The sequence below is a fragment of the Sphingomonas sp. CBMAI 2297 genome (assembly GCF_029870595.1).
In the GTDB taxonomy this organism is placed as follows: domain Bacteria; phylum Pseudomonadota; class Alphaproteobacteria; order Sphingomonadales; family Sphingomonadaceae; genus Sphingomonas.
In genome coordinates this window covers 1-57,671 of the sequence record NZ_JAPDIR010000003.1, presented here as the reverse complement: position 1 = coordinate 57,671, position 57,671 = coordinate 1, and the positions used below count along the sequence as shown (strand labels likewise).

General features: G+C 67.6%; 45 protein-coding genes, 1 tRNA gene and 1 pseudogene (1 of these 47 running past the window's edge). 27 read left to right on the top strand and 20 right to left on the bottom strand.

The window, feature by feature from the left end:
* The 3 genes from OMP43_RS05325 to pelA all read left to right on the top strand — a co-directional run.
* Positions 1-349, top strand: partial view of an FtsX-like permease family protein gene (locus OMP43_RS05325; protein WP_280278693.1) — the 3' portion only. 2,150 nt of this gene lie to the left of the window's left edge; 349 of the gene's 2,499 nt are visible here — the last part of the coding sequence; the start codon falls outside the window, past its left edge; the stop codon is at positions 347-349.
* A 404-nt stretch (positions 350-753) separates the two neighbouring features.
* Positions 754-1,170, top strand: a complete 417-nt coding sequence (locus OMP43_RS05320; protein ID WP_280278692.1) for a hypothetical protein — start codon at positions 754-756, stop codon at positions 1,168-1,170.
* Positions 1,171-1,243: 73 nt separating this feature from the next.
* The gene (pelA, locus tag OMP43_RS05315) at positions 1,244-2,527 is read left to right on the top strand and encodes a pectate lyase (protein ID WP_280278691.1); all 1,284 of its coding nucleotides are present in this window, start codon (positions 1,244-1,246) and stop codon (positions 2,525-2,527) included.
* 130 nt (positions 2,528-2,657) lie between these two features.
* Here the strand turns inward: pelA and OMP43_RS05310 are convergent, their stop codons facing one another.
* Positions 2,658-4,529: an ABC-F family ATP-binding cassette domain-containing protein gene (locus OMP43_RS05310; RefSeq protein WP_280278690.1), complete on the bottom strand. Its 1,872-nt coding sequence runs from the start codon at positions 4,527-4,529 to the stop codon at positions 2,658-2,660.
* A 43-nt stretch (positions 4,530-4,572) separates the two neighbouring features.
* Entirely contained in the window at positions 4,573-5,397 is an 825-nt protein-coding gene (locus OMP43_RS05305; protein ID WP_280278689.1) for a PhnD/SsuA/transferrin family substrate-binding protein, read from the bottom strand.
* Between the two features lie 269 nt (positions 5,398-5,666).
* On the opposite strand from OMP43_RS05305, the gene OMP43_RS05300 reads away from it, so the two are divergent.
* Entirely contained in the window at positions 5,667-6,029 is a 363-nt protein-coding gene (locus OMP43_RS05300) for an RcnB family protein (RefSeq protein ID WP_280278688.1), read from the top strand.
* Between the two features lie 113 nt (positions 6,030-6,142).
* Here the strand turns inward: OMP43_RS05300 and OMP43_RS05295 are convergent.
* Positions 6,143-6,219 (bottom strand) — tRNA-Pro (locus OMP43_RS05295).
* Between the two features lie 77 nt (positions 6,220-6,296).
* A complete protein-coding gene (locus tag OMP43_RS05290; protein ID WP_280278687.1) occupies positions 6,297-7,592 on the bottom strand; it encodes an FAD-dependent oxidoreductase in 1,296 nt (431 codons plus the stop codon).
* A gap of 98 nt (positions 7,593-7,690) precedes the next feature.
* Here OMP43_RS05290 and pnuC point away from each other — a divergent pair, with 98 nt between their 5' ends.
* From pnuC to OMP43_RS05275, 3 genes are all read left to right on the top strand, one after another.
* A complete protein-coding gene (gene pnuC, locus OMP43_RS05285; protein WP_348538592.1) occupies positions 7,691-8,239 on the top strand; it encodes a nicotinamide riboside transporter PnuC in 549 nt (182 codons plus the stop codon).
* Complete coding sequence (locus OMP43_RS05280) at positions 8,236-8,760, top strand: ATP-binding protein (protein ID WP_280278685.1); 525 nt, start codon at positions 8,236-8,238, stop codon at positions 8,758-8,760. Before pnuC ends, OMP43_RS05280 begins: the two co-directional genes overlap by 4 nt.
* A gap of 216 nt (positions 8,761-8,976) precedes the next feature.
* Positions 8,977-11,301 carry a TonB-dependent receptor gene (locus OMP43_RS05275; protein WP_280278684.1) on the top strand — a complete coding sequence of 775 codons (2,325 nt, stop codon included), beginning with the start codon at positions 8,977-8,979 and terminating at the stop codon, positions 11,299-11,301.
* Between the two features lie 157 nt (positions 11,302-11,458).
* On the opposite strand, the gene OMP43_RS05270 is transcribed toward OMP43_RS05275, so the two are convergent.
* Entirely contained in the window at positions 11,459-12,436 is a 978-nt protein-coding gene (locus OMP43_RS05270) for a CsgG/HfaB family protein (protein WP_280278683.1), read from the bottom strand.
* Positions 12,437-12,566: 130 nt separating this feature from the next.
* On the opposite strand from OMP43_RS05270, the gene lepA reads away from it, so the two are divergent.
* On the top strand, positions 12,567-14,375 hold the full coding sequence (gene lepA / locus OMP43_RS05265) for a translation elongation factor 4 (protein ID WP_086130217.1): 1,809 nt from the start codon (positions 12,567-12,569) through the stop codon (positions 14,373-14,375).
* Between the two features lie 15 nt (positions 14,376-14,390).
* Here the strand turns inward: lepA and OMP43_RS05260 are convergent, their stop codons facing one another.
* Genes OMP43_RS05260 through OMP43_RS05250 form a run of 3 tightly spaced genes read right to left on the bottom strand, consistent with a single transcriptional unit; the run spans position 14,391 to position 18,678 of the window.
* Positions 14,391-16,067 carry a hypothetical protein gene (locus OMP43_RS05260; RefSeq protein ID WP_280278682.1) on the bottom strand — a complete coding sequence of 559 codons (1,677 nt, stop codon included), beginning with the start codon at positions 16,065-16,067 and terminating at the stop codon, positions 14,391-14,393.
* A complete protein-coding gene (locus tag OMP43_RS05255; protein ID WP_280278681.1) occupies positions 16,064-16,978 on the bottom strand; it encodes a hypothetical protein in 915 nt (304 codons plus the stop codon). The genes OMP43_RS05260 and OMP43_RS05255 overlap by 4 nt, the downstream gene beginning before the upstream one ends.
* Positions 16,975-18,678 carry an Hsp70 family protein gene (locus tag OMP43_RS05250; RefSeq protein WP_280278680.1) on the bottom strand — a complete coding sequence of 568 codons (1,704 nt, stop codon included), beginning with the start codon at positions 18,676-18,678 and terminating at the stop codon, positions 16,975-16,977. Before OMP43_RS05250 ends, OMP43_RS05255 begins: the two co-directional genes overlap by 4 nt.
* Before the next feature lie 178 nt (positions 18,679-18,856).
* Here OMP43_RS05250 and OMP43_RS05245 point away from each other — a divergent pair, with 178 nt between their 5' ends.
* From OMP43_RS05245 to OMP43_RS05230, 4 genes are read left to right on the top strand one after another with little or no spacing between them, the layout of a single operon-like run.
* A complete protein-coding gene (locus OMP43_RS05245; RefSeq protein ID WP_280278679.1) occupies positions 18,857-19,873 on the top strand; it encodes a phytase in 1,017 nt (338 codons plus the stop codon).
* 40 nt (positions 19,874-19,913) lie between these two features.
* Positions 19,914-20,693, top strand: coding sequence for a molybdate ABC transporter substrate-binding protein (modA, locus tag OMP43_RS05240; RefSeq protein ID WP_280278678.1), 780 nt, complete (start codon positions 19,914-19,916; stop codon positions 20,691-20,693).
* Positions 20,693-21,382 (top strand): molybdate ABC transporter permease subunit, encoded by a 690-nt coding sequence (gene modB, locus OMP43_RS05235; protein WP_280278677.1) that lies wholly within the window; start codon positions 20,693-20,695, stop codon positions 21,380-21,382. Before modA ends, modB begins: the two co-directional genes overlap by 1 nt.
* Positions 21,372-21,983, top strand: coding sequence for an ATP-binding cassette domain-containing protein (locus tag OMP43_RS05230; RefSeq protein WP_280278676.1), 612 nt, complete (start codon positions 21,372-21,374; stop codon positions 21,981-21,983). Before modB ends, OMP43_RS05230 begins: the two co-directional genes overlap by 11 nt.
* Here OMP43_RS05230 and OMP43_RS05225 read toward each other — a convergent pair.
* From OMP43_RS05225 to OMP43_RS05215, 3 genes are read right to left on the bottom strand one after another with little or no spacing between them, the layout of a single operon-like run.
* Positions 21,980-22,759, bottom strand: coding sequence for a GGDEF domain-containing protein (locus tag OMP43_RS05225; RefSeq protein WP_280278675.1), 780 nt, complete (start codon positions 22,757-22,759; stop codon positions 21,980-21,982). The genes OMP43_RS05230 and OMP43_RS05225 overlap by 4 nt on opposite strands.
* Before the next feature lie 25 nt (positions 22,760-22,784).
* Positions 22,785-23,654 carry a 2-dehydropantoate 2-reductase gene (locus OMP43_RS05220; RefSeq protein WP_280278674.1) on the bottom strand — a complete coding sequence of 290 codons (870 nt, stop codon included), beginning with the start codon at positions 23,652-23,654 and terminating at the stop codon, positions 22,785-22,787.
* On the bottom strand, positions 23,654-24,160 hold the full coding sequence (locus OMP43_RS05215) for a DUF1993 domain-containing protein (RefSeq protein WP_280278673.1): 507 nt from the start codon (positions 24,158-24,160) through the stop codon (positions 23,654-23,656). The genes OMP43_RS05220 and OMP43_RS05215 overlap by 1 nt, the downstream gene beginning before the upstream one ends.
* A 233-nt stretch (positions 24,161-24,393) precedes the next feature.
* Here OMP43_RS05215 and OMP43_RS05210 point away from each other — a divergent pair, with 233 nt between their 5' ends.
* The gene (locus OMP43_RS05210) at positions 24,394-27,168 is read left to right on the top strand and encodes a TonB-dependent receptor (RefSeq protein WP_280278672.1); all 2,775 of its coding nucleotides are present in this window, start codon (positions 24,394-24,396) and stop codon (positions 27,166-27,168) included.
* A 164-nt stretch (positions 27,169-27,332) separates the two neighbouring features.
* Here the strand turns inward: OMP43_RS05210 and OMP43_RS05205 are convergent, their stop codons facing one another.
* Entirely contained in the window at positions 27,333-29,093 is a 1,761-nt protein-coding gene (locus tag OMP43_RS05205; protein ID WP_280278671.1) for a methyl-accepting chemotaxis protein, read from the bottom strand.
* 127 nt (positions 29,094-29,220) lie between these two features.
* On the opposite strand from OMP43_RS05205, the gene OMP43_RS05200 reads away from it, so the two are divergent.
* The 3 genes from OMP43_RS05200 (at position 29,221) to OMP43_RS05190 (ending at position 31,810) form a co-directional block, all read left to right on the top strand.
* A complete protein-coding gene (locus OMP43_RS05200) occupies positions 29,221-30,393 on the top strand; it encodes a carbohydrate porin (protein WP_280278670.1) in 1,173 nt (390 codons plus the stop codon).
* A gap of 180 nt (positions 30,394-30,573) precedes the next feature.
* Positions 30,574-31,500, top strand: coding sequence for a sulfotransferase domain-containing protein (locus OMP43_RS05195; protein WP_280278669.1), 927 nt, complete (start codon positions 30,574-30,576; stop codon positions 31,498-31,500).
* Between the two features lie 46 nt (positions 31,501-31,546).
* Positions 31,547-31,810, top strand: a complete 264-nt coding sequence (locus OMP43_RS05190) for a hypothetical protein (RefSeq protein WP_280278668.1) — start codon at positions 31,547-31,549, stop codon at positions 31,808-31,810.
* A gap of 11 nt (positions 31,811-31,821) precedes the next feature.
* Here the strand turns inward: OMP43_RS05190 and OMP43_RS05185 are convergent, their stop codons facing one another.
* The 5 genes and pseudogenes from OMP43_RS05185 to OMP43_RS05165 all read right to left on the bottom strand — a co-directional run bounded on the left by OMP43_RS05185 (position 31,822) and on the right by OMP43_RS05165 (position 35,303).
* Positions 31,822-33,096: an RNA polymerase sigma factor gene (locus OMP43_RS05185; RefSeq protein ID WP_280278667.1), complete on the bottom strand. Its 1,275-nt coding sequence runs from the start codon at positions 33,094-33,096 to the stop codon at positions 31,822-31,824.
* Between the two features lie 132 nt (positions 33,097-33,228).
* Positions 33,229-33,579, bottom strand: a pseudogene (locus OMP43_RS05180) (YciI family protein); the annotation flags it as partial.
* Positions 33,580-33,682: 103 nt separating this feature from the next.
* A complete protein-coding gene (locus tag OMP43_RS05175) occupies positions 33,683-34,108 on the bottom strand; it encodes a YciI family protein (protein ID WP_348538591.1) in 426 nt (141 codons plus the stop codon).
* 113 nt (positions 34,109-34,221) lie between these two features.
* Positions 34,222-34,704 (bottom strand): hypothetical protein, encoded by a 483-nt coding sequence (locus OMP43_RS05170; RefSeq protein WP_280278666.1) that lies wholly within the window; start codon positions 34,702-34,704, stop codon positions 34,222-34,224.
* A complete protein-coding gene (locus OMP43_RS05165; RefSeq protein ID WP_280278665.1) occupies positions 34,704-35,303 on the bottom strand; it encodes a hypothetical protein in 600 nt (199 codons plus the stop codon). Before OMP43_RS05165 ends, OMP43_RS05170 begins: the two co-directional genes overlap by 1 nt.
* A gap of 123 nt (positions 35,304-35,426) precedes the next feature.
* Between OMP43_RS05165 and OMP43_RS05160 the strand changes: the two genes are divergently transcribed.
* The 5 genes from OMP43_RS05160 (at position 35,427) to OMP43_RS05140 (ending at position 38,896) form a co-directional block, all read left to right on the top strand.
* The gene (locus tag OMP43_RS05160; RefSeq protein WP_280278664.1) at positions 35,427-35,840 is read left to right on the top strand and encodes a heavy metal-binding domain-containing protein; all 414 of its coding nucleotides are present in this window, start codon (positions 35,427-35,429) and stop codon (positions 35,838-35,840) included.
* Positions 35,841-36,064: 224 nt separating this feature from the next.
* Positions 36,065-36,943, top strand: a complete 879-nt coding sequence (locus OMP43_RS05155; RefSeq protein ID WP_280278663.1) for a hypothetical protein — start codon at positions 36,065-36,067, stop codon at positions 36,941-36,943.
* A 51-nt stretch (positions 36,944-36,994) separates the two neighbouring features.
* On the top strand, positions 36,995-37,555 hold the full coding sequence (locus OMP43_RS05150; protein WP_280278662.1) for a sigma-70 family RNA polymerase sigma factor: 561 nt from the start codon (positions 36,995-36,997) through the stop codon (positions 37,553-37,555).
* Entirely contained in the window at positions 37,548-38,252 is a 705-nt protein-coding gene (locus OMP43_RS05145; RefSeq protein ID WP_280278661.1) for an anti-sigma factor, read from the top strand. Before OMP43_RS05150 ends, OMP43_RS05145 begins: the two co-directional genes overlap by 8 nt.
* An 83-nt stretch (positions 38,253-38,335) precedes the next feature.
* A complete protein-coding gene (locus tag OMP43_RS05140; RefSeq protein WP_280278660.1) occupies positions 38,336-38,896 on the top strand; it encodes a fasciclin domain-containing protein in 561 nt (186 codons plus the stop codon).
* Between the two features lie 154 nt (positions 38,897-39,050).
* Here OMP43_RS05140 and rpoC read toward each other — a convergent pair whose 3' ends face one another.
* Positions 39,051-43,343 (bottom strand): DNA-directed RNA polymerase subunit beta', encoded by a 4,293-nt coding sequence (gene rpoC, locus OMP43_RS05135; RefSeq protein WP_280278659.1) that lies wholly within the window; start codon positions 43,341-43,343, stop codon positions 39,051-39,053.
* 81 nt (positions 43,344-43,424) lie between these two features.
* Complete coding sequence (rpoB, locus tag OMP43_RS05130) at positions 43,425-47,606, bottom strand: DNA-directed RNA polymerase subunit beta (protein WP_280278658.1); 4,182 nt, start codon at positions 47,604-47,606, stop codon at positions 43,425-43,427.
* Positions 47,607-48,004: 398 nt separating this feature from the next.
* On the opposite strand from rpoB, the gene OMP43_RS05125 reads away from it, so the two are divergent.
* From OMP43_RS05125 to OMP43_RS05105, 5 genes are all read left to right on the top strand, one after another.
* Complete coding sequence (locus OMP43_RS05125) at positions 48,005-49,321, top strand: hypothetical protein (protein ID WP_280278657.1); 1,317 nt, start codon at positions 48,005-48,007, stop codon at positions 49,319-49,321.
* Between the two features lie 114 nt (positions 49,322-49,435).
* Positions 49,436-51,379, top strand: a complete 1,944-nt coding sequence (locus OMP43_RS05120; RefSeq protein ID WP_280278656.1) for a CocE/NonD family hydrolase — start codon at positions 49,436-49,438, stop codon at positions 51,377-51,379.
* A gap of 88 nt (positions 51,380-51,467) precedes the next feature.
* Positions 51,468-52,352 (top strand): energy transducer TonB, encoded by an 885-nt coding sequence (locus OMP43_RS05115; protein ID WP_280278655.1) that lies wholly within the window; start codon positions 51,468-51,470, stop codon positions 52,350-52,352.
* A 75-nt stretch (positions 52,353-52,427) separates the two neighbouring features.
* On the top strand, positions 52,428-53,816 hold the full coding sequence (locus OMP43_RS05110; protein ID WP_280278654.1) for a pitrilysin family protein: 1,389 nt from the start codon (positions 52,428-52,430) through the stop codon (positions 53,814-53,816).
* Positions 53,816-55,225, top strand: a complete 1,410-nt coding sequence (locus OMP43_RS05105) for a pitrilysin family protein (protein WP_280278653.1) — start codon at positions 53,816-53,818, stop codon at positions 55,223-55,225. The genes OMP43_RS05110 and OMP43_RS05105 overlap by 1 nt, the downstream gene beginning before the upstream one ends.
* Before the next feature lie 35 nt (positions 55,226-55,260).
* Here the strand turns inward: OMP43_RS05105 and OMP43_RS05100 are convergent, their stop codons facing one another.
* Positions 55,261-57,261 carry an acyltransferase family protein gene (locus OMP43_RS05100; protein ID WP_280278652.1) on the bottom strand — a complete coding sequence of 667 codons (2,001 nt, stop codon included), beginning with the start codon at positions 57,259-57,261 and terminating at the stop codon, positions 55,261-55,263.
* Positions 57,262-57,386: 125 nt separating this feature from the next.
* Here OMP43_RS05100 and OMP43_RS05095 point away from each other — a divergent pair, with 125 nt between their 5' ends.
* Positions 57,387-57,656, top strand: a complete 270-nt coding sequence (locus tag OMP43_RS05095) for a hypothetical protein (protein ID WP_280278651.1) — start codon at positions 57,387-57,389, stop codon at positions 57,654-57,656.
* Positions 57,657-57,671: the final 15 nt, after the last annotated feature.

Genomic DNA, 57,671 nt, shown 5'->3' with positions numbered 1-57,671 from the left:
GGTGGTGATCGGCTGTCTCGGCCTGTTCGGCCTCGCCGCCTTCACGGCGGAGCGGCGGACCAAGGAGATCGGCATCCGCAAGGTGCTGGGCGCGCGCACGATCGACATCGCGCGGCTGCTCGTCTGGCAGTTCACGCGCCCGGTGGTGATCGCCAACATCATCGCCTGGCCGGTGGCCTGGTGGCTGATGCGCGAGTTCCTCAACGGGTATGACGCACGCATTGCGCTCACGCCGGTGCCGTTCATCGGTGCGAGCCTGCTCGCGCTGGCGATCGCGGTGCTCACCATCGGCGCCCATGCCTTCCGCGTGGCGCGCACCAATCCGGTTCATGCCCTGCGCTACGAGTAGGCGCGTCAGTTCAGGGACATGGGGAGCGGGCGAGGGGTGATCCCTCGCCCGCTTTTCGTTGGAATTCCTCCCCGAACCTGTCTTGGCGAAGGGGCAGACAGCAAAGCGGCGGCAGCCCGGCCGCGGATCTCACGCGAAGGCATCGCTCCGCCCCTTGATCCCGGCCCGTGCACATCGCTACCGTCATTTGCCGACGATGCGCTTATCGATGCCGAGGCGCCCGGCACTTCCTTGTCTGGCCGGCAAGGGGTCATGGAATGACGTTTGCTTCTATTTCTATGGTTGTGGCAGATACGCCGGGGCATGAAGCTGGACAGAAGCCGTTTCCATTGGCCATCGTGGAAAGTATTTTCGAGTACTAGTGAAATTAATAATTCTATGTCGATACATGGATTGAGGGCGGCATGAATTTTACGGCTGTAATAGCTTTGGTTGGCCTGATGGAGGTCGAATCTTCTGCCAATCCCGAAGATGCGTGGGTCCTTGATGGCACGCGGTTGTGCGCATTCGACGCGAATATTGGTGGCTCGCCGAATCGGTGTACGCAATACCATCAGGTTATCGCGCGCAAACTCAAGGACGGGAAAGTCTGGAAAGAATATCGATGGATGTGGAAGGATGGCAAGTCCGAAGTGCAATATACGAGTCGGATAGGGTCTTTGGGTGTTAGCCAGTTTACGATCGGCGAAGTAGCATATCGGAATGCGGGAGATTCCAAATTCACAAAGAGTCAGGCTGTATCCTACTCGGCAAGCCGCGAAGAGCTTGTCATCGGGATACCGGGCGATGATTATCGATTCACGATGAAGGGCGCCGTCTGACCCGGTTTCACGCCCGCTAGCGCTAACAGCAGAACCCGCTATCCTCGCCCCGATACCAAAATCGGGAGGGGACATGATTCGTATCGCAAGGATCGCGCTGTTCGCAGCTGCAGTGATGACACCGGTGGCATATGCGGGCGTCGAAGTGATCGGCCATATGAGCCCGGCCGAACCGGTCACCGATGCCCGCATCTCCGCGCTTCCCGGGGCCGAGCGCGCTGCCTGGACCGCCTATCTCGCCCGCTCGCATGCGCTGATGGCGGCGGACAAGGCCGCGCTCGCCGCCGAGCGGCAGGGCCTGGCCGAGATCCCGCCGGCGCCGCCCAGCGGCAAGTCCGGCGGCAGCGGCATGCCCGCCGATCGCGCCGCGGCCTTCTATGCCACGCCCGAGGCGCGCCGGGTCGCCGACAATATCGTCAGCTTCCAGACGCCCGCCGGCGGCTGGGGCAAGAATGTCGATCGCGACGGCCCGGTCCGCGTGAAGGGCCAGCATTATGTCCCCATCGAGCATCTGCCCGCCAATGCCCGCACCGGCGACGACGAGGCGTGGAGCTATGTCGGCACGATCGACAACAACGCCACCACTTCGGAATTGCGCTTCCTGGCGCGGGTCCAGGCGATCGCGCCGGGCGGGGCGGGCGAGGGCTATCGCGCGGCTTTCCTCAAGGGCGTGCGCTATCTGCTGGACGCGCAATTCCCCAATGGCGGCTGGCCGCAAATCTATCCGCTCCAGGGCGGCTACCACGATGCGCTGACCTTCAACGACGATGCGCTCTCCTCGGTGGTGACGGTGCTCGCGGACGTCGCCCGCCGCCGGGACGATTACGCCTTCGTGCCCGAAGCGCTGGCGGCGCAGGCGAAGGCGGCCTGCAACCGCGCGATCGCGCTGATCCTGCGGACCCAGGTGATCGTGGACGGCAAGCGGACGATCTGGGGCCAGCAGCACGACGCGCTCACCCTCGCCCCGGCGGGGGCCCGGAACTTCGAACCCGCCGCCCTGTCCTCCGACGAGAGTGCGGACCTGCTCCTCCTCCTGATGCGACAGGCGGATCCTTCGCCGTCGGTCGACGCCGCGGTGCGCGACGGCATCGCCTGGCTCGAGGCGCATGCCGTCCACGGCGTCGCCTTCGAGAAGGGACCGGACGGCCGCAAGCTGGTCGACCGGCCGGGTGCCGGCCCGATCTGGTCGCGCTATTACGACATCCGGACCGGCAAGCCGATCTTCGGCGACCGCGACCGCTCGATCCACACCGACGTCAACGAACTCAGCGTCGAGCGGCGCAACGGCTATAGCTGGTACAATGCCGGCCCCGCCAAGGCGCTGGCGGCATATGCGAAATGGACGGGGCGGAAGTAACCCAATTCCGCCTCCATCCGTCATCCCGGCGAAAGCCGGAATGGCGGATGGGGGCCGGGGGGCGACCATGGGAAGCGGCCGCCCTGCGCATCAATGTTTACAAACGCTCCCGAGGCCGGACGTGTCCGGTTCAGCTAGCCGCTTCCAGTGCCTCGCTGGCTTCGAGCCACGCCGCCTCGGCCGCCTCCAGCCGCGCTTCCACCTCGCCGCGCCGCTTCATCAGCTCGCCCATCGAAAGGGGCTTGAGCGCCGGCGAGGCGATGCCGGCGAGCGCGCCGTCCACTTCGGCCAGCGCGCGCTGGGCCTTGGCGATCTCGCCCTCGGCGTCCTTCACCGCCTTGCGCAGGCCCGCCGAGGCTTCGCGCGCCTGGGCGGCGGCGCGGCGCTCCTCCTTCTTGTCCACCGGCGCGGCGGCGGGGGCAGGGGCGGGGGCCGGCTCCTTGCCGGAGACGACGAAGGCGGCATATTCCTCGATCGTCCCGTCGAACTCACGGGCGGTGCCGCCATCGACGAGGAGCAGCCGGTCGGCGACCAGCTCGAGCATGTGCCGGTCGTGGCTGACCAGCACCACCGCGCCCTTGAACTCGGCCAGCGCCTGGACGAGCGCCTCGCGGGTATCGACGTCGAGGTGGTTGGTCGGCTCGTCGAGGATCAGCAGATGCGGCGCATTATGCGTCACCAGCGCCAGCGCCAGCCGCGCCCGCTCGCCGCCCGAAAGCTTGCCCACCTTGGTCAGCGCCTTGTCGCCCGAGAAGCCGAACCGGCCCAGCTGCGAGCGCACCTGCACCGGCGTCGCGCCCTTCATCACCCGGCCCATCGTCTCGACCGGCGTGGCGTCGGGATCGAGCTCCTCGACCTGATACTGGGTGAAATAGCCGACCGTCAGCTTGGTGGCGGTGGTCATCTCGCCTTCCATCACCGGCAGCTCCCCGGCGATCATCCGGGCGAGGGTGGTCTTGCCGTTGCCGTTGCGGCCGAGCAGCGCGATCCGGTCGTCGGGGTCGAGGCGAAGGCCCAGGCGCGAGAGGATCGGCTTGCCGGGCTCATAGCCCACCGCGACATGGTCGAGCGTCAGCAGCGGCGGGCGCAAGCCCACCGGATTGGGGAAGTCGAAGCGCATGCTCGGATCCTCGGCCACCGCGGCGATCGGCTGCATCCGCTCCAGCGCCTTGACCCGGCTCTGCGCCTGCTTGGCCTTGCTCGCCTTGGCCCGCCAGCGATCGACGAACGCCTGGAGCTTCTCGCGCTCGGCAACCTGCTTCTCGCGCGCCGCCGCCTGCTGGGCCAGCCGCTCGGCCCGCTGTCGCTCGAACGCGTCATATCCGCCGGGATAGAGCGTGGTCTGGCCGCGATCGAGGTGGAGGATATGGTCCGCCACATTATTGAGCAGGTCGCGTTCATGGCTGATCAGCAGGATCGTGCCGCGATAGGCGCGCAGGAATCCCTCGAGCCACATCACCGCTTCCAGGTCGAGGTGGTTGCTGGGCTCGTCGAGCAGCAGGATGTCCGGGTTGAGGAAGAGGAGCGAGGCCAGCGCCACGCGCATCCGCCAGCCGCCCGAGAAGCTGTCCATCGGCCGCGCCTGCATCGCCTCGTCGAAGCCCAGGCCCTTCAGGATGCGCCCGGCGCGGGCCGGGGCCTCATAGGCGTCGATCTGGTCGAGCCGCTCATAGATATGGCCGAGCCGGTCGGGATCGGTCTGCGTCTCCGCTTCCAGCAGCAGCGCGGCGCGCTCGACATCGGCTTCCAGCACCGTGTCGAACGCGCTGGTCTGGCCGCCGGGCGCGTCCTGGCGGAGATAGCCGAAGCGGGCGTTGCGCGGGATCTCGACCGAGCCGGTGTCGGTCTCGATCATCCCGGCGATCGCCTTCATCAGCGTCGATTTGCCGGCGCCGTTGCGCCCGATGAAGCCGACTCGGGCACGCGGCGGGATCGCGGCGGAAGCGCCCTCGATGATTGCCCGGCCGCCGAGCCGGATGGTGATGTCGCGGAAGGAAAGCATGGGCGGCGCCTAGCAGCACTCGGCCGCTTGCCCAAGCCATGTCTCAGCGCGTCCTGAACGCCTCGTAGCGCGCCCGGTCATAGGCCATGAACCGTGTCGCGCCATCGGCCTCGCTCCAGCCGGCGGCAAGCGCGACGGCGATCGCGCCGCCCTCCGTGCCGAGCAATGCGGCCTGGATCTTCGCGCAGGGCGTCGCCGGCCCCTCGTGGCACACGACCGGGCCGGGCGGGAGCGGGGCGGAGCGCCAGATCGGGCGCAGGGTGGCGGCCTTTGCCGGGTCGCTTGCCTGCAGCTTGCGCCAGGGATCCTCCGTCAGCGCGGCGACATCGGCGCGGCCCTCGATCAGGTCGGCCAGCGCCGCCTCATGCGTGCCCGCCAGCCGGCGCGCGGCGAAGGCCGATGGGGCGCTGCCCGCCGAACGCAGCGCTTCGGCCTGCACGAGCCCGCCCGAGGTCGATCCCGGCAGCACTTCGCTGTAGCGCAGGCCGGAAGCCCGTTTGCCCAGCGCATCGAGCGTGTCGATGCCGGTCTCGCGCCGCACCAGCAATATGCCGCGATAGCGGTCCAGTACCGGCGGCGGCGTGTCGAGCACGGCGACGGCCCGCAGGTTCGGGCAGTCCCGCACCTCGACGAACGCGCCGAGATTGGTCATCGCCACGTCCACCTCGCCCTTGCACAGCGCTTCGGCCAGCGCTGTCGGCGTCGGCAGCAGCACGATTTCCGCCGGCCGCCCGGCGATCCTGCCGACCAGTGCCGCGATCGGCCCCAGCGCGACCCGGCGATCATAGCGCGGATAGCTATAGGTGCCCACGCGCAGCGGGGCCGCCTGCGCGGGCACGGCGAGCGAGAGCAGAAGAGGCAGCAGCATGGGGAAACAACTCCTCGCGCGGTTTGGCCGAACAAGGGGCAGGATAGACGACTCGCCTATTCTGGCAAACCGAGTCAATTACGTAATCCTACGCATGCCGTGGAGAGGCTGGCGCACCCATATCCGTTGCGATCGAGTCAATGACGGAGATCGTTATGCGCAAGAATCTGTTCTGTTCTGCCTTGGCGCTTGCCTGTGCGGGCGCAGGTTTGACGCTCGGCGTGTCGCCGGCGATGGCGCAGGCCCATCATCAGGGAGGCGGGCGGCAAATGTCCGCGCCCGAAATGGAGCGCCCGCCCATGGCCTATCCGCGCTTCGAACGCCCCCAGGGCACGCAGACGCGCCCGAACCAGCTCGATCGGCCTTATTACAACCACAACTTCAATGCCGATCGCACCTATCATATCGGGCCATATCATCCGCCCCGGGGCTTCCAATATCGCCGCTGGGCCTATGGCGATATCCTGCCCGGCATCTTCTGGGCGCAGGACTATTGGCTGACGGACTATTGGCTGTTCGGCCTCGACGTTCCGCCGGTCGGCTATGAATGGGTGCGCTATGGGCCCGATGCGCTTCTGGTCAACATAACGACCGGAGAGGTCATCCAGGTCGTCTACGGGCGCTTCTTCTGAAGGTCGCGATCCCCCGGCGCCAGCGTCGGGGGGCGTCGCGCGTCAAGGCGATCCGCGAGAATATCTCGCTCCCCCGGAAAGGGGTAGGATCGATGATTTGCATGAGGATGAAATGGTCGGGGAAAGAGGATTCGAACCTCCGGCCCCTGCGTCCCGAACACAGTGCTCTACCAGGCTGAGCTATTCCCCGACCGGCGCCTTCGGGGCGAACCCCGACTGCGAGGGGGCGCCTATAACCACGCTGCGGGACACGCGCAAGCCACTGAATCAGCTTTTCCGCGCGCCCAGCATCGCATCGACCGAAACGAACTTCTCGCGCGGGGCGCCGATGCGGGCGGCGGCGATCTCGGCGGCGTCGATCTTCTGCCAGTCGCGGAAGGTGACCAGCTCCACCCCGCGTCCTTCCAGCAGCGCGTCGAGCCCCGGCCGGCCGGCCTTGCCCGAGCCGTCCCCGACATCCTCGGCGATCTTCTCGGCGATGGCGAAGCCGTCGGGCCGGTTGGTGCCGATCGTCCCGGTCGGCCCGCGCCGCGCCCAGCCCACCGCGTAGAGGCCGGGAAGCACCCGCCCGTCGAGATTGGCGAATCGCCCCGCCTTGTCGTCATAGGGCACGCCGTCGATCGGCGGCGTGCGATAGCCGATGCAGCTCACCACCAGACCGGCGGGCACGGCATAGGTCTCGCCCGTGCCATGGGCGTTGCCGTCCAGGCCCAGCGCGGTGCGCTCGACGATGACGCGCTCGACCTTGCCATCGCCTTCGATCGCCACCGGCATGGCGAAGAAGTCGAAGACGATGCGGATCGGCTTGTCGGGCATGCCCTGGGCGAAGCGGCGCAGGTGCCCGACCGACTTGCGCTGGCCGGGATCGAGCACGGTATCGTCCTCCGCCGGCGGCAGGTCCGCGGGGGAGACCACCGGCACGGCGCGCTGCAGCTCGCCCAGCTCGCCCAGCTCCTTGGGAGTCATCGCGATCTGGTGGGGGCCGCGGCGGCCGAGGATGGTGATGGTGTCGATATGGCCGCCCCGCAGTGCGCCCAGCGCATGGGTGACGATGTCCGACCCTTCGAACTCGTTCTGCGTCTTGGCCAGCACCCGGGCGACGTCGAGCGCGACGTTGCCGTTGCCGATCACCACCGCCGGCCCGTCCAGCGGCGGATCGAGATCGGCGAAGTCGGGATGGCCGTTGTACCAGCCGACGAACGCCGCCGAGCCGACCACGCCGGGCAGGTCGGCGCCGGGGATGTCCAGCTTGCGGTCGTGCGGCGCGCCGGTGGCGAGCACCACGGCGTCGTAAAGCGTGCGCAGCTCGTCGATCGACACATCCCGGCCCAGCGTGACGTTGCCGACGAAGCGGACATTGTCGGTCAGCGCCACCGCCTCGTAGCGGCGCGAGACGCCCTTGATCGACTGGTGATCGGGGGCGACGCCGGTGCGGATCAGCCCGAAGGGCACGGGAAGCCGGTCGATGATGTCGACCCGGACCTGATCGCCGAACACCTTCTGGCAGGCTTCGGCCGTATAATAGCCCGCCGGCCCGGAACCGATCACCGCGACGTGACGCATGGGCATTCCTCCCGCGATCTGAGGAGGCCAGCCTAACGACCGGGCGGGGAAGGGCAACCCTCTCGACGGGTGCCCGGGCTTGTTGCTAGGCCGTGTCGATGATCGAAACGACCGCCAGCCTGCTTGGCCTGATCAACGTCTTCCTGGTCGTTCGCCGCAGCATGTGGAACTATCCCTTCGCGCTGGCGATGGTCTCGCTCTACGCCTGGGTCTTCCATCATGAGAAGCTCTACAGCGACGCGCTGCTCCAGCTCTTCTTCTTCGTGGTCAATCTCTATGGCTGGTGGAACTGGGCGCGCTCGCGGGCGGGGAGCGGCGAAGTGGTGGTCGAGACGATGGGCATGCGGGCGCGGCTGGGCTGGGCGCTGGTCTGCGTCGCGGTGATCGGCGCCTGGGGATATGCGATGCACCGGCTCACCGACGCGGCTTATCCCTGGTGGGACGGCAGCATCGCGGTGCTCAGCATCGCCGCGCAGATCCTCCAGTCCCGCCGCAACTGGGAGAGCTGGGTGCTGTGGATCATCGTCGATCTGCTCGCGATCCCTTTGTTCGCCGTAAAGGAATTGTGGCTTACGGCGGGGCTGTACGGGGTGTTCCTGGCGCTTTCGCTATGGGGGCTCGCCGACTGGCTGAAGGCACGGAAATGAAGCTGCGCACCATCTGTCTCCACGGGCCGGAGAGCACCGGCAAGTCCACCCTGGCGCCGCGCATCGCCGCTTATCTCGGCGGCGAGGTGGTGGACGAATATGGCCGAGAATATGCCGAGGCGCGCGGCATCGACTTCACGATGCGCGATCTGCTCGAGATCGCCAAGACGCACGATGCGGGCGCACGCACCATGGTCGCGGCGGGGCTCAGGCCGCTGGTGCTCGACACCGATCCGCTGATGACCGCGGTCTGGGCGGACATGCTGTTCGGCGAGCGCGATCCCTGGTTCGACGAATGGCAGGGCATGGCGGATCTCTATCTGCTGTTCGATATCGACATGCCCTGGCGCGCCGACGGCACGCGCATGTTCGGCACCCGGGAATTGCGGCAGAAATTCTACGACCTCAGCAAGGCCGAGCTCAAGCGGCGCGGGGTGCGCTGGGCGCATGTGTCGGGCCAGGGCGAGGAACGCTATGTCAACGCCATCGCCGCGATCGAGGCGGCCCAGGCGGAGGGCTGAGGCGCGGCTCCCACGATTGCAGGATGCGTATGCTGCACTTGCGAGAAATTGTGGGTGCTTGTCATAGTTCGTACACAATCCGATCCTAACGGCGCCCTGCAGGGGGCGAGAGCCGCTCTTCGATAACAATAATGTCCGGCGTGACGGCGGCGCGATTCTGCGAATGCGGGGTCGTGTTCGTTGCTGCGCGTCGGGCGCACAGCAGGGAAGAACCATATGAAGACCCGCATCACCAGAACTGCCCTTTTCCTGGGCGCGGCGTTCGGCGCGCTCGCGATCGGCGGCACCGCGCAGGCGCAGGACGCTGCCGCCCCGGCCGCCGACGAGCCCACGACCGAGATCGTCGTCACCGCCGAGCGCCGTCCCGAAGCGCTGAAGAACACCCCGGTGTCGGTCGCGGTGATCGGCGGCCAGGATGCCCGCGACTTCACCGCCAGCGGCGACGACACGCTGCTCGCGCTGTCGGGCAAGGTCCCCAGCTTCTATGCCGAGACGACCACCGGCCGCATCTTTCCGCGCTTCTACATCCGCGGCCTGGGCAATATCGACTTCTACCTGGGTGCCTCGCAGCCCGTGTCGATCATCCAGGACGACGTGGTGCTCGAGCATGTCGTGCTCAAGTCGAACCCGGTCTATGACCTCGATCACGTCGAAGTGCTGCGCGGCCCGCAGGGCTCGCTGTTCGGCCGCAACACCACGGCCGGCATCGTCAAGTTCGACACCGTCCGCCCGACGCTCGACGGCCTCGATGCGCGCGGCACGCTGAGCTATGGCAGCTACAACAGCATCAGCCTGGACGCCGGCATCGGCGGCCCGCTGGCCGACAATGTCGCGATCCGCGTCTCGGGCCTGTTCCAGCACCGTGACGACTATGTCGACAACACCTATTCCGGCCCGAACTCGGATGGCACCCAGCGCCCGAAGAAGAACGCGATGGGCGGCTTTGACGAGCGCGACGCCCGCATCCAGCTGCTGGTGAAGCCGACCGAGGACTGGACCTCGCTCTTCTCGGCGCACATGCGCAACTATAACGGCACGTCGACCCTCTTCCTGCGCAACGCGCTCAAGAAGGGCTCGAACGACGTCAGCAACGTCTCGCGCACCACGGTCCAGTATGACGAGGCGGCGAACAATCCGCAGGACTATGACACCTACGGCCTGTCGTGGAACAACAGCTTCGATTTCGGCCCGGTCACGCTGACTTCGATCACGGCGTTCGAGACCAGCTCGGGCTATAGCCGCGGCGACACCGATGGCGGCTTCAGCCAGCTCGGCTACAATCCGGCGACGGGCACGTGCCGCGATTGCGGCCAGTCGATGGGCCGCCTGCGCGGCCTCGACCAGTGGTCGCAGGAAGTCCGCCTCGCCAGCAACGGCACCGGTGCCTTCAAGTGGCAGATCGGCGGCATGTATTTCGACAGCCGCGACATCACCGAATTCTACCAGCGCGCCTGGTTCCTGAGCCCGAACGTGGTCGGTCGCAACCCGAACAACTGGGTGCGCCTGCACGACGTGAACACCAGCTGGGCGCTGTTCGGCCAGGCGAGCTACCAGGTGACGCCGCGCTTCCGCCTGACCGGCGGCGTGCGCGTGACTCAGGACACCAAGACCACCGATCTGCTGAAGACCGCCGACACGGCGGCGGGCGCCGTGACCTATACCGGCCGTCGCCACGTCCGCCTGTCGGACCGGCAGCCGAGCTGGGACGTGAGCGCGCTCTATGAGGCGAGCGACGATCTGAGCCTCTATGCCCGTGTCGCGCGCGGCTTCCGCGGCCCGACCATCCAGGGCCGCTCGGCGGTGTTCAACTCGGACTTCACCACCGCCAATTCGGAGACGATCCTGTCGTGGGAGGCCGGCATCAAGTCGAGCCTGTTCGACAACAAGGTCCGCTTCAATCTGACCGGCTTCTACTACACGGTCGACGACATCCAGCTGAACGGCAACGACTCGAACGGCAACGGCGTGCTGTTCAACGCCGACAAGGCCGAGGCTTACGGCGTCGAGGCCGAGCTGAACGTGCGCCCGGTGCGCAACCTCGCGCTCTCCTTCGGCGCCAGCTGGCTCCACTCGGAGATCAAGGACAAGCGCGTCTACGCCCAGGTCTGCGCGCTGGCCGGCACCGTCGTCTGCACGGTCAACGATCCCACCATCACCCGCACGGTCTTCGGTGCGCCGACTGTGTTCGCGCAGATCGACGGCAACCCGCTGCCGAACGCGCCGGAGTACAACCTCAGCGCCACCGCCCGTTACGACATCCCCGTCAGCGACAGCGGCAAGGTCTTCATCTCGACCGACTGGAACGTGCAGGGCTACACCAACTATGTGCTCTACAAGACCAACGAGTTCTATTCGAAGGGCAATTTCGAAGGCGGCCTGAAGATCGGCTACCAGGGCGGCAACGGCGCCTGGGAAGTCGCCGCCTTTGCCCGCAACATCACGAACGAGAAGAACCTCAAGGGCGTGATCGAGAACTATATGGCCGCGGTGCTCAACGAGCCGCGCGTCATCGGCGTGTCGCTGACCGGCCGGATCCATTAATCCCTTTTCCGGCGGTCAGTCGGGCCCGGCGGATTGCAACTCCGCTGGGCCCGTCCCCCCTTCAGGGCAGAACGCTTCAGGGCAAAAAAGGGCGGGTGCCGATGGCGCCCGCCCTTTTCTCTACCGTTCGGGACTTTGCCCTGGCGTTCGGGGAATGTCAGTTCGACGGCGCCAGCTTGGTGTTCAGCACCCAGCCGACATTGTCGTTCTCGTCGGCGACTTCCCACCACAGGCCGTTCTTGTTGCCCGTCGGATAGACGATCGCGCCCACGGGGAGCGTGCGGATCACCTTGCCCGTCGCGGCCGGGGTGGTGCGCATCGCGACCGGCGCCTGGGCAGTGAAGGTCTTGGCGGGCGCCGCCTGGGCGGTGCCGGCATCGCCCGGCCGGACCAGGCCGAGATCGGTGACCATCTTGGCATAGGCCTGGATGAAGGACAGCGTCACGATCCGGCCGATATCGGTATTCTCATAGCCGCCGCCGACCGCGCCCGCCGCGCCGCCGAGGAAGCCGACGCCGCCGCCGGCGCCGAACCCGATATCGTTCTTGGCGGCATAGCCTTCCTGCACCGCGATCGTCTCGGTCGTGCGGACATTGGTGAGCGAGAGCACGGTGTTCGCCTCGAGCTTGCGCGACTTGATGCCGCCGAGCAGCCCGCCGACCCGGCCGCCGACCAGCCCGCCCACGATGCCGCCCACGGCGCTGCCGCTGGCGTTGCTGTTGGCGCCCTGCACCTCGGCGACGAGCACATAATCGGCCGCCTTGATCTGCCCTTGCCCGACATTCGCGCCACGCTGGAGGCCCAGGCCGCCGCCGATGTCACGCTCGCGAGCCGCTGCCTGCAGGCCGGAACCGCGATCGACCAGGTTGAAGCAGCCCGAGCGCTGCACCAGCACCTTGAGCAGCTTGGCGGGCGGGGCCAGCTGATACTGGGTCCAGCCGCTGGGATCGTCGCCGTCGACGATCGAGAGCGTGCCGAGCTTGCGCGTGCAATGCGGCACGTCGTTGACGGCGGCCTGCTGCAGCTTCTCCCCCTTGGTCGGCTTGGCCTGCTTCTGCGCATAGGCGCCGCTCGCGCCGAGCAGGGCAGCCGAAGCCATCATCGTCTTCACAATGAACGCGGTCTTCGAGGTCATGGTTCTCTCCCTCTGTTTGAAACCATCGCCCGGATAGCGGCAAACGCGTCGCGGTGAAATCACAGAAGGAACGCGTCGTGTATTTCGGGCCCTTTGGCTTTCGCGTGCAAGCTGCTAACGCGCCCCGATCATGGCAACCGACCTTTCCAAGATCCGCAATTTCTCGATCATCGCACATATCGACCATGGCAAGTCGACTCTGGCCGACCGGCTGATCCAGCGCACCGGCGGGCTCTCCGAGCGGGAGATGTCCGCCCAGGTGCTCGACAACATGGACATCGAGAAGGAGCGGGGCATCACCATCAAGGCGCAGACCGTGCGCCTGGAATGGAAGGGGCATGTCCTCAACCTGATGGACACGCCCGGGCATGTCGACTTCGCCTATGAAGTGAGCCGCAGCCTCGCCGCCTGCGAAGGCGCGCTGCTGGTGGTGGACGCCGCCCAGGGCGTCGAGGCGCAGACGCTCGCCAATGTCTATCAGTCGATCGAGCACGACCACGAGATCATCCCGGTCATCAACAAGATCGACCTGCCCTCGGCCGAACCGGAGAAGGTGAAGAACGAGATCGAGGAGATCATCGGCCTCGACGCCTCGAACGCGGTGCTCGCCAGCGCCAAGGCCGGCATCGGCATCGACGAGATCCTGGACGCGGTGGTCGAGCGCATTCCGGCGCCGAAGGGCGATCCGGACGCGCCGCTGAAGGCGATGCTCGTCGACAGCTGGTACGATCCCTATCTGGGCGTCGTCATCCTGGTCCGCGTGATCGACGGCACGATCCGCAAGGGCCAGCAGGTCAAGTTCATGCAGACCGGCACCACCCATCTGATCGACCGGGTGGGCTGCTTCCGTCCCAAGCTCGAGAACCTGCCCGATCTGGGGCCGGGCGAGATCGGCTTCATCACCGCGCAGATCAAGGAAGTGGCCCAGGCGCGCGTCGGCGACACGCTGACCGACGCCAAGAAGCCCGCCGCCGAAGCGCTGCCGGGCTTCAAGGAAGTCCAGCCGGTGGTGTTCTGCGGCCTGTTCCCGGTCGATGCCAACGACTTCGAGAAGCTGCGCGAATCGATCTCGAAGCTGCGCCTCAACGACGCTTCGTTCAGCTTCGAGATGGAGACCAGCGCGGCGCTCGGCTTCGGCTTCCGCTGCGGTTTCCTCGGCCTGCTCCACCTGGAGATCATCCAGGAGCGCCTCAGCCGCGAATATGATCTCGACCTGATCACCACCGCGCCATCGGTGGTCTACAAGCTCAAGCTCACCAAGGCGGCGGGCGAGGCGGAAGCGCGCGAGATCGAGCTCCACAATCCGGCCGACATGCCCGATCCCAACCGGATCGCGGAGATCGAGGAGCCGTGGATCAACGCGGTGATCTATGTGCCCGACGAATATCTCGGTCCGATCCTCAAGCTCTGCCAGGACCGGCGCGGCATCCAGAAGAACCTCACCTATGTCGGCGGCCGCGCCCAGGTGACCTATGAGCTGCCGCTCAACGAAGTGGTGTTCGACTTCTACGATCGCCTGAAGAGCATCAGCCGCGGCTATGCGAGCTTCGACTATGAGCAGATCGGCCACCGCGCCGGCGATCTCGTCAAGATGAGCATCCTCGTCAACAACGAGCCGGTCGACGCGCTGAGCATGATCGTCCATCGCTCGACCGCCGAGAGCCGGGGCCGCGGCATGTGCGAGCGGCTCAAGGACCTGATCCCGCGCCATTTGTTCAAGATCCCGATCCAGGCGGCGATCGGCGGCAAGGTCGTCGCCCGCGAGACGATCGCGGCGCTGCGCAAGGACGTGACCGCGAAATGCTATGGCGGCGATATCACGCGCAAACGCAAGCTCCTGGAGAAGCAGAAGGAAGGCAAGAAGCGGATGCGCGAGTACGGCTCGGTGCAGATCCCGCAGGAAGCCTTCATCGCGGCGCTGCGGATGGGCGAGGAATAGGGCAGCTACGGCCGCCTACATCGACCGCAGCAGCTTCGTCCGTTCCGCGCCCGCCGGCATCGCGATCGCCGCCTCGCCCAGCGCGATGCGCGCATTGCAGATGTCTGCGGGCGATCCGCGGTACATCGCCGCATCCTCCATCCGCTTCTCGCTGATCCCGGCGCGCTTCGTGGCGTCGCGGAACACGCTGTTGGGGATCATGAAGGTCGTCCGCCCGGAGCTCGGCCTGGGTTCCGCCGCGGGCTCGAGCAGCAGGCGCGAGATCATCGTCCGGTGGCGCTTGTCCAGGCTGTCGGGCAGGTCGCCGGCATTGAGCGGCTTGCCCTGAAAGAAGCCGGCGCATTTCGCGGGAGCGATGCTGCGCAGTATCTTGGCCTTGTCGATCACCAGCGTGCGATAGGCGATCAGCGTGTCGGGCGAAGCGGTGGCGATCCGGTCGAACGCTCGCTCGTTCAGCACTTCGGACACGTTCTTGAGGAAGCTGAACAGCGTCTGCCCCTGCTCCTTGCCGATCTGCCAGTTGGAGCGGATCAGCTGGGCGAGCTTCGGGTCCTTCTCGTCGATCTGCTCGAGCGTCAGGCTGCCATCGCCGACCTGCGTGAGCAGCGTGGCGATGTCGTGCGCTTCGTCGCCGAGCTTCGCGGGAGGTGAAGGCAGGGGCACGGCCGGTTCCGCGATCGACCAGTTGGAGAGCACATGGTCGCCCTGCTTGGTCAGGGCCCCGATCACCGGGAACACGAACAGCACGAGCAGCAGGAACCAGAGCAGATAGCCGGGCAGGCGCTTGGGCGGGGTTTCGTCGACGACCAGCGGCTCGATGCTCTCGCTCGCCGCGCCGCGCCGGTCCCACAGGGCAACGCGCTCGGGCTCGAAATTGCCCTCGAGCCCGGGATAGGCGACGCGCACTTCGTGGAGCAGCTTGTGAATCTTCCGCAGCGACACGCGCCCACGCACTGCATCCTCGCCCGCCGGCGTGCTGAGCTCGCACCAGGCTTCGAAATGCCGGTTTCCCGGCGTGCGGATCTGATCCAGGAAGCTGAGCATCCGGTAGCGGTAGACGACTTCGGCCAGGCCATCGCTCTGGCTGATCATCCCCTCGTCCCGGACCCAGCCGAAATATTCGGTCGCCGGCAGGATGAGCGTGTCCGAAAAGGGAATGGTGTAGCCGAGCAGCCCGGCGATCCAGCGCTCCAGATCAGCGTAGAAGTCGAGCTGGTGCAGGCGCGGATCGGCGATCAGCACGCGCCAATGGGCGAGCATCTCCTCCCGTTCTGCATCGGTGGGCCAGGGGCGGGGCTCGAGGTTGTTGCGCTGGAGCAACTGGGCAAGCGCGGCGGCATGTGCATCGAATTGCTCGGGCGTGGGCGGGGACCAGGGCCCCTCGCGGGCGGCCGGCGCGGGCTCCGCGGCGGGCGGGGGCGCCGGCGCGGCGGCGAGATCGACCTGGAGCGAACCGGGGCCTTCCGCCATTTCCAGCGCTTCGGCTTCGAGATTCTCCTCCTCGCGCTGGTGCGCCATCCACCGCGCGAGGTGCTGAGCGTGCTCGAACGCCTCGCGCAGCGCGATGAACGCCTGGGGATCGCGGTCGACGTCGATCGCCTTGAGCTTGGCGGCATAGGCGCGGCGAACTTCGCGGATATCTTCCGTCGGGGCGAGCCCGAGCAGCCGCCAGGGGCCGTGACGCGCGCTCATTTGCCGATGACCATGGTGAGGAAGGCATTCAATCCAAACGCGAACAGCAGCAGGATCACCATGACCAGGCAGCCGATGGCGAACGATGGAGGCGATCGGGTATCGGGCTGTTCGTGCGCGGTGCGGGCGGCCTCGGCATGGAGTTCCCATGTCGCCAGGCGAACCGGATCGAACGTCTCCGAAAGTTGCGGCAGCGCGTAGCGCATGGCCGCGATCAGCTCGAACATGATATAGGGATGCACCGGCCGCGAACGGGATGCGCCACCCGAGGGCCTGCACAGTTCGACCCAGGCCGAATGGTGCCGCGATCCGGACTGTGAGGCCATGTGCAGCAGCCGGAGCAGGCGATAGCGCTGCGCGATCTCGAAAAGATGGCGGTTGCTGTGGACGTTCCGGTCGGCGTCGACCCAGCCGAAACGCTCGGCGGCGAGCATCAGAATCGGCGCGGACAGCGGAGAAGTGTAGGCGATCACCGCGCTCGCCCAGCGCTCGACCCGATCCGAATAGTCGAGCCGCTCCATGCGCGGATCGGTAACCAGGCCCCGCCAGTGCGATATCAGTGCTTCCTGCGCTTCCGGGGCCAGCCAGGGCCGGCCGGCATCCCCGTTCGAGAGCAGGTCTAGCATCGCCCTGGCGTGCCGCTGTCCCGCGCTCTCCTCCGGCGCAGGAGCAGCGTCCGCCGGCGCGTCGGCAGAGGCGAGCGGCGGGAGCGTGCCGGGCGCGGGCGTTGCCTCCGGAGGCGCGGCCGCGGCGAGCGCGCGCTCATAGGCGTTGCGCAGCCTGATAAAGGCCTGCGGATCGCTTTCCGGATCGATTGCCTTCAGCCGCGCGGCATAGGCGGCGCGGATCGCACGGTTCTCCTCCGTCGGCGCGATGCCGAGCAACTGCCAGTCAGCCGCTCCGGCGCTCACAGGAAGCGTTCGCCTTCGATCTCGTCCAGCGCCTCGATCAGCCGCGCCCGCGCTTCCTTGATCGTGCGCGGATCCTGGGTGCCGAGCGCGCCTTCGAACGCCCCGATCCATTGGCCGACCAGATCGCGGCGCTCGGCGACGAAGCCTTCGTAGCAGCGCGCCGCGCGCGCGAGCACCGCGGCATTCTCGCTCTCCTCGCGCGGATGGACCTTCAGCGCGGCGAGCTCGGCGCGGCGGGCGGCGATCTGCTTCTCGTTCATCGCATCGGCCTCGTCGATGATGACGAGGTTGCGGGTGGTCCCCGTCGCCGGGATCGAGACATCGACTTCCAGGATCCCGCTGCTGTCATAGGTGAAGCGGCACTCGACCATCACTTCGCCCGCCGGCTTGGGCGGGATCGGGAGCGTGACTTCGCCGAGCTTGACGTTGCCGGTCACTTCCCGCGCTTCCCCCTGATAGATGCCGAAGCGGAGCGCGCGCTGATTGTCGGCGACCGTGCCATAATATTTGACGCGGCTGGCGGGGATCGTGGTGTTGCGGTCGATGATCGGCGAGAAGAGGCCGGTGCGCCAGCCGCCCCCGCCATCGGGCTCGGCATTGTCCACGCCCAGGGTGAAGGGGCATACATCGGTAAGCCGCACTTCCTCGAGCGCTTCGGCGCGCGCGAGCAGGCCGGCCTGGACCGCGGCCCCGAGCGCGACGGCATGGTCGGGATGGACGGTCGCGTTGGGAAAGCGGCCGAACATGCGCGTGATCGCGCGGCGCACCGCCGGCATGCGCGTGGCACCGCCGACCAGCACGATCTCGCTCAGCGATTCCACCCGGATGTTCGAATCGCGCAGCGAGCGCAGCACCGGATCGCGCAAGCGCTGGAGCAGCGGCGCGGCGGCTTCCTCGAACGCGGCGGAGGTCACGTCCGCGGTGAAGCTCTCGCCCTGCCACACGATCGAGAATTCGGTTTCGTCCGCCTCGCTGAGCTTGCGGCGCGCGCGTTCGGCGGCGGCGCGGAGCAGCTCATGGAGGATCACCGGGTCCGCGCCCTCGAGCTTGCGCTCGGGATCGAGCGCGCGGCGGGCGATCTCGATCACCTTGTCGTTGAAGTCCTCGCCGCCCAGCCGGTTGTCGCCAGAGGATGCGCGGACCTCGACCACGCCTTCGAACACTTCGACGATCGACACGTCGAAGGTGCCGCCGCCCAGATCGAATACCAGGAAGGGCTCCTGCTCGTGGGTCTGGATGCCGAAGGCGAGCGCGGCGGCGGTGGGCTCGTTGACCAGCCGCTCGACCTTCAGCCCGGCCAGTTCGCCGGCACGCCGGGTCGCCTTGCGCTGGCGATCGTTGAAATAGGCCGGGACCGTGATCACGGCGCCGGTGACGCTCTCGCCGGCAAAGGCTTCGGCATCGGCCTTGAGCTGGCGCAGCACGAGCGCCGACAGTTCCTCGGCGTCATAGGTGCGCTTGCCGAGCGTCACTGTCTGCTGCGTGCCGATATAGCGCTTGAACGCGCTGACCGTGTCGCGCGGGTGCGTGGACTGGCGCTCGCGCGCGGCCATGCCGATGAGCATCCTGCCCTTGTCGTCGATCGAGACCGCCGAAGGGGTGAGCAAGTCGCCGATCGCATTGGGGACGAGCACTGCCTGCCCGTCGCGCCAGATCGCGGCGGCACTATTGGTAGTGCCGAGATCGATACCGATGATCACGTGATTCCCCCTTGTTCGCTTCAGGCTAATCAGCCTTTTGACGAAGCGCTAGGGGGATGGAGCGCCTGCCGTCCGGGATGGTGGATGGCGTGACGCCTGGTGAACGATTGTCGCCGGATTGTCATCGTTCCGTCGCGCGGCGTTTATAGAGGCGAGCCTTCGTAACGAAGGGGGACCCATGCTGCTCGCCACATTGATGCTGCTCCAGACCGTGCCGGCCGCCGCCCAGGATATGCGGGCGGTGCCGACCGCCGAGGTGCGGGCGATCGGGGAGACGCAGGCGGTGGCGAGCCTGGAGGATGCGGCGGACGATCCCGCGATCTGGCGCAACCCGCGCGATCCCGCGCGCAGCCTGATCGTCGCGACCGACAAGAAGGCGGGGCTCAACGTCTATGACCTGTCGGGCAAGCTGCGCTCGACGCTGCCGGCGGGGCGGGTGAACAATGTCGACCTGCGGGTCTGGGGCGGCCAGGTGATCGTGGCGGCGAGCGACCGCAACGACAAGGCGGCGGCGAAGCTGGCGCTCTATACGCTGGACACACGGACGGCCGCGCTCGCCGAGATCGGGCGGTTCGATGCCGGGGCGGGCGAGGCATATGGCCTCTGCATGTATGCGCCGCGCGGCGGGCGGCTGCATGCCTTTGTCGTGCACAAGGGCGGCACCATCGTGCAGATGGAGATTCTGCGCGAAGGCGGAGCGATCAAGGCGGACCGGGTGCGCACGATGCGGCTCGCCACCCAGTCCGAGGGGTGCGTGGCGGACGACCGGACCGGCACGCTGTTCGTGGGCGAGGAGGATGTCGGCGTATGGCGGTTCGGCGCGAATCCGCGCGATCCGATCGCCGGGGAGAAGGTGATCGCGGTGGACGGCAAGCGCCTGGTCGCCGATGTGGAAGGCGTGGCGATCGCGGCCGAGGGCGCGCGGGGCGGCTGGCTGATCGTGTCGAGCCAGGGTGACAATGCCTATGGCGTGTGGCGCCTGCGGGACATGGCCTATGCGGGACGGTTCCGGATCGCGGCGGGGAAGTTCGGCGCGACCAGCGAGACCGACGGGATCGAAGTCTCCACTGCGAGCTTCGGCCCCGGGCTGGGGGGCGGGCTGATGCTGGCGCAGGACGGAGACAACGCGCCCGCCGCGCAGAATTTCAAGCTGGTCCGCTGGACGGATGTGCGCAAGGCGCTGGCGTTGAAGTGAAGGCCTTGCCTCGTTGCGTGGCGGGTGTCAGGCAGGGGGCATGACGATCGAAGGAGGGATCGACCGGCGGACGCTGCTTGCCGGGATGGGCGTGGCGGCGATGGCGCCGGGCGCGGCGGCCTCCGCCGGCGTGCGGGCGCCGCTGGTGCTGGCGGCAGCCAGTCTGCAGGAATCGATGACGGCGGCGGCGGATGCCTGGGCGCGCAAGGGGAGGCCCCGGCCGGTCTGTTCCTTTGCTGCTTCTTCGGCACTGGCGCGGCAGATCGCGGCGGGAGCCGCGGCGGACCTGTTCGTCTCGGCCGACGAGCCGTGGATGGACGATGTCGAGAAGCGCGGGCTGATCGTGCCGGGCACGCGCGCAGCGTTCCTGGGGAACCGGCTGGTGGTCGTGCGGCCCAGGGGCGCGCGAGGCGATGCCGGGCCGCGGGTGCCGCTGGCGCGGCTGCTGGGCGGCGCGCCGCTGGCGCTCGCCGATCCGGACGCGGTGCCGGCCGGGCGTTATGCCAGGGCGTCGCTCGAGGCGCTGGGCGCCTGGGATGCGGTGAAGGCCCGGGTGGTACGGGGCGAGAGCGTGCGCGCGGCGCTGGCGTTCGTCGAGCGCGGGGCGGCGCCGTTCGGGATCGTCTATGCGACCGACGCGCGGGCTTCGGCGCGCGTCGAGGTGGTGCGCGTGCTGCCCGATGGCAGCCATCCGCCGATCCGCTATCCATTGGCCCGGCTGAAGGCATCGGCCAGCCCCGATGCGGAGCCGTTCCGCCGCTTCCTGCTGGGCGGCGAGGGGCGGGCGATCTTCCGGCGTTTCGGCTTCCTGCCGCTGTGATGCTTACGCCCGCGGAATGGAGCATCGTGCTGCTGTCGCTACGCGTGGGCGGGGTGGCGGTGCTGATGTCCCTGCCGGTGGCGTTCGCGCTGGCCTGGCTGCTCGCGCGCGGGCGTTTTCCGGGGAAGCTGCTGCTCGACGGGCTGGTGCACCTGCCGCTGGTGGTGCCGCCGGTGGTGACCGGCTGGCTGTTGCTGCTCGCCTTCGCGCCGGCAGGGCCGATCGGTGCCTGGCTGGAGAGCTGGTTCGGCGTCTCGGTGCTGTTTCGCTGGACCGGGGCGGCGATCGCCTCGGCGGTGATGGCATTGCCGCTGATGGTGCGCGCGATGCGGCTGTCGATCGAAGCGGTCGACCGGCGGCTCGAGCAGGCGGCGGCGACGCTCGGCGCCGGGCGCTGGCGGGTGTTCACGAGCGTGACGCTGCCGCTCAGCCTGCCCGGCGTGCTCGCCGGCGCGGTGCTCGGCTTCGCGCGGGCGCTGGGCGAGTTCGGCGCGACGATCACCTTCGTCTCCAGCGTGCCGGGCGAGACGCAGACCCTGCCGCTCGCCATCTATGCCGCGCTCCAGTTGCCGGGCGGCGAGGGCCAGGTGCTGCGCCTTGCCGGTATCTCGGTGCTGCTCTCGCTGGGAGCGCTGCTCGCCTCCGAGATCATCGCGCGGCGCGCGGGCAGGGGGCTGCATGTCCTTTGACCTCGACCTGACCAGACGCCTGGGCGACGCCGTGATCGCCTGCCGGATCGTGGCGGACACAGGGCTCACCGTGCTGTTCGGCCCCTCGGGCGCGGGCAAGACGAGCGTGCTGAACATGGTCGCCGGGCTGATCGCGCCCGATGCCGGCCATGTGCGCGTGGGCGGTGAGACGCTGTTCGATGCCGTAGCCGGGATCGACGTGCCGGTGGCCGAGCGGCGCGCGGGCTATGTGTTCCAGGAACCACGGCTGTTCCCGCATCTGCGCGTGCGCGCCAACCTGCTCTATGGGCGCCGCGGCGATGATGGCGGGCTGGACGTGGACGAGACGATCGCGCTGCTCGGCATCGCGCACCTGCTCGATCGCTGGCCGCGCACGCTTTCGGGGGGCGAGGCGCGGCGGGTGGCGATCGGGCGGGCGCTGCTGTCCGATCCGCGCTTCCTGCTGCTCGACGAGCCGCTGTCCTCGCTCGACCGGGCGCGGCGCGAGGAGATCATGATCCTGATCGAGCGGCTGCGCGACGCGGTGCGAATGCCGATCCTGATGGTGACTCATGACCGCGACGAAGCGGCGCGGCTGGGAACGCGCGTGGTCGAGATCTAGGCTTCCAGCTCGGGCGCGTAGAGGCGCCACGGGTCGCCATTGCCGCGCTTCGCCGCATAGAGCGCGATATCGGCGCGGCGGACCAGTTCGGCGGAATGGAGCTCGCCGTTGCGGACCAGGGCGATGCCGATGCCGGTGCCCACCTGGTGCGTGCGCCCGTCGAGCACGATCGGGCGCGTGATGCTGGCAGCGATCCGGCCGGCGATCGAGAGCGCCACTTCCGCGCTGACGACCGCGGGCGCGATCACCGCGAATTCGTCCCCGCCCAGCCGCGCCGCGCAATCGCCATCGCGCACGGCATCGGCGATGCGGCCCGCCGCCGCGCGCAGGATCGCGTCGCCGGCGGCATGGCCGTGCGTGTCGTTGATTGCCTTGAAGCCGTTGAGGTCGAGCATGAACACCGCGGTGAGCCGCTCCGGCGCCGCCCCATCGACCAGCCGCGCCAGCGCTTCGTCAAAGGCGCGGCGATTGGGCATGCCGGTGAGCGCGTCGTGATAGCCGAGGTCGCGCACGCTGTGCTCGGCCTGGATGCGCCGCACGCGCTCGCGCTCGCGCGCGCGGTGCTGGTTCAGCCCGAAGCCGAAGAGCAGGAGGATCAGGGCCGAGGTGAAGAGCAGGAACTCGTCCACTTCGATCCGGAACTTGCGATCCGCGACATTGGCGCCTTCGTCGCGAAAGATGTCGAACGCGAATATGCCGTAGAGCCCGGCCATGGCCAGGAGAATGACGAACCAGGTGCCGCGACTGAGCAGCAACGCACGAATACCAGCTTCCATGGCCGGGATTCCTGCACCGTAACGGTTAATTCCGAGTGGATGCCGCCATTAGGAGAGATGCGAGCGCAAGGTTCATCGGCGCATCGATGCCGTGCCGCGCGCCCTGGCGGACGATCACCATGTTGCGCGCATCGACTTCGGTCTGGCGGCCCGCCTCGAAATCGGCCTGGAGCGAGTTGACCGATTGCGGATGCGCGAGCGTCGTCCATCTGACGACCTGGTCGGCGAGCTTGTCGGGCAGGTCGGCGCCCTCTGCCCGACCCACCGCGATGCATTCGCGCACGAGGACGCGCATCACTTCCGCGACGCCCTGATCGTTTGCCACCTCGGCGGCGCGGTGGGTGAGCGCGCTGACGATCCCCGAGCAGTTGATCGCGAGCTTGCGCCAGGCCGCCGTGACGAAATCGGGCGTGGTCCGCGCGTCGATCGGCGTGTCGGCGAACAGTGCGACCAGGGCCTCGCCGGCCTCGCCCTCGGGCACGTGGATCGTGCCATTGCGGCGCTGGACGATGCGGCCGGGGGCGTGCCGCTCGGCCGGCAGGTCGATGATCACCGGCACGGTGCGCTGGGCCGGCACCTGGGGAAAGCGATCGCGCTGCTCGACGCCGTTCTGGATCACCGCGAGCCGGGTGGCCGGGCCCATCAGGCCGGGCAACCACGCCGCCGCCGCGGCGCAGTCATAGGTCTTGGTGGTGCAGAGTATCCAGTCCACCGCATCCGCGCCGGCCGGATCGGTGAGGATGCGCGGCGCGGCGCGGATCGGGCCCTCGGGCGTCTCGACCTCGAGATCGGCGAGCGGGGAACGCGCGCAGATCGTGACGTCGTGATTCTGGGCCAGCCAGGCGGCCAGGGTACCGCCGATGGCACCCGCGCCGATCACCGCGATGCGGACCATCAGATGCCGCCCAGATAATCCATCTTGCCCATCGGCGCGCCCTTGTGGCGCAGGATCGCGTAGGCGGTGGTCATGTGGAAATAGAAATTGGGAAGCACGAAGCCGGTCACATAGGGCAGCCCCTTGAAGTGGAAGCTGCGGCTGGGCGTCTTCACTTCGACATCGGTGTCCTCCCGCCCGTCGATCGCGTCGCGCGGGATGGCCTTGAGGAACGCCACGGTGGCGGCGATGCGCGCCTGAAGCTCGTCGAAGCTCGTCTCGGTATCGGGCATTGCCGGTGCATCGATCCCGCCGATCCGGGCCATGGCGAGCTTCGCCGAATCGCTGACACGCTGGATCTGCGCAGTGAGCGGCGCCATGTCCTCGGCCAGCCGCGCGGCGAGCAATTCCTCGTGCTGGATGCCCTGCTCGTCGGCCCATGCGCGCGCCTTTTCGAGAAAGGCGGCCATTGCCTTGAAGCCGCGCAGGAAGACCGGGACGGTCAGGTCGTAGAGTTCGGTTGCCATGGCCGCGCAGATACGCCCCCGCGAAACGCGGCGCAACGGGCGTGGACGGGGGCGAAATGTTTCCGACGATGCCCGATACTGGGCCGCAGCAAAATGCACGATGGCGGTTCGCGACAAAGATTCTTGCCAAGGCAATGGCTTAGGGTGGTGTCACTGAATTGTCTCCAATAAGAAATGTACCATTCATGATCTGACGCAACCGGGCCCGTGCACATCGAAGGGGGTCCGATTTCATGTTTCGTCAACCGTCTCTCCGCACGCGCCTGCTGTTTGGCGCCGTGCTCTTCGCCGCACCGGTCGCCGCGCACGCCCATGACGTGACCGGCAATGTTTCCGAGGCGAGCGGCACCCGCAACCTGCAGGGCGCGCGCGTCACCATCGTTGAGCTGCGCCGTACCACCGAAGCCGACGCTTCGGGCAGCTTCCGCTTTGGCGACGTGCCGGCCGGCACCTATACGCTGCGCGCCGAATTTGCCGGCGTGCCCGCGAGCGAGGTGAGGATCGTGGTGCCCGAGAGCGGTGTGCTCCGGCAGGACCTGGTGCTCGGCACGGCGGGCAGCCAGATCCTGGTGGTCGGCCAGCGCGCCAACCTGCTCGGTTCGCTCTCGCGCCAGCGCGCCGCCGACGGCGTGGAGAGCGTGCTGACTCGCGACGCGGTCGGCCAGTTCCCCGACCAGAACGTGGCGGAATCGCTCCGCCGCCTGCCCGGCATCAACATCCTGAACGACCAGGGTGAGGGCCGCTTCGTCTCGGTCCGCGGCCTCGATCCGGAGCTCAACGGCACCTCGGTCAACGGCACGCGCCTGCCCGCGCCGGAATCCGATGTCCGCTCGGTCGCGCTCGATGTGATCTCGAGCGACACGATTGAATCGATCGAGGTCAAGAAGTCCCTCACGCCGGACATGGACGCCGATACGATCGGCGCGTCGATCGAGATCAACACGGTGAGCGCCTTCGCCCGCAAGAAGGACCTGCTGACCGCCTCGATCGAGGGCAGCTACAACAATCTGCGCGAGACGGTGACGCCCAAGGCGAGCTTCGATTTCTCGACCCGCATCACCGACAATTTCGGCATCGCCGGCGGCGTCTCCTATTATCAGCGCAAGTTCGCGACCAACAATGAGGAGATGGACGGCTGGGACGAGGATGGCGGCAACGCTTATGCCGACACCGTGGAATATCGCGACTATGACGTGGAGCGTAAGCGCTTCAGCTCGTCGCTGTCGCTCGATTTCAAGCCCAGCGAGACCACCACGCTCTATGCGCGCGGCCTGTATTCGCGCTTCGACGATCAGGAATATCGCCGCCGGCTGACCTTCGAGATGGACGAATCGCCCTCCGGCGGCACCGCCACCGGCGCCACCTTCGATTCCCGGGACGGCGAGATCACGGTCACGCGCGACCTCAAGGATCGCTTCGAGCGCCAGGAGATCAAGTCGGTCACGCTGGGCGGCGAGACCAAGGCCAATGGCTGGCGGCTCAACTATTCGGGCAGCTGGGCCCGGTCGAGCGAGCGCGAGAACGGCTCGATCGATCCGGCCGCGTTCGAGCGCAAGTTCGACGATGGCGACAATTTCGTCGTCGCCTTCGACTATGGCGACCCCATGAAGACCCGCTACAATATCGTGGCGGGCCAAGCGGCGTTCGTCGATCCGACGGGATATGCGTTCGACAAGCTCGAGCGCACGACGCTGAGCGATTCGGTCGATACCGAATGGGCGGCCAAGGCGGACCTCGCCAAGACCTTCGCGACCGGCGCGGGCGAGTTCACGGTGCAGGGCGGCGCCAAGTTCCGCTGGCGCACCAAGCGCTACAACGCGAACATCGACGTTTATGAATATGACGGCCCGGGCGACCTGACCATGCGGGACCTGCTCGGCCCGCAGGACTATGACCTGGCGAACATCGAGCCGGCGCTGTCGAAGACTGCGTTCCGCACCTATTTCGACGCCAATCGCAGCCTGTTCGCGCTGGACGAAGGCGACACCTTCGAAAGCTCGAACGACTCCGACTACAAGGTGAAGGAAGACGTCTCGGCCGGCTATCTGCTCGCCCGCTGGGACAGCGCCAAGATCCGCGTGATCGGCGGCGTGCGCATGGAGCGCACCCATAACGACATCCATGGCCAGGTGCTGGACCTGGACGCCGGGACGGTGACGCCGATCCGCGTCACCCGCAGCTATACCGACTGGCTGCCCAGCCTGACCACGCGCTTCGAGCCGACCGACGGCCTGGTCCTGCGCGCGGCCGGCTATCGCAGCCTGGTGCGCCCGAAATTCTCGAAGCTGGCCCCGCGCGTGGTGATCGAGGACGATGAGGGCGAGTTCGGCAACCCGAACCTCCAGCCCTACAAGGCGTGGAACTTCGATGCCTCGGCGGAATATTATTTCGGCAAGGGCGGCGGCCTGTCGCTCGGCTATTTCCACAAGGACATCAAGAACTACATCGTCGACCGCGTATATGAGGACTATGCCTATAACGGACGCACCCTCGATCAGGCGCTGGTCCCCTACAACGGGCCGAGCGCGCGCATCAACGGCGTCGAGTTCAGCTACAGCCAGGTCTACAGCTTCCTGCCGGGGGCGCTGAGCGGGCTGCTGACCCAGATCAACTATACCTTCACCGACGCCAAGGGCACGGTGCTCAAGGATGGCGACATCGGCGATCCCCGGGTGATTCCGCTGCCTTCGTCGGCGCGGAACACGTTCAACGTCGTGCTGGGCTATGAGAAGGGGCCGATCTCCTTCCGTGTCGCCGGCACCTATCGCGACAAATATCTCGACGAGCTGGGCGACGATGCGACCGAGGATCGTTATGTCACCGATCACTTCCAGCTCGATATCAGCGCCAAATACTGGATCACCAAGAACATCCAGGTCTTCGGCGACCTGATCAACCTCACCAACGAGCCCTATTACGCCTATCGCAACTTCGCGGGCCGCTCGCGGCTGCTGCAATATGAGGACTATAGCTTCACCGGCAAGTTCGGCGCGAAGATCAGGTTCTGATCGCGGCGGCACGAGGAACGAGGAGAGCCGGCGCGGCATGGACCGCGCCGGCGCTTTCGGCCGGGTTGGGGACTCATATGCCCCACCGTCATCCCCGCGGAGGCGGGGATGACGGAATGAGAATGTTATCTGTATAAACTCAAAGAGTTACATGCGTTCCCACCCTAGTGCAGCGTGGAGCCGTTCACTCCCGGGCGCTGCCCGGCGGGGCGATGGCCTTGCGGCGCGACGATGGTGAAGCTCGCGGCGCTGTCGGCCAGTGTGTCGACTTCCCGGGTGAGGTTGCGCGCGGCAGCGGAAGTCTCCTCGACCATCGCGGCGTTCTGCTGGGTGCCGCGATCCATGTCGCCGACCGCGTCGCTCACCTGGCTGATCGCATGCGACTGGGCGTTGTTGTCCTCCGCCATGGTGCCGATCAGGGCGTGGACCTGGCCGACATCGCCGGAGATGTCGGAAAGGGCGCCGTCGACCTTCTGCACCGCGTCCACCGCGGCGACGATGTCGGCCTGGGTCGCGGTCAGCTGGTCGCGGGCGCGGCCGGCCTCTTCCTCCGCCCGCATCGCCAGGGCCGAGACCAGATCGGCGACGACCGCGAAGCCGCGCCCCGCCTCGCCGGCGCGGCCCGCTTCCACCGCCGCGTTCATCGCGAGCACCCGCGTCTGGAAGGCGATCTTGTCCAGCCCCTCGATCACGCCGTCGATGCCCTTGGCGGACTCCGACACGCGCGTCATCGCCTGCACCGCTTCATCCGCGATCGCACGGCCGTTGCCGACCACGGCGATGGCGCCATCGGCGCGCGACAGCGTCTCATTGGCCGAGAGCGCGATCGACTTGAGGCGGTGATCGATCGCGTGGATGGCGGCGGAAGTCTCTTCCAGGCTTGCGGCATTGCTCTCGGTACGGCGGGCAAGATCCTCCGAGGCCGAGGCGATCTCGCTCGCGCCGGTGCGGATGTTCTCGGTGCCGGTCACGACATTGCCGATCAGCGCCCGCAGGCCCTGCGCGGCATCGTTGAAGCTGCGCTTGAGCGCGGCGAAGGGCCCGGTGAGTTCGGCCTCGATCTCGACGCTGAGATCGCCACGCGCCAGCGCGTCGAGGCTGGTGCCGACCGTATCGACGATCAGGCGCGTCTGCGCCTCCTTGGCGGCCTCGGCGGCCTTGAGCTTGTCGCGGAAGGCGTCGATCGCCTGGGCCATCCCGCCCAGTTCGTCCTCGCGATCGGCGTGCGGCACGCGGACCGACAGGTCGCCCCCGTCCAGCGCGCGCATCGTGTCGGCAAGATCGAGCAGCGGACGGACGAGCAGGCGGCGCGCGACCTGGGCGAGCAGGAAGGCCGTGCCCATGCCGGCGAGCAGGGTGATGGACAGGATGATCATCGCCACGGTGCCGAGCGTGGCCGAGCTGGCGGCGACCTGGTGTGCATGGCTGTCGATCGCGTCCGAAGCGGCTCCCATCGATTTCTCGAGCGCGCGGAACTGTTCCATGAAGGCCGGCAGTTGCGCACGCGCGGCGACCGGATCGCTGCCGGCGGACTCGACGATCTTCTGCGCGGCGGCGGCATAGGCGTCCATCGGCGCCTTGAGCTTGCTGGTCGCGGCGACGATGCTCTCGGCACCCGTGAAGGCGGCGTCCTTGTCGATTGCCCGGGACAGGGTGTCGAGATGCTCCTTGAGGTCGCTCAGCGTCTGCTGGCGGGCGGCGTCGCCGCCGCCGAGCAGCGCGCCGAGCACATCCGCGCGCACCGCGTCGTGCATCATGTCGGCTTCCATATGGTTCTGGAGGAGGTTCGCCGCGATCGCCTGTTCGGCGATGGCGGCATTTTCCTTCGCCACGATGAAGAGGCCGGTCCCTCCGGAAAGGGCGGCGATGCCGATCAAAACGGCGGCGGCCTGCGTCGTGGCTTTGTTCAGCGACGTGATCTTCACGAGAAATCTCCCGCGCGGAAGCCTCCGCGGCGTCCGCCTCCGAGCCAATTATAGGGGGAGCGGCCCGCGGCTCGGCGGGAGCCCTCTATTATTGTGTCCGGGGGGTTTCACAACGCGGGGCTGAAACATGGGTAGGACGACGCTTGGCGGGGGCTCGACTGCGCTCGCATTGCTTTTTTCGACATCGGCGCTGGCACAGGAAGCCGGCGATCCTGCCCTGGATATCGGCGCGACCTATCGCGTCGACCTGTCGGGCGTGAGCGCCGATGGCCGCCGGATGCGCAGCTTCGGGCTCGACGACCTGAACATCGAGGCGGATGGAGATCTGGCGCGGCTGGTCGGCTGGAAGAGCGCGCGCTTCCATATCGGCCTGCTCAACAATTTCGGCGGCCGGCCCAACGATGTGGCGGGCACGCTGCAGGGCGTCGACAATATCGAAGTCGCCTCGCCCAAGCTGCGCCTGTTCGAGGTCTGGGTGGAGCAGAAGCTGGGCACCGCGACGACGGTGCGGGCCGGCCTCTATGACCTCAACAGCGAATTCTATGCCAGCGAGGCGTCGGGCCTGTTGCTCGCACCGGCCTTCGGCGTCGGCTCGGAGATCGCGGCTACCGGCCCCAACGGCCCCTCGATCTTTCCGACCACGGCATTGGCGATCCGCGTCGAGCAGCGTTTCGGCGGCGTGGGCTTCGCGCGCGTCGCGGTGCTGAACGCCACGGCGGGCGCGCTGGGCGACGATCGCGGCTCGGCGCTCGATTTCCAGCACGGCGCGCTGCTGATCGGCGAAGCGGGGGTGGAGAAGGACGGCGACAAGCTGGCGCTCGGCGCCTGGGGCTATACCCGGCGACAGGACGACATCGCCGATACCGACGATGCCGGCAATCCGGTGCGCCGCAAGGCGCGGGGGGCCTATGTGATTGCCGAGAAGGCACTGGGCGGCCGGGACGCGCCTTTCGCCGCCAGCCTGTTCGCCCGCGCCGGGATATCGGACGGCAGGACCACGCCCTACAAGGGCGGCTGGCAGGCGGGCTTGCGCGTGGCCCATGTCGTGCCCGGCCGCGACGACAGCCAGTTCTCGATCGGTATGAACCAGGCCTATCTCGCGGACCGCTATCGCGATTTGCTGCGCGCCGGCGGCGTCCGCACCGCCACGGCGGAGAATGCGATCGAGCTGACCTATTCGGACCAGCTCGCCAGTTTCCTGACCTTGCAGCCGGACCTGCAGTTCATCTGGAATCGCGGCGGTGACGAGGATGCGCCGCGCGTCACGGTGATCACCTTGCGCACGACGCTGGAGTTCTGAGGGCGGCAATCCGGCGCAGGTGAAAGAATTGTAATCTATAGATCAGGTTTAGTTGAGCCGGGATCGCATAACACTTGGCTATGACTCGCGTTGTTCTTGGTAAGGCATGGCGCGATTTGCTGATTGACCGTGGTGTGTTGCATTCATAGTCCACCCTGCAACTCTAGTAGGACAAGCGAAATGCCCGTGACCTTCGCGCCGGAGGCCGTTCCGGCGAGGTTCCCGCGCAAGTTGCGCGAACTGCACAATCATCATTTCGACTCGACCATCTGGAACGATCTGCGGTTCCGTGGCGACGATGTGGTGGTCGCCGGCTATGCCAGGTCGGGCACCACCTGGATGCAGCAGATCGTCGCGCAGCTGGTGTTCAACGGGGATCCCGAGGTTTCGATCGCGGATATCTCGCCCTGGGTCGATCTGCGGGTTGGGCCGGTGCTGGCCAGGCTCGCCATGCTGGAGGCGCAGGCGCATCGCCGCATCCTCAAGACGCATCTGCCGATCGATGCGCTGCGCTTCAGCCCCAGGGCCAAGTATATCCATGTCGCGCGCGACGGGCACGACGTGGCGCGGAGTCTGCACGATCATCATCTGCACGCGACCGACGCCTGGCATGCGATGCTCAACGACACGCCCGGCCGGATCGGCCCCCCGGTGCCGCGCGCCAATCCCGATGCCGGCGCCTATTTCCGCGAATGGCTTGATGGCGACGGCGCGCCCTTCTGGCCCTTCTGGGAGAATGTGCGGAGCTGGTGGATGGTCCGCGACCTGCCCAATGTCCACCTCGTCCATTTCGAGGCGCTGCGGCGCGACCTGGCGGGCGAGATCCGCCGGATCGCCGATTTCCTCGAGATCGAAGTCGATCCCACGAGCTGGCCGCGCATCCTGCGCCATTGCGGCTTCGACTGGATGAAGGCCAACGCCCCCCAGCTCGCCCCGCTGGGCGGCGCGCTATGGGACGGTGGCGCGGAGACCTTCATCGACAAGGGCATCGATGGCCGGTGGCCCGGAGCGCTGACGGCCGAGGACATGGCCCGGTACGAGGCCATGGCGCTGGCCGAGCTCGGCGCCGAATGCGCGACATGGCTTGCAGGCGGCGCGGCGGCGTAACGGCCGGCCGCTTGCAGATCGAGGTCCATGCGCCGAAGTAGGGCGCATGGACCTCGACGCATTGCTCAACCATTATTTCGGCACCGACGAACCCGAGGCGCTGGACGATGCCGTCCGCGCGCGCGGAGAGGAGCGGCTGCGCATCGATTTCGGCGTGGAGCAGGAGCCTTCGCGCAAGTTCGCGCTCTGGGTGGTGATGGAGGGGCTCGGCATCGCGCCCCTGCCGGCCCAGGCCTTTGAGAAGGAGCCCGCGCTCAAGGCGGCGGCGGAGCGATATCTCGACGCGGCGTGGCGGCTGGAGCGGGAATAGCCCCGCTGCCGTCAAGCGGTATCGGCCGGCATGCAGGCGGCCGCCCGTCCGAGCAGGAAACGCCTTTCGCCTTCGTTGCGGGTGAGCGATGCCGCCCGGACGAACTCGGCCTTCGCCTCGGCCAGCCGGCCGGCGCGGAACAGGAAGTCGCCGCGCGCGGCGGGGAGCGGGGCATAGTTGCGCAGCATCGCCGCGTCGGCGAGCTGGTCGGCAATGGCGAGGCCGGCCTCGGGCCCGAAGGCCATGGCATGGGCGACCGCGCGATTGAGATCGACGACGGGGGAGGGGAGGCGCAGGCGCAACCGGTCGTAGAGGCCGGCGATGCGCGGCCAGTCGGTCGCCTCCGGCGTGAGCGCCCGGGCATGGCAGGCCGCCAGCGCGGCCTGCAGCGCATAGGGGCCGTCGCCGCCGCCCAGCGCCTCGGCCCGGTCGAGCGCGGCGAGCCCGCGCGCGATCATGCCGCGGTCCCAGCGGGCACGGTTCTGCTCGGGCAGCGGCACGAACGATCCGTCATGGGCGGTGCGCGCGGCGAGGCGGGAGGACTGGATCTCCATCAGCGCGAGCAGGCCGAGCACCTCCGGCTCGTCGGGTGCCAGGCCGGCAAGGATGCGCCCGAGCCGCCGCGCCTCGCCGCACAGCGCCGGCCGCACCAGGTCTTCGCCCGCGGTGGCGGCATAGCCTTCGTTGAAGATCAGGTAGATCACCTCCAGCACCGAGGCGAGGCGGCCGGCGCGCTCGCTTCCGCGCGGCACTTCGAAGGCAAGGCCGGCCTGGCCGATCGTCCTCTTCGCGCGGACGATGCGCTGGGCGATCGTCGGCTCGGACGTGAGGAAGGCGCGGGCGATCTCGTCGGTGGCGAGGCCGCCGACCAGCCGCAGCGTGAGTGCGGCCCGCGCATCGGGCGAGAGTACCGGGTGGCAGGCGGTGAAGATCAGGCCGAGCAGCTCGTCGCCCACATCGTCGTCCATGGCGGCTTCCATGTCCTCGACGCTGGTGTCGCGCGCGGTCTCCAGGTCGCGGCCGATCTCCGCGTGCTTGCGCGCGCGCATCTTGTCGCGGCGCAGGCCGTCGATCGCGCGGCGCTTGGCCGCCGCCATCAGCCAGGCGCCGGGATTGTCCGGAACGCCGCGCGCCGGCCATTCGGCGAGGGCGATCACCAGCGCGTCCTGGGCCAGTTCCTCGGCCCGGCCCATATCGCGCAGCATCCGGGCGAGCCCGGCGATCAGCCGGGGCCGTTCGATCCGGAAGACCGTTTCGATCGTGCGCTGGATATCGATCGCCGCCACGCCGCCTGTTTGACCTTCACGCGCGGCGAGGGCAAGCGGCGGGCGGCGACCGGTGCGGCGTCAGCGGCTTTCGGCTCCGGCGCGCAGCCGGGCTTCGCGCTCCGCGATCTCGGGCGTGACGATCTCGGCGAAATCCTCCATCTCGAAGAAGGGGCGGATTTCGATCTCGCTCGGCCCGAACATGGGATTGGGGCAGCGTTTCACCCATTCGACCGCTTCGTCCATGTCCTTGACTTCCCACAGCCAATAGCCCGCGACGAGCTCGCGGGTCTCGGCGAAGGGGCCGTCGATCACGGTGCGGCCGGGCCCGTCGAACGCCACCCGCTTGCCGGCGGAACTGGGCTTGAGCCCGTCGCCGCCGGTCATGATGCCGGCCTTCACCAGCTCCTCATTATACTTCATCATCGCGTCGAGCAGCTCGGTGGTGGGCATCACGCCCTTTTCGCTGTCCTCGGTCGCCTTCACCAGAACCATCACACGCATCGTTATTCTCCCAGGGGTTCTTCGAGGCACCATCGCCTCGTATCCTGACGACGATCCGCGACTGGCGGAATCGACAGGGGATGAAATTATTTTCTCGTGCGCCTCAGGCGACGCCGAGCTTGCCGCGCGTGCCTTCGCGCGGTGCCGAAAGTTCGTCCTCGGTCAGGAACTCCGCCAGGTCCGCCGCCTCGAAGAAGGGACGGATCTCGACTTCGCTGGTGCCCGACATCGGATTGGGACAGCGCTTGGCCCAGGCCACCGCTTCGTCCATGTCCTTGACTTCCCAGATCGAGAAGCCGGCGACCAGCTCGCGGGCTTCGGCGAACGGCCCGTCGATCACCCGGCGATCCGCACCCTGATAGATGATGCGCTTGCCCTCGACGCTAGGCTTGAGCCCCGCCGCGGCGACGAAGACGCCGGCCTGGACCAGCTCCTCGGTGAATGCGTCCATCGCCGCCCATGCCTCGGGCGTGGGGGGAACGCTGTTCTCGCTATCCTCGCTCGCTTTCACGAACACCAGCACACGCATCGTTCATCTCCTCGGATCGAAGCGCCATCGCTTCCTATCCTGACGACGAACGAAGCGCGGGGAAATCGACAGGGGAGCGAAAAAATTTCGCTCGGCTCTCCGGACGCGGGGATTCAGCAGCCGTCGGGTAGCTTCACGTGCAGCGTGACCGTGCGCCGGACCGCCGATTCCAGCGGCGAGCCGCTTGGAATCTGCGCGGTGCGCCCACTGAACAATCCGCTCACGGCGACCATGCCCACCGCGGTCGCCACCGGGAGGGTACCGTTGCGCCGCGATTGCCCGTCGAGCCGGACGATCGTCTCGCCCAGCTGCAGATAAAGGGGGCGGAGCATCAGCCGGCCCGCGGCGCCGAGCCCGCCCGTGCCGCTGGCTTCGGCGATCTGGCCCCTGGCGGGCGTGCCTGCCGGAATCGCGACAAGGCCATCGATCTTCACGTCCTCGGCCACGGTGAGCGCCACCATGTCACCTGTCGCGGCGTGCTTGCTCGACAGGCGCTCGGCAGTGCGCAGCATGATCGTCGTGCCTTCGGCCAGCACCAGGTCCCGCTCGCACGGGGCGAGTGGTGCTGTTCCGAGCAGCAGGAGCGCGGCGATCATCATGTGCCCGCCACGGGCGCGGGCGGCGGCGTCGCGATGGCTTCGTCCGCCGGTACCCGCTTCACCGCGGTGCCGGAGAAATCGAGGACGATATCTTCGGTGACGAAGCTGCTGACGATCTCGCCGGCCTTGATCTTGGCATTGTTGCCGCGATGGAACAGGCCCACCAGGCCGCCGGTGAGCACCGCGCCGGCCACCGAGCCCGTGCGGCCCTTGCTGCTGATCTCGCCGTCGATCGGGATCGTCACTTCGCCGAGCTGGATATGCTTCAGCCGGGCGGTCATCTTGCCCGACTTGCCCAGGCCGCCGGCGTCGGTCGCCGTCACTACTTCGCCCCAGGCCGGCGTGCCCGCCGGGATCACGGCCCGGTCGCCGATCAGCACGGCGCGACGGACCTGGAGCTTGATCGGCGTGCCCGGCTTGGCGTCCGCCGTGCTGACTTCGCGCGTCGCGATCAGCTCGACCGGCGTGTCGCGCGGCAACGCCACCCGCATCGGCGCGGGTGTCGCCGCGGCCACCGGCGCCGGCGTGGCCGCCGCTGCCGGAACGTCCTGCACGGCGGTGCAAAGCCCGGCAAAGGCCATCAGGCTAAAGATCATGATAAGTCCCCCTCAGGAGAATATCCCTCGCGGTAAAGCATTTGGCAAGCTCTTGTCGAATGCGCACGCTTGGGGCAGGTTCGCCCCGCCCGAATGGGATTCGGGTCATCAAAGGGGGGAATCATGAAATTCACGCGTCTCGCGGCGCTTGCCGCCGTGGCTGTTCTGGTGGCATCGCCGTCGCTGGTTTCGGCGCAAGACAAAGCCAAGGGCAAGGCCGAGAAGCACTATGTCGTCGTCAATGAAGACGTTGGCGTCCCCGTCTTCGCCACCGACCTCCCGGATCGGCCCTACAAGGTGCTCGGCGAGATCAAGGCCGGCGTCCGCAAGGCGACGATCTTCAGCAAGGAAGCATCGCAGACCAAGATCTATCGCGAACTCTGGGAGCGGGCCGAGAAGCTGGGAGCCGATGCGGTGATCAACGCCAAATATGGCGATTCGCATGTGAGCGCGCTCAGCTGGGGTAAGACCAACGCCACCGGCACTGCGATCAAGTTCCTGGCTCCGGGCGAGGCGACGGCAGCGGCCGCGAAGTAACTGTCGGCGGCCGGGCGCTCGCGCGCCGGGCGTGACGCGCAAGAAAGAGGCCGCCGTCCGGTATCCCGGGCGGCGGCTTTTCTCCGTTCCCGGCCGCCGCCGGCCGCGGGCAGCCTTTGGAGCGTTTCCTCCCGGGCAGCGGACAACCCCGTACCGCCTTCGCCCAGACATGCGCCGGCATCGTCATCTTGACCTGCGTGCCGGTGGTCGCCGAAGCTATGGGCATGGGGGAAAGCGAAATATGGGCCGCGCTCGGCATCGCGCCGACGGCCGACCGGCGTGCGATCCGCATTGCCTATGCTGCTCGGCTGAAGGCGCTGGACCCGGATGCCGATCCGGGCGCGTTCCTCTTGCTGCGCGAGGCCTATATGCTCGCCCGCGATGGGGAGGCCCCCGGCACCGAGGCCGAGGGGATGTCCCCGCCATCGTCCGGCGCGGCCGCTGGCTACGCCATCCGGATCGCGATGCTGGCCGCCCTGTTCGACGCGGCGGCGCGAAATGGGCAGCCGTGGCTCGATCGCGAGGCCAAGGCGGCCTTGCGGGAGAGCTGGCGCGGCATCACCGAGGAGCTGGGCGAGGCGGGCATCGGCGTCTATGGCGCGGCCGAGCGGGAAGTGGCGCATCTGATCGCAGACCGGGGCCGGCTCGCGGTGGGGCTGGTAATTCCCGCCACCGAGTTTTTCGGCTGGGCGACGCGTGAGATCGATATCTCGACCGACGCCGCGATCGTCGAGGTGGTTCGGCGCTATCGGCTGGTGCGGTTCCTCCAGGTCGTCCGCAAACCGGTCAACGCGCATCACCATGCCTGGGTCGAGCTTACTACCAAGGCCTATCCCGGATCGGGCCGGGGGCGTTGCGATCCTGTGCTGGTGCATGAGCTGCTGTTGATCGTGCGCGAGATCTGGCCCGAACTGGAAATCGAGATGGATCCGGCGCGGGTCGAGCTCTGGCGTGACAATACCGCCGATCCCGATCACTGGGAGAATGTGCTGGCGGAACGGCACCAGCGGCGGCGGGTGCGTGTGATCCTGCTCGTGCTCGTGCTGATGTCCTCGCTGAGCGCAGCCGGGTGCGTGATCGCGGATCTCATCCGGCCGAGCTGATGGCCGGGCCGGGCTGACAGGAGCCGGTGCAGGGTATAGCCTGCCGTCCGGATGAAACGCGATGCCACGGATTCCGCCCGCGCAGGGCTGGTCGATGCACTGGCCCGTGTCGCCGAGGGCGATCGCGAAGCGTTGCGGCGCGTATATGATTCCACTTCGGCGAAGCTGTTCGGCGTCTGCCTGCGTATCTCCCGCGACAGGGAAACCGCAGAGGATATCTTGCAGGAAGTCTATCTCAAGATCTGGAACCGCGCCGGGCGCTTCGATGCGCAGCGGGCGAGCCCGATCACCTGGCTGTGCACTATCGCGCGCAATACGGCGATCGATCGTCGCCGCGCCGCCGGCCCCTTATTGCTGCCCGAGGAAGAGGCGGCAGGCGTAGCGGACGATTCCGCGAGCGCGATCGAGCTGATCGAAGGCGCGGAGGAGCGCGCGCGGATCTTCCATTGCCTCGATGCGCTCGATCCGCAGAAGGGCGGCGCGATCCGCTCGGCCTTTTTCGACGGGCTCAGCTATCCCCGGCTTGCCGAGCGCATGGCGGTGCCGCTCGGCACTGTGAAAAGCTGGATTCGCCGCGGCCTTGCCCAGCTCCGGGAGTGCCTCGATGGCTGAGCCGGCAATGTCTCCCGAAGCGCGCGACATGCTCGCTGCCGAGCTGGCGCTGGGCGTGCTGGAGGGCGACGCTCTGGCGCAGGCGCTGCGCCTGAAGCTGGCGGACGATGCGTTCGCCGCGCTGGTCGAGACATGGCAGGCGCGACTGGCGCCGCTGAGTGCCGGCTTTGCCGAGGTTCCCGGGCCCGATATCTGGCCCGCCATCGCGCGCCGGCTGGACGGGACCGAGCCGACCCGCCCTCCGGTCGCGTTGCGTTGGTGGCGGATCGCTGCTTTGGGCTCGGGCGCGCTGGCCGCATCGCTGGCGCTGGCGTTGCTCCTGCGGCCGGCATCCGCTCCCGTCACCATCGTCCGCGCGCCCGAGCAGATCGCGGTGGCCCAGCTCGATGGCGGCGAGAAGGGGGCGCTGCTTGCCGCCAGCTATGATGCGGCGGCCGGCGAGCTGCGCATTCGTGCCATTCGCATGCCGGATTCCCGGCTTGCGCCCGAACTCTGGATCATTCCCGCCGATGGCGTGCCGCGCTCGCTGGGGCTGGTGGCGGCGAATGGCAGCAGCCGCATCGCCGTGGCGGCCGATCACCGGGGCTTCATGGAGGAGGGCGCGACGCTCGCCGTTACGATGGAGCCGCGCGATGGTGCACCGCACCGGGCGCCGAGCAGTTCGCCGGTCGCCGCCGGAAAAATCTCGAAGATCTGAACCGGGCGCGCATCCGCTGCGCCTCCCGCGCCGTAGCTCCCCCCAGGCACCATCTCCCGGTGCCCCGGAGAAGGAGCCAGAACATGCCCAGTCTCAAGCAGGTATTTCTCACCGCTGCCGGTTCGGCGCTGCTCGCCACGGGCGCCGTGGCGGCGATCCAGGACTATCCGATGGTCGGCGGCGCGGCGATGTATCCCACCAAGAACATCGTCGAGAACGCCGTGAACTCCCAGGATCACACGACGCTGGTCGCGGCGGTGAAAGCGGCCGGGCTTGTCGGCACCCTTTCGGGGCCGGGGCCCTTCACGGTCTTCGCGCCGACCAACGAGGCCTTTGCCAAGCTGCCCGCCGGCACCGTGGAGACGCTGGTGAAGCCCGAGAACAAGGCGATGCTCACCAAGATCCTCACCTATCACGTGGTGCCGGGCAAGATGAGCGCGGCGATGCTGGCCAGGGACGCCGCCAAGCATGGCGGCAAGGCGATGCTGACCACGGTGCAGGGCGAGAAGCTTGCCGTCACCAAGGGGCCGGACGGGTCCTGGTGGGTTGTCGATGCCAAGGGCGGCAAGGCGAAGATCACCATTGCGGACGTCAATCAGTCGAACGGCGTGATCCATGTGATCGACTCGGTCCTCATGCCCTGACCTGAGTCGGGCTCGTCCTGGTCCCCCAGGGCGGGCCTGGCGCCTGCCGGCCTTGATCCCATCGGTGCCGGCAGGCGCCAAACGGCCAAAGAAAAACCGCCGCCCGGTTGCCCGGACGGCGGCCTTTCGCATTCGGTCCCGAAGGGCGCGGGGCTTATTCCGCGTCGTTCAGATATTCGCCGGCGTCCGCATCGGTGCCATGGCCCGAGGGCACGACCGAGGCGAGCGGATCGCTGCCGGTGCCTTCCGAGTCACGCACCGAGCGGGCGAGCTCGGCGGCATGCTCTTCGGCGGCCGAGTTCGGCGCCACCAGCGCGTTCTGCAGCGCGCGCTGCTGGACGCGGAGGGCGGCGTCGCGGCTCGAGGCGGCGACACGCAGGCGGTTCATGCCCGCGCCGGTGCCGGCGGGGATGAGACGGCCGACGATCACATTCTCCTTGAGGCCGATCAGCGTGTCCTGCTTGCCCTGGACCGCAGCCTCGGTGAGGACGCGGGTGGTCTCCTGGAACGACGCCGCCGAGATGAAGCTGCGGGTCTGCAGCGACGCCTTGGTGATGCCGAGCAGGATCGGCTTGCCCTGTGCGGGGGCCTGACCCGGAGCCAGCTTCTCGTTGGTCTCGTCCATCTCCGAACGGTCCACCTGCTCGCCCGGGAGCAGGGTGGTGTCGCCGGCCTCGGTGATCTCGACCTTCTGCAGCATCTGGCGAACGATCACCTCGATGTGCTTGTCGTTGATCTTAACGCCCTGCAGTCGATAGACTTCCTGGATTTCCGACACGAGATATTCCGCGAGCGGCTCGATGCCGAGCACCTCGAGAATGTCGTGCGGATCGGGCGAGCCGCCGATCAGGTTGTCGCCGCGCTTGACATAGTCGCCTTCCTGGACGTCGATCACCTTCGACTTCGGAACCAGATACTCCACGACCTCGCCGCCATCGTCCGGCATGATGCCGATCTTGCGCTTGGCCTTGTAGTCCTTGCCGAACACGACGCGGCCCGAGACCTTGGCGATGATCGCGTTCTCCTTGGGCTTGCGCGCCTCGAAGAGCTCGGCGACGCGCGGCAGACCGCCGGTGATGTCGCGGGTCTTCGCGCTTTCGCGGGCCACACGGGCGAGCACGTCGCCGGCCTGGACGGTCGCACCGTCCTCGACCGAGAGCACCGCGCCGGGAGCCAGCATGTAGCGGGCGGCCTCGGCGGCGTTGTCGCCGGTCAGGGTCAGGCGAGGACGCAGGTCCTCCTTCGACTTGCTGGCAACGCGATACTCGGTGACGACGCGCTGGGCGATGCCGGTCGCTTCGTCGGTCTGCTCGGTGAGCGTCTTGCCCTCGAGCAGGTCCTGGTACTTCACGACGCCGCCGGTTTCCGTGATCACCGGCATGGTGAACGGATCCCACTCGGCCATCCGGTCGCCCTTCGAGACGATATGGCCGTCGTCGAACATCACGTACGCGCCGTACGGGATCTTGTGCACGGCGAGCTCGCGCCCGTCCATGTCCAGGATCGCCAGCTCGGCCGAACGGCTGAGCACCACGCGGCGGCCGCGCTGGTCTTCGATGATGCGAACGTCGCGGAACTCGACCTTGCCGTCCACGGGGGCTTCGAGGTTCGACTGCTCGTTGAGCTGCGCCGCGCCGCCGATGTGGAAGGTACGCATCGTCAGCTGCGTGCCCGGCTCGCCGATCGACTGCGCCGCGATGACGCCGACGGCTTCGCCGATGTTCACCGGGGTACCGCGGGCGAGGTCACGCCCGTAGCACTTGCCGCAGACGCCGATCTTGGCTTCGCAGACCAGCGGGCTGCGGATCTTCATGCCCGGGATGTTCAGCGCCTCGATCTTCGCGACCGCCGCCTCGTCGAGCAGGGTGCCCGTCGGGATGACGACTTCGCCGGTCTTGGCGTCGACCACGTCCTCGGCCGTGGTGCGGCCGAGAATGCGCTCGCCAAGCGAGGCGATGGTCGAGCCGCCCTGCACGATCGCGCGCATTTCCAGCGCCCGCTCGGTGCCGCAGTCCAGCTCCATGATCACGCAGTCCTGCGACACGTCGACCAGACGGCGGGTCAGGTAACCCGAGTTCGCCGTCTTGAGCGCGGTGTCGGCCAGGCCCTTGCGGGCGCCGTGGGTGGAGTTGAAGTATTCAAGGACGGTCAGGCCTTCCTTGAAGTTCGAGATGATCGGGGTCTCGATGATCTCGCCCGACGGCTTGGCCATGAGGCCGCGCATGCCGGCGAGCTGCTTGATCTGCGCCTGCGAGCCGCGGGCACCCGAGTGGGCCATCATGTAGATCGCGTTGATCGGCTTCTCGCGGCCGGCATTGGGGCCGTCCTCGTAGCGCTTCACCGCCTTGATCTCGTCCATCATGGCCGCCGCCACCTGGTCGCCGCACCGGCTCCAGGCGTCGATCACCTTGTTGTACTTCTCCTGCTGCGTGATCAGGCCGTCCTGATACTGCTGCTCATAGTCCTTCACCAGGGCGCGGGTCTCGTCGACCATCGCTTCCTTCTGCTGCGGGATGATCATGTCGTCCTTGCCGAACGAGATGCCCGCGCGGAACGCGTGACGGAAGCCGAGCGCCATGATCGCGTCGGCGAACAGCACGGTCTCCTTCTGGCCGGTGTGGCGATAGACCTCGTCGATCACGTCGCCCACGTCCTTCTTGGTGAGGAGGCGGTTGACGGTGTCGAACGGCACCTTGTGCGACTTCGGGAGGCACTCGCCGAGCAGCATGCGGCCCGGGGTGGTCTCGAAGCGCTTGAGGTACTGGTTGCCCTCTTCGTCGGTCTGCGGGACGCGGCTGATCACCTTGGTGTGCAGGGTGACGGCGCCGGCCTCGAGCGCCTGATGCACTTCGGCCATGTCGCCCAGCAGCATGCCCTCGCCGGGCTCGCCTTCCTTGAGCATCGACAGGTAATAGAGACCCAGCACCATGTCCTGCGACGGCACGATGATCGGCTTGCCGTTCGCGGGCGACAGGATGTTGTTGGTCGACATCATCAGGACGCGCGCTTCCAGCTGGGCCTCGAGGCTCAGCGGAACGTGCACGGCCATCTGGTCACCGTCGAAGTCGGCGTTGAAGGCCGAGCAGACCAGCGGGTGGAGCTGGATCGCCTTGCCCTCGATCAGCACCGGCTCGAACGCCTGGATGCCCAGACGGTGGAGCGTCGGCGCGCGGTTCAGCAGAACCGGGTGCTCGCGGATCACTTCGTCCAGGATGTCCCAGACTTCCTTGCGCTCCTTCTCGACCCACTTCTTGGCCTGCTTCAGGGTCATCGAGAGACCCTTGGCGTCCAGGCGGGCGTAGATGAACGGCTTGAACAGCTCGAGCGCCATCTTCTTCGGCAGGCCGCACTGGTGCAGTTTCAGCTCAGGCCCGGTCACGATGACCGAACGGCCCGAATAGTCGACGCGCTTGCCGAGCAGGTTCTGACGGAAGCGGCCCTGCTTGCCCTTGAGCATGTCGGACAGCGACTTGAGCGGACGCTTGTTCGCACCGGTGATGGTGCGGCCGCGACGGCCATTGTCGAACAGCGCATCGACGGCTTCCTGGAGCATGCGCTTTTCGTTGCGGACGATGATGTCCGGCGCGCGCAGTTCCATCAGGCGCTTCAGGCGGTTGTTGCGGTTGATCACGCGGCGATACAGATCGTTCAGGTCCGAGGTCGCGAAGCGGCCGCCGTCCAGCGGCACCAGCGGGCGCAGCTCGGGCGGGATGACCGGAACGACGTCGAGGATCATCCACTCGGGGCGGTTGCCCGAATCGATGAAGCTCTCGACGACCTTCAGGCGCTTGATGATCTTCTTCGGCTTCAGCTCGGACTTGGTGACCGCCAGCTCCTCGAGGAGCTCCTTGCGCTCGCCTTCCAGGTCGAGATCCATGAGCATGATCTTGACCGCCTCGGCGCCGATGCCGGCCGAGAACGCGTCCTCGCCATATTCATCCTGCGCGTCGAGCAGCTCGTCCTCGGTGAGGAGCTGGAACTTCTCGAGCGGGGTGAGGCCCGGCTCGGTGACGATGTAGCTCTCGAAATACAGCACGCGCTCGAGCTGCTTGAGCTGCATGTCGAGCAGCAGGCCGATGCGCGACGGCAGCGACTTCAGGAACCAGATGTGCGCGACCGGGGCGGCCAGCTCGATATGGCCCATGCGCTCGCGGCGGACCTTCGAGACGGTGACTTCGACACCGCACTTTTCGCAGACGATGCCCTTGTACTTCATGCGCTTGTACTTGCCGCACAGGCACTCGTAATCCTTGATCGGACCGAAGATGCGCGCGCAGAACAGGCCGTCACGCTCGGGCTTGAACGTGCGATAGTTGATCGTCTCGGGCTTCTTGATCTCGCCGAACGACCAGCTGCGGATGCGGTCCGGCGACGCGATCCCGATCTGGATCTGGTCGAAGGTCTCCGGCTTGGCGAGCGGGTTCGCGAAGTTGGTAAGTTCGTTCATTTCTGTTTCCTCATGGGAGGACAAATCTCTGGGCGGGAAGGGAACGACCCCTGTCTTCGGGAGACAGGGGCCGAGGGTTCCTTATTCCGCCGCCTCGGCCAGGCCTTCGCCGTCCTCCGCGTCCTCGACGGACTTGAGTTCGACGTTGAGGCCCAGCGAGCGCATTTCCTTGACGAGCACGTTGAAGCTCTCCGGGATGCCGGCCTCGAAGGTGTCGTCGCCCTTGACGATCGCTTCATAGACCTTGGTGCGGCCGACCACGTCGTCCGACTTCACCGTCAGCATCTCCTGCAGCGTGTAGGCAGCGCCGTATGCCTGGAGCGCCCAGACCTCCATTTCGCCGAAGCGCTGGCCGCCGAACTGCGCCTTGCCGCCCAGCGGCTGCTGGGTGACGAGCGAGTAGGGGCCGATCGAACGCGCGTGGATCTTGTCGTCCACGAGGTGGTGGAGCTTCAGCATGTAGATGATGCCCACGGTCACCTTGCGGTCGAACGCGTCGCCGGTGCGGCCGTCGAACAGGGTCGACTGGCCCGAGCTGTCGAGACCCGCCAGCTCCAGCATGTCCGAAACATCCGCCTCACGCGCGCCGTCGAACACCGGGGTGCCCATCGGAATGCCCGTGCGGACGTTCTGGATCAGCTCAGCCACCTGCTCGGGGCTGCGCGCCTCGATCTCGGCGGCATAGTGATCGCCATAGACGGTCTTGAGGCGATCCTTGACGGCATCGGGCATCTCGCCCGCCACCGCGTCCGGATTGCTCTCGCGCCATTCCTCGAGCTGCTTGGCGACCTGCATGCCCAGGTTGCGGGCAGCCCAGCCAAGGTGAGTCTCGAAGATCTGGCCGACGTTCATGCGCGAAGGCACGCCGAGCGGGTTCAGCACCAGGTCGACCGGGGTACCGTCCTCGAGGAACGGCATGTCTTCCTGCGGCAGGATGCGCGAGATGACGCCCTTGTTGCCGTGACGGCCGGCCATCTTGTCGCCCGGCTGCAGCTTGCGCTTCACCGCGACGAAGACCTTGACCATCTTGAGCACGCCCGGCGGCAGCTCGTCGCCGCGCTCCAGCTTCTCGCGGCGGTCCTCGAACTTCTCCTTGATGCGCTTCACGGCCTCGTCATACTGGCCCTTCACCGCCTCGAGGTCGCCCTGGACCTTGTCGTCCTGAACGGCGAACTTCCACCATTCGTGACGATCCACGCTGTCGAGCAGGTCGGCGTCGATCTCGGAGCCCTTCTTCAGGCCCTTCGGCGTCGCCGTGGCGACCTGGCCGAGCAGCATCTCGCGCAGGCGCGACCAGGTCGCGCGGTTGAGGATGTTGCGCTCGTCGTCGCTGTCCTTCTTCAGGCGCTCGATCTCCTCGCGCTCGATCGCCAGCGCGCGCTCGTCCTTGTCGATGCCGTGGCGATTGAACACGCGCACGTCGACGATCGTGCCCGACACGCCCGGGGGCAGGCGGAGCGAGGTGTCGCGGACGTCCGAGGCCTTTTCGCCGAAGATGGCGCGCAGGAGCTTCTCTTCCGGCGTCATCGGCGATTCACCCTTGGGGGTGATCTTGCCGACCAGGATGTCGCCCGGCTCCACTTCGGCGCCGATATAGACGATGCCGGCCTCGTCGAGGTTGCGGAGCGCTTCCTCGCCGACGTTCGGGATGTCGCGGGTGATGTCCTCCGGCCCGAGCTTGGTGTCGCGGGCCATCACTTCGAACTCGTCGATGTGGATCGACGTGAACACGTCGTCCTTCACGATCCGCTCGGAGATCAGGATCGAGTCTTCGTAGTTGTAGCCGTTCCAGGGCATGAACGCGACGAGCGCGTTGCGGCCCAGCGCCAGCTCGCCGAACTCGGTCGAGGGGCCGTCGGCGATGATGTCGCCGGCGTTGACCGTCTCGCCCACCTTCACCAGCGGACGCTGGTTGATGCAGGTCGACTGGTTCGAGCGCTCGAACTTCATCAGCGTGTAGATGTCGACGCCGCTCTCCTCCGCCGAGACCTCGCCGGTCGCGCGGATGACGATGCGGGTCGCGTCGACCTGGTCGACCACGCCGCCGCGGCGCGCGGCGATCGCGGCGCCCGAGTCACGGGCGACGGTCTCTTCCATGCCGGTGCCGACGAAGGGCGCTTCCGCCTTCACCAGCGGCACGGCCTGACGCTGCATGTTCGAGCCCATCAGCGCGCGGTTCGCGTCGTCGTTCTCGAGGAACGGGATCAGCGAGGCGGCGACCGAGACGAGCTGCTTCGGCGACACGTCCATCAGCGTCACCGTCTCCGGCAGCGCCATCAGGAATTCGCCGGCCTGGCGGGCCGAGATCAGCTCCTCGGTGAAGCGGTGCTCGGCATCGACCTCGGCCGAAGCCTGGGCGATCGTGTGCTTCGCTTCTTCCATCGCCGAGAGATAGACGACCTCGTTGGTCACCTGGCCGTTGTTCACCTTGCGGTACGGCGTCTCGATGAAGCCGTACTTGTTGACGCGCGAGAAGCTCGCCAGCGAGTTGATCAGGCCGATGTTCGGGCCTTCCGGCGTCTCGATCGGGCAGATGCGGCCATAGTGCGTCGGATGGACGTCGCGGACCTCGAAGCCCGCGCGCTCGCGGGTGAGGCCGCCCGGCCCGAGCGCCGAGACGCGGCGCTTGTGCGTCACTTCGGAGAGCGGGTTGGTCTGGTCCATGAACTGCGAGAGCTGCGACGAGCCGAAGAACTCGCGCACCGCGGCGACCGCCGGCTTCGCGTTGATCAGGTCGTTCGGCATCACGGTCGACACGTCGACCGAGCTCATGCGCTCCTTCACGGCGCGCTCCATGCGGAGCAGGCCGACGCGATACTGGTTCTCGAGCAGCTCGCCCACCGAGCGGACACGGCGGTTGCCGAGATTGTCGATGTCGTCGACTTCGCCCTTGCCGTCCTTCAGATCGACCAGCGTCTTCACCACGGCGAGGATGTCCTCGGTGCGCAGCGTCGTCACCGTGTCCTCGGCGTCGAGGTCGAGGCGCATGTTGAGCTTCACGCGGCCCACGGCCGAGAGGTCGTAGCGCTCCGGATCGAAGAACAGGCCGGCGAACAGCGATTCCGCGGTCTCGAGCGTCGGCGGCTCGCCGGGGCGCATGACGCGGTAGATGTCGGCCAGCGCCTGCTCGCGCTCCTCGGCCTTGTCGGCGGCAAGGGTGTTGCGGATCCAGGGGCCGGTGGCGATGTGATCGATGTCGAGCAGCTCGAGCCGGTCGATACCGGCCTTGTCGAGCTTTTCGAGATTCTCCGCCGAGACTTCGTCGCCGGCCTCGATGTAGATCTCGCCGGTCGACTCGTTGATGAGGTCATAGGCCGAGTAGCGGCCGAAGACTTCCTCGGTCGGAATCAGGAGCGTCTCCAGACCGTCCTTCTGCGCCTTGTTGGCGGCGCGCGGCGAGATCTTCTGGCCGGCCGGGAACACGACTTCGCCCGACTTCGCGTCGACGATGTCGAACATCGGCTTGGCGCTGCGCCAGTTTTCCGGCTGGAACGGAATCTGCCAGCCGTTCGGGCCGCGGACGAAGGTCACGCGGTTGTAGAAATAGTTGAGGATCTCCTCGCCGCTCAGGCCCAGGGCGTAGAGCAGCGTGGTGACCGGCAGCTTGCGCTTGCGGTCGATGCGGACGTTGACGATGTCCTTCGCGTCGAACTCGAAGTCGAGCCACGAGCCGCGATAGGGGATCACGCGCGCCGCGAAGAGATACTTGCCCGAGGCATGGGTCTTGCCGCGGTCATGGTCGAACAGCACGCCCGGCGAGCGGTGCATCTGCGACACGATCACGCGCTCGGTGCCGTTGATGAAGAAGGTGCCGTTCTCGGTCATGAGCGGCATGTCGCCCATGTAGACGTCCTGCTCCTTGATATCGAGCACCGAACGGGCTTCCGTGTCCGGATCCACCTCGAACACGATCAGGCGCAGCGTGACGCGCATCGGCGCGGCATAGGTGATGCCGCGCTGGCGGCACTCTTCCACGTCGAACTTCGGGTTCTCGAGCTCGTAGTTCACGAAGTCGAGTTCGGCGGTGCCGGCGAAGTCGCGGATCGGGAAGACCGAGCGCAGGGTCTTCTCCAGGCCGGAGACATAGCCGATCGAGGGGTTCGACCGCAGGAACTGTTCGTAGGATTCGCGCTGGACCTCGATCAGGTTCGGCATCTGCACGACTTCGTGGATGTCGCCGAACACCTTGCGGATGCGGCGCTTGAACGTGCCGCCTGAGCCTGCGCGCGTCTGCGCGCCTTCCTCGATCGCCTTGGTTGCCATGGGTGTATAATGCCTCGTCAGCCGTGATTTCGGTGCCCCTGTCCAGGGCCGGGACGCGCGGAAAGACGCAGAAAAAGCCGCGCGACTCCCATTTCGGGTTTCGGCAGCTTTCAGCGTCTTATGAGACCACGACCCCAATTCGCCCGATGCGTTGCGCGACGACGCATCATTTCCCGGACCCGTGGTGGAGGGCGGCATATAGGTAGCTTGTTGGATTCTGTCAAATGGCCGGCGGAACCTTTTTGCGCGCCGTAAGTGCTGGGAAAAACTGCGATTAACTGCAAATGAACGCAGTTGTTCGTCGCCGCGGCAGCCCCGTTCGCCGCAGTTTCGAGCCTCCTTCGCGACGGAATCCGGGTTCCATTCATTGAACCTGCGATATGAAGGAGAGACCCGCAATGCCTACCATCCGTGCCGCGCTGTTTCTCGGCGCCGCTTTTCTCGCCGTGCCTGCCCATGCGCAGGACGCTCCCCAACAGGTGACGCCGCCGCCGATCATGACGACGCCGGCACCCGCTCCCGCGCCGCAGGCGCAGATCGTGATGCAGCCTTCGAGCCCGGTGGTTCAGCCGGTTCCCTCGGTCGAGGAGCAGCAGCGCGGCGCGGCCGCGGCCGATGCTCCCGCGCCGGCCGAGCGCCGCGCCACCGCGACGCGCACCACCAGTGCCCGGACGGCTACCACCCGCACGGCGCTCGTGCCCGCGCGCGAGGCCGCGCCGGTGCGCCAGGCGGCGCCGGCCGCCCCGGCCGCCGAAACCCCGGTGACGCCGCCGTCGCCGCCGGTCCGGACGGTGCCGGAGCCGCTTCCGCCCCAGGTCGACGTCGCGCCTGCGCCCCAGGCCGCCGCGCCGGTAACGGCCGACAGCAGCACCAGCACCACCCGGAGCACCGGCATCGCCTGGCCGTGGCTGCTCGGCGGGCTGGCGCTGGTGATCGCGGGCCTTGCCGCGTTCCTGCTTGCGCGCCGCCGCCGCAATGACGAAGCCGTCACCACCGAACCGGCCCATGTCGAGCCGGCACGCGTCGCCGCGGCGCCGATCGTGACTCGCGAGCCCGTGGTCGAGCCGGTCGCTGCCCCGGATGCCGCAGTGATCGCCCAGGCGCCGCCGGCCGATCCGCGCATCGATCCGCGCGCGGTTCCGTCGGCGATCGAGCCGGTTGCCACCGAGCAGGAGGCGGAGATCTCCGAAGCGGGCAAGGACGATCTCGCCGGCGTCGCCGACGCGACCGCCCCGGTCTCGCACCGCCCGTGGATCGAGCTCGGCCTGCGCCCGGTGAGCGCCGGTACGACCGAGGAGGAGGCGATGGTCGATTTCGAGCTGACCGTCGGCAATGCCGGCGATACCGCGGCGCGCAACGTCCGCATCTCCAGCTTCATGCTCGCCGACGAGGCGGAGGGCACGGAAATGGAGCGGATGCTCACCGAGCGCCGCAGCGAGACGATCGTGCCGCCGGTCTCGATCGATCCGGGCGACGGCACTCGCGTCGACGCGCATCTCGCGGTGCCCAAGGGCGATCTCGGCCGCGTGTTCAACCCGGTGGTGGTCGCCGAGGCCCGCTATACGCTGCCCGACGGCAGCGAGGCGCGCACCGCCGCCGCGTTCCGGATCGGCCGCCCGGCCTATGAAGGCGGCATCGGTGGGATCGGCGCCTCGCGCCCGCATATGACCGAAGATCTCGCCGCCGAGCTCTACGGCCAGCCCGAGCACGCCTGATCCCCGAAACATCGGGGACATCGAAGCCCGCTTCTTCCGAAAGGGAGGGGCGGGCTCTTTTCATGCACGCGGTTTTGGGCCTATCGAACGCCATCCTCAGGGAGATAACATCACATGAAGAAGTCGCTGCTCGCGCTCGCCGCTGGAACCGCCCTCCTCGCCACCGCCGCCGCCCAGGCGCAGGAAAGCCCCGCGCCGGGGGCGGCGCCGGCCTTCAACGACATCCCCGCCAACTTCAATCCGCCCGCGCTGCCGGCCGATTACATCAAGCGCGAAGTGATGATCCCGATGCGCGACGGGGTGAAGCTCTACACGGTGATGATCATCCCGAAGGGCGCGAAGAACGCCCCGATCCTGTTCACCCGCACGCCCTACAACGCCGCCGGCCGTGTCGTCCGCACCGAGAGCGGCAAGATGATCAACACCCTGCCCGAAGGCGACGAGGTGTTCGTCAAGGCGGGCTATATCCGCGTGTTCCAGGACATTCGCGGCAAGTACAAGTCGGAGGGCGACTATGTGATCACCCGCCCGCCGGTCGGCCCGCTCAACCCCACCAAGGTCGATCACATCACCGACGCCTATGACTCGATCGACTGGATGGTGAAGAACGTGCCGGAGACCAACGGCAAGGTCGGCATGCTCGGCTCCTCCTATGAGGGCTTCACGGTGGTGATGGCGCTGATGGGCCCGCACCCCGCGCTCAAGGTCGCCGCCCCCGAGAGCCCGATGATCGACGGCTGGATGGGCGACGACTGGTTCCACCACGGCGCCTTCCGCCTGGCGAACATCGGCTGGATCGGCGCCCAGACCGGCTACAAGGGCGCCGGCAAGGCGCCGCCGCGCCCGGACTGGGACGATTACGATACGTTCCGCCGTGTGGGCAGCGCGGGCGACTGGGCCAAGCAGTTCGGCTATGACCAGCTGCCCGCCTGGAACAAGATGAGCCAGCACGTGGCCTATGACGCCTTCTGGCAGGGCCAGGCGCTCGACAAGCTGCTCGCCGCGAACCCCTCGAACATCCCGACGCTCTGGGAGCAGGGCATCTGGGATCATGAGGACATGTACGGCGCGATCCATGCCTGGGAAGCGCTGCAGAAGACGCCGCAGGCCGACAAGAACTTCCTGCTGATGGGCCCGTGGCGCCATTCGGGCTTCAACTATAACGGCTCGACGCTCGGCCAGCTCGCCTTCGAGGGCGACACCGCGCTCCAGGCGCGCCGCGACATCCTGCTCCCGTTCTTCAACGCCTATCTGAAGGACGGCGCGCCGCCTTTCACTCCGGCCAAGGCGAGCTTCTACAATACCGGCGAAAATCGCTGGGACTATCTGAGCAAATGGCCGCTGGCCTGTGACGACGGCTGCGGCACCAGGCTGACGCCGATCTATCTCAAGCCGGCCGAGGGGCTGGGCTTTGACAAGCCGGGCGCCGGCTCGGATTCCTATGTCTCCGATCCGGCCAAGCCGGTGCCGCATTTGCCGCGTCCGGTGAACTTCCAGGACGGCCGCTGGTCGACCTATCTCGTCACCGACCAGCGCTTCGTCGACGGGCGGCCCGACGTGATGACCTACATGACCGAGCCGCTCACCGCGCCGGTCCGCGTCTCGGGCGCGCCGCTGGCGGACATCTTCGCCAAGACCACGGGCACCGATGGCGACTTCGTGGTCAAGGTGATCGACGTCTATCCCGACGACTATGTCACCAAGAAGGAGATGGGCGGGTTCCAGCTCCCGATCGCGATGGACATCTTCCGCGGCCGCTATCGCGACTCGTTCGAGCATCCGACCGCGATCCCGGCGAACAAGGTCCAGGAATACAAGTTCCGCCTGCCGACGGTGAACCATGTGTTCCAGCCGGGCCACCGGATCATGGTGCAGGTCCAGTCGAGCCTGTTCCCGGTCTATGATCGCAACCCGCAGAAGTTCGTGCCGAACATCTTCTTCGCCAAGCCCGGGGACTATCAGAAGGCGACGGTGACGCTGATGTATGGCGGCGCCCAGTCGAGCAGCGTGCTGCTGCCGGTGGTGCCGCTCGACCAGTCGGCGAACGTGCAGAAATAATCGAACCGGACCGGAGCGTTACGGGCGGCCGTAACGCTCCGGACACATGTGGCTGAGATCAATGCCCGGCAATTCGGGGGGAAGGTCGATGATCAGGACATTGTTTCTTTGCCTGGCGCTTGCCGGTGCCGGCGCGCCGGCGTTCGCGGCCGGGCCGGCTGACGGGAAGCCGGTGGAGACGCTCACGCGGCAAGGCAAATGGCTGGTCGACTATAGTCGCGATGCCTGCAACCTCGCCGCGCAGATGGGCGAGGGCAAGTCGAGCGTGGTGGTGCGCTTCGTCCGCTACGAGCCGGGCGATGCTTTCGACCTGTCGGTGTTCGGCGACCGTTTCGGGATGAACGCCGTGAAGGTCGAGGGGACGGCCGATTTCGGCCTTGGCGGGAAACCGATCGCGATCGACGGGCTTTCGGGCAATGTCGGCAAGCTCAAGGCGGTCTTCTTCGGCGGGATGCGGCTCGATGGCTGGCGGAGCAAGGGCTGGACCAGGGAGCCGGCGGAAGCCTCGCCGCCGCTGGCGCCCGAGCAGGAGGCGCGGGTCACCGGCGTGACGCTCGACATTCGCGGCAAGCGGGCGGTCCGGCTCGAATTCGGCTCGCTGGCCAAGCCGTTCGCCGAGATGCGCAAGTGCGTGGACAGCCTGGTGACGAGCTGGGGCTATGACCCGGCCCAGCAGGCCGCGGCGACGCGGCCCGTCTCCCCCGTCACCGAGCCGCAGGGATGGCTCAATTCCGGCGACTATCCCCCGGGCGCGCTGTTCCAGGGGCATAACGGGCTGGTGCAGTTCCGCCTCGACGTCGACCCGGAGGGTAAGGTGGCGGGCTGCTATGTGCTCGCGCGCACCAATCCGGACGATTTCGCCGACATCACCTGCCGCGCGATCTCGAAGCGCGCCCGGCTCCGGCCCGCGCTTGACGCGCAGGGCAAGCCGATGCGGTCCTTTTGGGTCTGCAAGGTGCACTGGCTGGCCTGATCCGCTCTTGTGCCCGATGCCCATTGCCGTACTAACCTTGCAATACAGTTCCCGAGTCCCAGGGGGTCCAGAACGATGAAGCATTTGAGCCTGGCGCTTGCCCTTGCGGCGGTGGCGCTCCCGGCGGCGGCGCATGCCCAGACCGGCGCCGCGGCGGCGGACAAGCTGCACGTCGACACGCAATATTTCACCTTGCCCAACGGGCTGCGGGTGGTGCTGACGCGGGACACGATCGCGCCGACGGTGACGGTCGGCGTCTATTACGGCATCGGCTTCCGCGTGGAGCCCAAGGACCGCACCGGCTTCGCGCACCTGTTCGAGCATCTGATGTTCCAGGGATCGAAGCATGCGCCCAAGGGCGTGTTCGATACGACGATCACCAATTCCGGCGGCATCAACAACGGCTCGACCCGGTTCGACTTCACCAATTATTTCGAGATCGTCCCCTCGGGTGCGCTCGAGCGGATGCTATGGCTCGAGGCCGATCGCATGGCCAATCCAGTGATCGACGACGTGGTGCTGAAGAACCAGCAGGGCGTGGTCGGCAACGAAGTGAAGGTCAACGTCCTCAACCAGCCCTACAGCACCTGGCCGTGGATCGACCTGCCGATGCTGGCGAACGTCAACTGGTATAACAGCCATAATTTCTACGGCGATCTCAAGGAGATCGAGGCGGCGACGGTGCCGGACGCCCAGGCCTTCTCCAAGGAGTTCTACCGGCCGAACAACGCCGTGCTCGTGATCGCCGGCGATATCGACTATGCCGCGACCCGGGCGATGGTGGAGAAGTATTTCACGCCCATCCCCTCGGCCGCGCCGGTCAAGCAGCCGGACATCTCCGAGCCGCGCCAGACTGCCGAGAAGTTCAAGAGCCGGGTCGACGCGCTCGCGCCCAAACCGGGCTATGCCGCGGGCTATCACGTGCCGGCGCGCGGCACGCCCGAATGGTACGCGATGGGGCTGATCGACCAGATCCTGCTCCAGGGCGACGACAGCCGGTTGTTCAAGAAGCTGGTCTCCGACACTGGCATCGCCGGCGAGCTTTCGGGCGGGATCAACGGCGATCTCGGCAACATGTTCAACTATCGCGGGCCGATGCTGTGGAGCTTCAGCTTCACGCACGACACGGCGCATTCGACCGCGCAGATCACCCAGGCGGTGGACGAAGTGATCGAGGCGCTGCGTGCCAAGCCGGTCAGCGCCGCCGAGCTGCAGCGCGCGCGCACCAAGATGCGCTCGGAGCTGTACGGCACGATCGACGGGGGCGGCCGGGTCGGCCTGATCGACCTGCTCGCCGTCTATGCGCTGTTCGACAATGATCCCGCCGCGGTGAACGGGATCGAGGAGGGCTTCGCCAAGGTGACGCCGGCGCTGATCCAGAAGACCGCGCAGGAATATCTGCGCAAGACCAACCGCTCGGTCTATGTCATCGAGCCTGGCGCCCAGCCCAAGGGAGGCAAGTGATGAAGCGCGCGCTCCTCGCATTCGTGGCCGTGCTGGCCGCCGCACCGGCGCTGGCGCAGGACAATTTCCCGCCGGCGCCCCCGATCGCCGATCCCAAGCCGTTCCGGCTGCCGGCGACCGAGACCTATGCGCTGCCCAACGGGCTGCAGGTCACGCTGATCCCCTATGGCATCGCGCCCAAGGCGGTCGTGTCGTTGCGCGTGCGCGCCGGCGCGGTCGACGAAGGCGATGCCGTGTGGCTCTCCGAGGTCACCGGGGCGCTGATGAAGGAAGGCGCCGCAGGCAGGACCGCCGCCGATCTCGCCGCCGCCGCGGCCGGGATGGGCGGGCAGCTTGCCGTCAGCGCCGGCATGCAGTCGACCTCGGTCGGTGTGAACGTGCTTTCCGAACATGCGCCGGCCGCGATCGCGCTGGTGAGCGACGTGGCGATCCGGCCGACGCTGCCGGCGAGCGAGCTTGCCCGGGTGAAGGCCAATCTCGGCCGCCAGCTCTCGGTCGCGCTTTCGCAGCCGGGCACGCTGGCCGATGTCGCGCTGGGCCGCACCATCTATGGCGCGAACCATCCCTATGGCCGCATCATCCCGAGCGCGGCGCAGCTCCAGGGCTATACGATCGCGCAGGTCAAGGCCTTCCATGCCGGCCAGTTCGGGGCGAAGCGCGCGCATCTCTACGTCGCCGGCCGGTTCGATGCGGCGGCGGTGAAGGCGGCGATCGACAAGGCGTTTGCCGGCTGGGCGGCCGGCCCCGACGCCGTGGGGCTGCAAAGCCCGCACCAGCCTGGCCCGCGGATCGTGCTGGTCGACCGGCCCGGCGCGCCGCAGACGACGCTGCGCCTGAGCTTCGACGCGAACCGCGCGGGCACCGAGGCGGACATTCCGCAGCGCGTGACCAATGCGCTGCTCGGCGGCGCGTTCAGCTCGCGGATCACGCGCAACATCCGCGAGGACAAGGGCTATACCTATTCGCCCGATTCCGATGTGGAATTCACTCCCGAACAGGCGCTGTGGACCTTCCAGGCGGACGTGACCACCGAGCATACCGGCGACTCGCTGAAGGAGGTCTTCAAGGAGATCCGCCGGATGCAGACCGAACCGGTGCCGGCCGAGGAGGCCAAGGGCATCCGCACCTATCTGGCCGGCCTGTTCGCGATCTCGAACTCGACCTCGGGCGCAGTGGTCGGCACGCTGGCGACGCGCGACCTGCTCGGCCTGCCGGGCGACTGGACGGAGCGCTATGTCCCCGCGGTGCTGGCGGTGACCCCGGAGCAGATGATGGCGTCGGCCAATGCCGGCTATCCGCTGGGCAAGCTCACCCTGGTGGTGGTCGGCGATCTCAAGACGGTCGTGCCTCAGCTCAAGGCCCAGCCCGAGCTGGCGAACCTGCCGATGACCACGGTGACGGTGCCCTAGCACGCTTCCCCTCCCTGCCAGGGAGGGGAGTCCAATTACCGCACGCCCAGGATCGTCCGCTTCAGATCGGCATAGATCAGGTCGTTGCCGAGCCCGCTCGGATGGTCGCCGTCGAAGAAGAGCGGGCGGCCGCCCGGCACCGCCTCGCAGGTCCGGCCGGGGCAGAAGATCGGCAACGGATCCCAGAGGATCGTGCTGCGCTGGCCGGCGGCCAGCACGCTCATCGCGCGCATCACATCGCGGCGGCGCTCGAGCATGGTCTCGCGCCCGATGGTGAGCCCGTGACAGGCGGGATTGGTGCGATTGAACCAGTCGGTGCAGCGGAAGACCGGGCTGGGGAAGACCGGCTTGGGCGCTTCCAGCACCAGCCGCGCCCCCCTGGCCGCGAGACGCCGGGTGATTTCCTGGGCCTCGGCGAGCGCCGCGGCGGAAACCCTGTCGTCGTGCCGGCCGGCCAGGTCGCGGTCCTTCTCGAACTGGTTGGCTAGGCGCGTGACGCGCAGTCCCGGCAGGAACACCACGTCGCCCGGGCGCGAACGGCTCGCGATGTCGCGCTCCACCGCCGCGTACCAGCCGGCGCAGCGCGGTCGGGCGGCGTGGCTCAGGATCAGCTTGAGATAGGGGCAGGCGGGCCGGAAATAGAGCCGCACGCTCGCGCCGGTCTCGGCGACGAGCCGGCGCAGCGCGGGGGCATAGGCCAGGCCGTGCGAGTCCGCGGGCACGAACAGAGTGAAGCTTCCCGGCCGGGTGCAGCGCGGCGACCATAGCGTCACCTTGCCGCCTGCCAGCCGCTCCTCGCCGTCGATCGGCGTGCAGCCGGTGAGGTCGAGCGGCAGCGGGCGGCCGGGCTCGGCATACCAGGCAAAGCGATCGCGGGTGACGCTGAGCGTGATGCGGTTGTGCGCGGCGATCAGCAACTGTCCGCCGAGCGCGGCGGCCAGCACTGCAGCCAGCGCCGCCGTGACGACGCGCCCGCGCGGCCAGCCGTCCAGCCGGCGGCTCGCGCGCAACGGCTTCTCGACCAGGAAATAAGAGAGGATCGCCAGCGTCACCGCGATGGCCAGCGCGGCGAGCTGGAGCTTCAGCGCGTGCAGGCCGACGGTCCAGCGGAACAGCACGAACACCGGCCAATGCCAGAGATAGAGCGAGTAGGAGAGCAGCCCCACCGTCACCATCGGGCGGCCGCCGAGCGCGCGGGGCGCCGTGCCGCCCAGGATCGCCATGATGACGAGCGCGGTGCCGGCGACCGGCAGCAGCGCGCCGGGGAAGGGGAAGAACGGGCCCTCGGGCAGGGCGAAGCCGGCCGCGATCGCCAGCGCGCCCAGCGGTGCCAGCCACGCCTTGCCCGCGGCCCAGGGCTGCCAGCGCGCGCGGGTCAGGCAGAGCAGCATGCCCGCGCCCAGTTCCCAGAAGCGCGGAAAGATCAGGTAGAAGGCGAATTTGTTCGCGAACAGGGCCAGTACCGCGCAGAGCAGCAGCGAAAGGCCGGAGAGGATGGCCACCAGCCGCACCGCCTTCGCCCCGGCCTGGAGCTGGTGATGCCACCAAAGGATGAACGGAAAGAGCAGGTAGAATTGCTCCTCCACGCCGAGCGACCAGCTGTGCGTGAAGGGGTTATAGGCTGCCTGCGGGCCGAAATAGCTGTCGGTGTCGGTCGCCAGCACGATGTTGCTGAGCCCGAAAAAGGCGAAGCGTGCCACCTGGGCGAGGCTGTTGCTCAGCCAGGCATCGGGGATGAAGAGCTGCGCGGCCAACAGGGTGGCCAGCAGCATCGCGATCAGCGCGGGCATGATCCGCATCAGGCGGCGCGCGTAGAACCAGGCGGTGAGCTGCCTGAAGCTGGCGAACTCGCGGCCGAGCAGCGAGCCCGTCACCACGAAGCCCGAGATGACGAAGAAGATGTCCACGCCCGTGAAGCCGCCGGGCAGGGCCCAGGGCCAGAGGTGGAAGAGGATCACCGAGGTGACGGCGATGGCGCGCAGCCCGTCGATCGCCGGAATATAGCCGGGGCCTTGCCCCGTTCGTTCGCCTGCCACCAATGTCTCCCCAGATCGTTCGCCCTGTAAGGGACGGAACCGGCAGGGACAATCCGCCCCTGTCCTGCGGCGAACGGGGCGCGGCGTGCAGCTGGCGTTCATCTTTGGAGGGCCAGAAAATCATGGTGAACGCAGGGAGGCTCAGGACCGGGTTGCTGTGCGGCCTCGCCGCGGCGGCGGCGCTGGCCGCGCCGCTCGCGCATGCGCAGGACGCCCCGGCCCCGGCCCCGGCCCCGAGCCCGGGCCGCGCTCCAATCATCACCCCGCCGCCAAGCGTCCGGCCGCAGCAGCAGCTGCCCGGCGTGATCCCCGAACGTTTCAGCATCGGTCCCGCGCCCTCCGCCTGGCGGACCACCAGCGCCCGGCCATGGGCTTCGGCGAACTCGTCGAGATAGTGACCGGCGAAGAAG

Coding starts and splice junctions, on each gene's coding strand:
- OMP43_RS05320 (WP_280278692.1), top strand. CDS start 754: ATGAATTTTACGGCTGTAATAGCTTTGGTTGGCCTGATGGAGGTCGAA.
- pelA (WP_280278691.1), top strand. CDS start 1,244: ATGATTCGTATCGCAAGGATCGCGCTGTTCGCAGCTGCAGTGATGACA.
- OMP43_RS05310 (WP_280278690.1), bottom strand. CDS start 4,529: ATGCTTTCCTTCCGCGACATCACCATCCGGCTCGGCGGCCGGGCAATC.
- OMP43_RS05305 (WP_280278689.1), bottom strand. CDS start 5,397: ATGCTGCTGCCTCTTCTGCTCTCGCTCGCCGTGCCCGCGCAGGCGGCC.
- OMP43_RS05300 (WP_280278688.1), top strand. CDS start 5,667: ATGTCCGCGCCCGAAATGGAGCGCCCGCCCATGGCCTATCCGCGCTTC.
- OMP43_RS05290 (WP_280278687.1), bottom strand. CDS start 7,592: ATGCGTCACGTCGCGGTGATCGGTTCCGGGCCGGCGGGCTATTATACG.
- pnuC (WP_348538592.1), top strand. CDS start 7,691: ATGATCGAAACGACCGCCAGCCTGCTTGGCCTGATCAACGTCTTCCTG.
- OMP43_RS05280 (WP_280278685.1), top strand. CDS start 8,236: ATGAAGCTGCGCACCATCTGTCTCCACGGGCCGGAGAGCACCGGCAAG.
- OMP43_RS05275 (WP_280278684.1), top strand. CDS start 8,977: ATGAAGACCCGCATCACCAGAACTGCCCTTTTCCTGGGCGCGGCGTTC.
- OMP43_RS05270 (WP_280278683.1), bottom strand. CDS start 12,436: ATGACCTCGAAGACCGCGTTCATTGTGAAGACGATGATGGCTTCGGCT.
- lepA (WP_086130217.1), top strand. CDS start 12,567: ATGGCAACCGACCTTTCCAAGATCCGCAATTTCTCGATCATCGCACAT.
- OMP43_RS05260 (WP_280278682.1), bottom strand. CDS start 16,067: ATGAGCGCGCGTCACGGCCCCTGGCGGCTGCTCGGGCTCGCCCCGACG.
- OMP43_RS05245 (WP_280278679.1), top strand. CDS start 18,857: ATGCTGCTCGCCACATTGATGCTGCTCCAGACCGTGCCGGCCGCCGCC.
- modA (WP_280278678.1), top strand. CDS start 19,914: ATGACGATCGAAGGAGGGATCGACCGGCGGACGCTGCTTGCCGGGATG.
- modB (WP_280278677.1), top strand. CDS start 20,693: ATGCTTACGCCCGCGGAATGGAGCATCGTGCTGCTGTCGCTACGCGTG.
- OMP43_RS05230 (WP_280278676.1), top strand. CDS start 21,372: ATGTCCTTTGACCTCGACCTGACCAGACGCCTGGGCGACGCCGTGATC.
- OMP43_RS05225 (WP_280278675.1), bottom strand. CDS start 22,759: ATGGAAGCTGGTATTCGTGCGTTGCTGCTCAGTCGCGGCACCTGGTTC.
- OMP43_RS05220 (WP_280278674.1), bottom strand. CDS start 23,654: ATGGTCCGCATCGCGGTGATCGGCGCGGGTGCCATCGGCGGTACCCTG.
- OMP43_RS05215 (WP_280278673.1), bottom strand. CDS start 24,160: ATGGCAACCGAACTCTACGACCTGACCGTCCCGGTCTTCCTGCGCGGC.
- OMP43_RS05210 (WP_280278672.1), top strand. CDS start 24,394: ATGTTTCGTCAACCGTCTCTCCGCACGCGCCTGCTGTTTGGCGCCGTG.
- OMP43_RS05200 (WP_280278670.1), top strand. CDS start 29,221: ATGGGTAGGACGACGCTTGGCGGGGGCTCGACTGCGCTCGCATTGCTT.
- OMP43_RS05195 (WP_280278669.1), top strand. CDS start 30,574: ATGCCCGTGACCTTCGCGCCGGAGGCCGTTCCGGCGAGGTTCCCGCGC.
- OMP43_RS05190 (WP_280278668.1), top strand. CDS start 31,547: ATGGACCTCGACGCATTGCTCAACCATTATTTCGGCACCGACGAACCC.
- OMP43_RS05175 (WP_348538591.1), bottom strand. CDS start 34,108: ATGCGTGTGCTGGTGTTCGTGAAAGCGAGCGAGGATAGCGAGAACAGC.
- OMP43_RS05170 (WP_280278666.1), bottom strand. CDS start 34,704: ATGATCGCCGCGCTCCTGCTGCTCGGAACAGCACCACTCGCCCCGTGC.
- OMP43_RS05165 (WP_280278665.1), bottom strand. CDS start 35,303: ATGATCTTTAGCCTGATGGCCTTTGCCGGGCTTTGCACCGCCGTGCAG.
- OMP43_RS05160 (WP_280278664.1), top strand. CDS start 35,427: ATGAAATTCACGCGTCTCGCGGCGCTTGCCGCCGTGGCTGTTCTGGTG.
- OMP43_RS05155 (WP_280278663.1), top strand. CDS start 36,065: ATGGGGGAAAGCGAAATATGGGCCGCGCTCGGCATCGCGCCGACGGCC.
- OMP43_RS05150 (WP_280278662.1), top strand. CDS start 36,995: ATGAAACGCGATGCCACGGATTCCGCCCGCGCAGGGCTGGTCGATGCA.
- OMP43_RS05145 (WP_280278661.1), top strand. CDS start 37,548: ATGGCTGAGCCGGCAATGTCTCCCGAAGCGCGCGACATGCTCGCTGCC.
- OMP43_RS05140 (WP_280278660.1), top strand. CDS start 38,336: ATGCCCAGTCTCAAGCAGGTATTTCTCACCGCTGCCGGTTCGGCGCTG.
- rpoC (WP_280278659.1), bottom strand. CDS start 43,343: ATGAACGAACTTACCAACTTCGCGAACCCGCTCGCCAAGCCGGAGACC.
- rpoB (WP_280278658.1), bottom strand. CDS start 47,606: ATGGCAACCAAGGCGATCGAGGAAGGCGCGCAGACGCGCGCAGGCTCA.
- OMP43_RS05125 (WP_280278657.1), top strand. CDS start 48,005: ATGCCTACCATCCGTGCCGCGCTGTTTCTCGGCGCCGCTTTTCTCGCC.
- OMP43_RS05120 (WP_280278656.1), top strand. CDS start 49,436: ATGAAGAAGTCGCTGCTCGCGCTCGCCGCTGGAACCGCCCTCCTCGCC.
- OMP43_RS05115 (WP_280278655.1), top strand. CDS start 51,468: ATGATCAGGACATTGTTTCTTTGCCTGGCGCTTGCCGGTGCCGGCGCG.
- OMP43_RS05110 (WP_280278654.1), top strand. CDS start 52,428: ATGAAGCATTTGAGCCTGGCGCTTGCCCTTGCGGCGGTGGCGCTCCCG.
- OMP43_RS05105 (WP_280278653.1), top strand. CDS start 53,816: ATGAAGCGCGCGCTCCTCGCATTCGTGGCCGTGCTGGCCGCCGCACCG.